A 56,547-nucleotide genomic window follows, 5' to 3' on the forward strand; every position below is an offset into this window, starting at 1 on the left:
CCAGCCGGACTTCCGCATCTATGCGGGCGAGACCTCGACCGAGATCGGCGGAGGCTGGATGCGGAAATCGAAGGCATCGGGACGCGACTATGTCTCGCTCACCCTCGCCGACCCGCAGATCGGACCGCGCCGGATCTTCGCCAACCTTGCCCCGGTCAAGGGCCAGAAAGGCCGGCACGTGATCCTCTGGAACGCGCGCGACTAGCCGGAAACACCGTCGCAAACGAGCCACTCCGGGCATGCAGGCCGGGGTGGCTCTCATTGCAGGGCGCGATGGTTATGCCGGCCGGGCAAGAGCCGCCATGCGCGTTTTGCCTCTCCATTTCGACCTGCTTCCGGCCAGTCTGGTCTCATCGGACGGTGGACTGACGAAAGGAGATCGCAATGGCCGATATTGAACATACGAGCCCCGGCCAGGGGGATGACAGTGAGTTCTTCAGTGTTGAGGAAGCCGCAAGATATCTGCGGCTGACGCGTTCCACGCTGGATCATTATCGCTGCCAGGGCAGGGGGCCGGTCTATCGAAAACACGGCGCCCGCGTCTTCTACACGCGTACAAGCCTCGATACCTGGTCGAACAGGCATACTTATGTCTCGACCTCCGAGCGGATTAAGCCCGAGTCGTGAGGTGGGCCATGGTGAGCGTCACAACGGCTGCCATAGGGCTCACGCTTGCCAGTCACGCACTCCCGGTTCGAAAATACCTTGTCTGGAACCGGACCGGGTCTGCGCCTATCGGGCTTTATCGGCTGAGCGGCGACCAATTCACCCTCGGCCGATGGGGTGCCGTCTCAGCCGATAGCGATGCTGCGAAATGGTCAGCGTCACGAGGTTATGTCGGCGATGGCTGGCCTCTCCTAAAGCGGATCGCCGCGCTTCCCGGCGCAGAAATATGCCGTGAAGATCTCGATATTTTTATCGACGGAAAGCCCGTCGCGAAGGCTTTGTCGCGTGATGCACAGGGACGTAAAATGCCGGAATGGCACGGATGTGTCGTGGTGCAGGACGACGAAATTTTCCTCCTGAATGCGCATCCACGCTCGCTCGACGGGCGGTATTTCGGCGTCACAAAAGTCCGGGATGTGGACGGCGTCGCCGTCCTCGTCTTTTTATGGCCCGGCTGAAAGGCGTGCAAGCGGATGCAAGGCGATGCAAGCGAATACAGGGGAGAGAGGTGCGAACCCGGAAGGGCAAGATTAAAGCTGTGGCGCCACCCGTTGGGTAGCCCCTTGTCTGCACGTCTTTTTTTTGGCGCCTGTTGCACGCGGTTGTGGCGTCGGCTTTTGGATCAAGCCGCTGATTGTACTGGAATTCGGGTGGCGCTAGGCCTCGAGGGACGGTCATGACGGAGCCTGACGATTTTACCCCGCGCCTCGGGCGCATAAGGGATATCGGAAAGTCCGGCGGCGGCCGCGCCAAATCCCAGCTCCAGCACGCCATCGCGCGGCTAAAGACAAGCGGCAAGAAAAGCGCCTTCAGCGGCAAGCGTTATGGCGCCGGCGGGGCAGCGCGCACGCGGGCGAGATCGACCCGTCATCTGGCGCGCCAACGCGTGCGCCGTGTCATCGTCAAATCCCACATCGCACGAGCCGCAAAATCGGGCGCCGCCGTCTATCGCATGCATCTCGGTTACATCCAGCGCGACGGCGTTGAGCGGGATGGCTCGGGCGGCAGACTCTATGATCGGGAAGGCGACGATATCGAGCCGAAGAAATTCCTGGGGCGCGGCGAGAATGACCGCCACCAATTCCGCCTGATCATCTCTCCGGAAGACGGTGCCGCCCTCGGCGATCTCAAGCCCGCGATCCGGGAGTTGATGGCGCAGGTCGAAAAGGACACTGGGCGGCGGCTCGATTGGGTGGCCGTCGATCACTACAATACCGGCCATCCGCATACTCATGTGGTTATCCGCGGCCGCGACGCGCGCATGAAGGATGTGGTGATCGCGAAGGACTATCTGATGGGGGGAATCCGGGAGGCAGCGGAGGACATTGTCACGCGCCGGCTCGGTCCTCGCCGCGACCTCGAAATACTGCGGGCGCGCCATAGCGAGATCGACAAGGACCGCTTCACCGGAATCGACCGGACACTGGAGCGCGCCGCCCAAGACCGGGTGGTAATCATCGAGAAAGCCCACACTGAGGCCGACCGGTTCGACCGGCATCTCGCCCTTGCGCGTCTGCGGCATCTGAAATCGCTCGGCCTTGCAGAGAAGAGCGGCCCCGACGAATGGACCATGAAACCAGGCTGGACCGAAACGCTGCGCGATCTGGGGCGCCGGGACGATGTTGTCCGCACGCTCGCGCGGGAGAACAGGAAGCACAAGGAGATCGCTTTTGCAGAGTCGCTTTCACCCGACGCTGCGCCGCTTCTCGGCTCGGTGCTCGCGAGCGGGCCCGAGGACGAATTGCGCGACACGCGATACCTGCTCGTCGAGGGATTTGACGGGCGGGTCTGGCATGTGCCGTCCGCCGCCGTCGATCGGGCCAATACGCCACCCGCCGGCGCCGTCGTCGAGGTGCGCCGCGCGCGCCCGGAACCCAGACGCGCTGACCGGACCATCGCGGAGATTGCCGAGCGAACAGGCGGGCTCTGGTCGGACGATCTTCACGCAGACGCCGACCCCGGCTCGATCAGCGCCTACCGTCTGGCGCACAAGCGGCGCCTCGAAACGCTGCGCCGGGCCGGCATTGTCGAGCGCTTAAAGGATGGACGCTGGGAGGTGCCGGAGAACTATCTCGATCGCGCTGCGGCGTATGAGGGCGCGCGCGGAAAGGGCCTGAGGGGCCTCGTTCGAAGGCGGCTTCTTCGCACTGAAGCGCGCCCACCCGTTCGGGATTTTTCGGGAGCGGCGGTTCGACTTCGATTCGCTCGGCGCGCCGGATGTTGTCCTGTTGCAGGACGATGAACATGTGGATGTACAGTATTAGGCGCTGATCATGGCTTTGCCGAATGGGCGAGTCGTGCATCGCCTTCCGACCGACAAACCATTTTCGGAGCAAAAGCCGGCGGCGGAGAGCTGGCGCGATGAAATCCCGGCGTTGATGAAATAGCGTGTCGGATCTGATCGATCCTTGTTTTCACCCGCGGCTGGACTCGGCTTTTTCGCTGTTCGGATCAAGTGCAAGCACGCCGTCTTTATGGGCGCCGAATTCATCGACCATAACAACACGATTGCGGCCGGTCGTCTTGGCGCGATAGAGCGCGGCATCGGCGGCTTCGATAATCTTGCCGGGTTCAAGCGAGGCGATGGCCTTCGCGCCACCGATGCTGATCGTGACGGGGATTTCGCTGTCGCCCGCCGTTATCGGACGCTGCGCGACTTCCTCGCGCAGACGTTCTGCGAGATCGCTTGCCGCTTCCATCTTGACGCCCGGCAAGAGGACGCAGAATTCCTCACCGCCGATGCGATAAATCCCGTCAAAGGGACGCAGGCTCGACGTCACGAGGCGGGCGATGGCGCGTAAAACGTCGTCACCGGCAGCGTGCCCGTAGGTATCGTTGACACGCTTGAAGTGATCGATGTCGACGAATAGCACGGCGCCTGTCTCGTCCGTTCTACTCATTTGCCCATGCATTTTTGTAAGCGCTTCGTCAAAGGCGCGCCGGTTCTTCATACCGGTCAGACCATCGACCCGCGCCAGCTCCGAAAGCGCAGCCTCGGATTCCTGGATTCGCCTGATCATGCGATTGAACTGAGCGGCCACCCGGCGGAGTTCCGGCGGCACGCGCACATCGATCCGGTGATCGCGGTCGCCGTCGGCAACGCGCGCCGCCCCATTGACGAGGCGGTCCACGCTCGCCGCCATGACGCGTCCGATCAGGACGACGCCGGCGATGATGGCGAGCGCTGAAAGGATGGCGGCCAGAACCGCCCTCTCATTCGCCTTGGCAAAGGCGGAAACGGCAGCATCGTGATCGGCCTGGATCTCGCCTGCGACTTTCTCATAAGCCACGCCAAGCCTGTCCGAGCTGGAGGCGACATGACCGTGAAAGCGTTCCATCATGGCGGCGGCTTCGGGATCACCGGGGGCACGTTCCACAGAAATGAGTTCCGTTGCAAGGCGATCGGCCTCGGTCCAGCTTTCCAGAGCGCGATCCACCAGTGTCAGAATGGCCGGCTCATTTTCGAATCCACCTCTGAGATCGGCGAAGCCTGACTCGATTTTCGTGCGGAGCGCCCGATAGGCGTCAGGTCTTTGCGCGCCGCCTTCGTCGACGAACTCGTCGACGGGGATGAGCGTGTCCCAGACAAGCACGCGCAGCGACTGGATTGGCGCAACCTCTGCGCGCTCGCGCAAGGAGGCATCGTGGAACGGTCCAATGACGTTTTGGCTGAGATGAAAATACCCAGCCAGGAGCATGACCGCCAGCGGTGCAACCGCCAGAACCATGCCGGTTCCGATCCAGAAACGGAGAGACTTTCCTCTGAGAAGTGTGTTCAACAAGGTCGCCTCCCGTGAGATCTGGGTGTGTCGGCCGCCGCAACACCTTGCATGGACAAGGCTTAATCGGGGCCGGGGCGTCTGGCCCGAAGTGTGGGACGTCGCCGTTTAGACTCCCTTAAAAGCCGGCTCCATTTTGCACGTCCTTGCCCGAGGAGCGCCCGCCCTCAGCTGGGGCGCCCTCGAATGAACAATTGAGGTTCTTCATGACCTAGCCGAACGAGCGGACTTCAAGCCGGATGTAAACGGCTGTCCTTAAGTCTTGCTGCGAGGCTTTGCAGGCGCTTGCAGGAATATGCACGCCCTCCAACTGGGCCTTCGGGAAAAGCATCGCGATCCTGACGGCGACGGATAGTCGCCTTCAGGAGAACGCCCATGACCGGCACCCGCATCCTCATCGGACAAATCATCGTCGTCTTCGCGCTCATCATCGGCGCCCTCTGGCTGGCAACCCAGCTCACCGCGGACGCGCTCGGATATCAGGCAGCGCTCGGTGTGCCCTGGTTCGAGCTTGCCGGACAGCCGATTTACAAACCCTGGCGGCTCTTCCAGTGGTGGTACGCCTATGAAGCCTATGCGCCGAAGGTGTTCGCCCGCGGCGGCCTGATCGCGGTCAGCGGTTCGGGGCTCGGCATTGTCGCGGCCATCATCGGGTCTGTCCTGCGCAGCCGGCACGAGCGAAACGTCACCACCTATGGATCGGCGCGCTGGGCAGAAGCAGAGGATATCCGGAAAGGGGGTCTGTTCAAGAATGACGGCGTCTTCCTCGGCAAATGGGACGGGCAGTATCTCCGCCATGGAGGACCCGAACACGTCATGGCGTTTGCGCCGACACGCTCCGGCAAGGGCGTCGGCCTCGTCGTGCCCACGCTGCTGTCCTGGACTGGCAGCGCCGTCATTCATGACATCAAGGGCGAGAACTGGGATCTGACGGCCGGATGGCGGTCAGGCGTTTCCACCTGCCTGCGCTTCGATCCTACCGACAAGCGCAGCCCGCGTTACAATCCGCTCACAGCGGTGCGCCTCGGCGAGGACGAGGTGCGCGACGTTCAGAATATTGCCGACATTCTCGTCGACCCCGAAGGCTCGCTCGAACGTCGCAACCATTGGGAAAAGACCGGGCATTCCCTCCTGGTCGGCGTGATCCTGCATGTCCTCTATGCCGAACCCGACAAGACGCTTTCGGGCTGCGCGCGCTTCCTGTCCGATCCAGCGCGATCCTTCCCGGCGACTTTGCGCGCAATGATGGAGACATCGCACCTCGAGTCCGGACCGCATCCGATTGTCGCCCAGGCCGCCCGCGAGCTGTTGAACAAAGCCGAGAATGAGCGCTCGGGCGTGCTGTCCACGGCGATGAGCTTCCTGGCTCTGTATCGAGATCCCGTCATCGCCGCGGTAACCAGCGGGACGGATTGGCGGATCGAGGATCTCGTCGATGCGGAGCAGCCTGTCTCGCTCTATCTTGTCGTGCCGCCATCGGACCTGTCACGCACCAAGCCTCTCATGCGGCTTATCCTCAATCAGATCGGCCGCCGGCTGACCGAGCGTCTGCCGGACAAGTCGCGGCGCAAGCTGCTGCTCATGCTCGATGAGTTTCCCGCACTCGGGCGTCTCGACTTCTTCGAAAGCGCGCTCGCCTTCATGGCGGGTTATGGCATCCGCTCCTATCTGATCGCCCAGTCCCTCAACCAGATCGAAAAAGCCTACGGACCGAACAATTCGATCTTGGACAATTGCCATGTGCGCGTCGCCTTCGCCACCAATGACGAACGCACGGCCAAACGCGTCTCCGACGCTATCGGAACGACCACCGAGCTGCGCTCCCAGAAGAACTATACCGGCCACCGGCTGGCGCCCTGGCTTTCGCACATGATGATCTCCCGTCAGGAGACGCAGCGCGCACTGATCACGCCGGGCGAGGTGATGCAGCTTCCCCATGACGACGCGATAGTGCTCGTCTCGGGAACAGCGCCAATCCGCGCGAAAAAGCTGCGCTACTTCGAAGACGCCAACTTCAACGGGCGCGTGCTCCCGCCGCCGGCGGTTGCGGCCGGAACGGGTAGCCGGCCCTCGCAGGACTGGGACGGCAGCGGCAAGGCCTGGACGCCGCGCGCCGGATCGGATGACGGCGCCGGTCCCGAGCACAAGCTCGCCCTGGAACCCGACCTTGCGCCCGAACCGCCTGAGCGCGACAGGGGCGAAGATTCCGACCCGGTGCCCGATCTCGACGAGCTGACCGATCCGTCGCTCGACAAGCATCTCGAGGCGATCCGCAAGGCCAAGGGCTTCGACCGCGGCGATTCCGATTTCCTGCCGGACTTCTGAAGGTCATGCCACGCCCACGCGTTCACATTCGTTTGCCGACCAATCTTCACGCCCGGCTGTGCGAAGAAGCCGGCAAGCCCGGCGCTTCCAAAGCTAAAATCGTCGAAGCAGCGCTTTCGTCCTGGTTCGACCCGGAAGCAAGGCAATCCCTCGAAGACCGTCTGCTTGTTCGGCTCGACCGTTTCGACGAGCGCCAGTCGGGGATCGAGCGCGATGTCGCTTTCACCTTCGAGGTGCTGACGCAGTATATCCTCTACTGGCTGGCGCGCACCGAACCGCTTCCGGACGGCGAACGTGACGCCGCCCAGGCGCTCGGCCAGCGGCGCTTCGATCATTTCATTGATCAGGTTGCACGAAAGTTGGCTGATGTTCCCCAACGATAGAAATGCTGCCATAATACATCATGACTCAAGCCAGCGGCATTGGTTCGCTATTTCGCTCAGTTGTCGGTGTTAAAGACTAGCCAGGCCCGGCCGGGCTATAGCAGATCATCGCCGATGCGGTCAGGGAGTTGTCCCGGCTTCTTCTATCCGGCATGCTGGGTACGGTCTGGAGAGTAAGCTCCCTCACACCGGGGCATTGATCGAACTTCCACTGGGAGATGCAAGGTTGAGTAACCGGCCAATCTGGCTGACGAGTAAAGGTCATGTCGCGCATCATCTGACCTATGGCGATCTGCAAGACATTCAGGACCTTGATGAGTTTATCCGGTGCATCGACACAGATATCCATCGTGTGGAAAAAGAGCTCTCCGAGCAGCTGGAACATTGCAAGATCAGTCCGGCCAGCCTGAAATTCTATCACGCGAGCCTGGACAGGCTGAAACGCTTTCGAGCGATCGCTCTCATCCGGTGCCGGGATGAAAGAACATGACTGACTGGAGCGCCACTGCCGCTCGGTGATGGCATCCATGCCTGCACGCTGAAGACGTGGAAGCCAAGGACGCCGGAGGCCAATCCGTTCTCATCCAGTCCAGCCATGCGTGCTCGCCAATCGCTGTCCGCATAGGGCCCTAAGAGCGTTAGAGCGCTCTTTCTCGACGAAACGCCTGTTGGGCTTGTCTGGCCAGGATTCCTTTCAGCGATCGCTTCGAGGCGACGCGGCCAGCAAAGCGCACTCGACCGCGTCACCATCTGCACGGCTGGTCGCATGCGGTTCTCTCCGAATAAGGCAGTTGGCCTCCAGGAAGGGATGAAGCAGGGCAGTATCCTGCTGCGTCAGCGCACGAACCGATCTGCCGTTCAGATGCTGGGTCAGGCGCGCCCGGATATAGGTCTCCCGGCCTCCATTCGGCGGGAGATCGTGTTCAAGTTTTGCTTTCAGCCGTAGACTTTCTCCTGCATATGCCGGCAGGTGCGGCGCAAGAAACAGATGGGCGCAGACATAGGCTGTGGCCGGGTTGCCGGGCAGGCCGAGAACCGGGATGTCGTTCAGCATGGCATGCCATGTCGGTTTTCCGGGCTTCACGTCCACTTTTTCGAAAACCATCCTGGCGCCGGCCCGGTTGAAGGCTGTGCGCATGAGGTCGTGATCGCCAACAGACGCCCCCCCGATTGCAATGATCATGTCGCAGCCGCGACCATGGTCGATGCGTGCAGCGATCCCCTCGAGCGAATCCGGCGCAAGGCCAAGATCGACCGGCTCGCCGCCCCAGAGACTCACAAGCGAGGAGATGGCTGTGGTATTGGAGTTCGCGATCTCGCCAGGCCGAAGCGCGCTGCCTGGGACTTTCAACTCATTTCCGCTTGCAAGGAGGCCAATCTTCGGGCGCCTGACCACCACGAGCTCTGCATGATTGGCAGCTGCCGCCAGCGCAAGCTCGGCCGGGCCCAGGCTGGTGCCACTGGGTAGAAGGGGATCGCCAAGACTGAAATCGAGGCCCTTTCGGCGAACGTGCCGGGCGCCTTGTTGGGCTGTCATCACCCGGACCATGTCTCCATCACGTTCCGCGTCTTCCTGCACCAGAATGTGGTCAGCTCCCGGTGGTAGTGCCCCGCCGGTAAAGATACGTACAGCCTGCATCTTCCCTAATGCCTGATCGAACGAGCGTCCGGCCGGCGCTTCACCGAGCACGATCAGGTCCGCCCCCGCATGGCGGACATCTTCCAGTCGAACCGCATATCCGTCCATCGCCGAAACGTCGGCAGGCGGGAGCGTTGCGCGGGCCGTTATCGGCTCCCGGAGGATCCGTCCGAGGCAGGCCGCAAGGGGCAGGCGCTCTCCGTCTGGCGAGGAATGGGAACGGGCAAGCTGTTCCAGGGCATCACTGACACTGACCGGTTCAGGCATAATCTCCCTACGTAACACAAACGGTGGGCTTTTCGCGTGACGGCAATGGTTGCTCCTGACGATGCCAGGCGTAGTGTTGTGGCAATACAGGAGAGACTGGGTTGGCCGGCAAACACAAATGCGTAATCCTTGCAGGTGGGACCTCGCGACGGTTCGGGGCACAGGACAAGGCGCTCGCGAAGCTTGGCGGGCGAGCACTGATCGCCCATGTGATCGAGCGTATCTCCGAAGATGGCACGGACCTCGCGGTAAATACGTCCGATAAAGGGGGGTATGCGAATTTCGGCCTTCCCCTTCTGGCCGACATCGTCCCCGGTCGGCTCGGGCCTTTGGCAGGCGTTCTGACTGCGATGCGCTGGGCTGGCGAGCAGGGTGCCGAGACTGTCTTCACGCTGCCGGCCGATATGCCATTCCTGCCTGCAAATCTGCTCGCGACACTCGACGCGGCGGAGGCGCCGGTCGTAATGGCCGAATCTGGGGGACAGACACACCATCTCTGTGCCCGATGGACCTGTTCGCTGGCGGATGATCTGGAACACGCGCTCCTCGAGGAAGGTGTCCGTGCCGTCTGGGCATACGCCCAACGACATGCGGCCGTGACGGCCGAGTTTTCACGGCGCGATGGCGTCGATCCCTTCTTTAACGTCAACAGTATCGCGGACCTGGCGGACGCACGGTCATTCCTGGACCGCCTGCAGGAATAGGACGTCATTCGCTGAACAGCTCGTCTGTCTTCAGGCGGATGGAATGCCGGAAGAATTGTTCAAGATAGCGGTCGGGCAGGGCCGGATTGAACGGTTTTCCGTCCATGATGTGATCGGCTGGAAGGGTGATTTGGGTCTTGCCATTCATCAGCTTGCGTGGCTGTTTGCTTCCCCCTTCAATGACGGAGTCGATGGCCGGGGACGGAATATGTTCAAGCAAGGCCGCATGACGGTAGATATCTGTCCGGAAGGCGCGTTCAACAGCGCCTTCAATGCCGACCGGTTCGGTCAATTGGCCCCACCTGACCATCTGAAGGGCTGTCCATATAGCCTTCGAAAGCCACGGAAAGGTCGCGAAGGTCGGATCGTATAAGGAGCACCATTCCGGGCCCTCCGAACCGGTTAGCGAAGGCGCAATATGGCTGGTGCCGATGCCGATATATTGTTCTTCTGATAGGAGTTGCGCAGCCGCACGCCGGCCATCTTCCGTCATCAGGCGCTGATTGGCGCGCAACAGGGCCCGTATCAGGAGGAGGTGCGTTTCCGCATTTTCCTCCATCCAGGTGGCTTTCACGCCGAGAACCTTCTCCGGTGCTGCAGGCCAGATGTCAGCCCCGGCAACGATCCTGTGGCCGATGCCTGTATGCTGAGCCAGGGTGTTCCAGGGTTCACCGACACAAAAGCCGTCAATGCTATCGGCCTCGCAGAGGCGCACCATGTCGGGGGGGGGCACGACGATCAGGCGCACGTCGCGGTCAGGATGGAGCCCGGCTGCGCCGAGCCAGTAGCGCAACAGATAATTGTGACTGGAGAACGGATACACCATTGCAAGGGTGAGCGGTGGCTGGCCCTTTTCAAGCCGGTCCAGGGCAACGTAACGCAACGCATCCGCGCTGACCGGGTGGCCTTCGAATGCATCCGGACCGTGCGCCTGCATGGCCTTGAAGAGCGCGTTTGAAACCGTGATGCCATTGCCATTCAGATTGAAGGCGAAGGCGGTGGCCAGCGGACCGGGCATGGGCGACAGCCCAAGCGCCGAAGCCACCACCATGGGCGAGAGCAGGTGGGCCGCGTCGAGACCGCCGACGGCAAGCTTGTCGCGTATGCGTGCCCAGGAATGTTCGCGGCTCAGCGTGACCTCGAGCCCGAGCGCCTCGAACAGGCCCTCATGCTTGGCAATGATCAGCGGCGCAGCATCGCTGAGCGGGATAAATCCGATACGAACAGTCCGTGAGGCCATGGATTATACCTTCCCCAACAGGTCCGCCATGGAGATGATCTCCTCGGCGACCAGTTTGAGCGGCTTTCCGGATATCATCGAAGATTCGCGCATGGCATCATAGGCGGCTTTCTCGGTCATCTCCCGCTTGTCCATGAGGATTCCCTTGGCACGCTCGACCAGCTTGCGGGTCTCGAGATCGTCCTTTGATTTCTTGAGTTCCTTCCAGAGCCCGTCGACCATGCGGAAGCGTTCGATCGCGATCTCGATGACGGGCAGCACTCGCGACTGTGACAGGCCGTCGACGATATAGGCGCTGACGCCAGCCCGGACGGCCTCCTTGGCCAGTGAGCCATCGCCATTCTCGACGAACATGACGATAGGTTTCGGGTTTTCCCGGGCGACTGTGCGCAGGTTCTCGATCGTGTCACGGTCTGGGGACTCACAGTCGATGATGATCACGTCCGGCTGGAGTTCGTTGATCTTGTCGAGCAGACCGACCGAATGCAGCTCCTCGGCGCGGCGGACCACAGCACGGTCATGCAGACCTGCCTGAACAACGGCGGCCCTCGTCGGGTCGCTGTCGATCAGCAGAACGATAAGAGGGGTGTCCGGTGTTTCGCTCACGCCTGGATGTTAGGATTGTTGCGCCGCAACATCAAAGGGCATTTTCGGATCTCCTGCCTGACAGGTAACTGGAAAGACGGCATTGCGTGTAATTTGGGCAACGCTTGACGCAGACATGCCGGCAAAGGTCCTTCCGATTCCGAGAAGAACAGGACCATCGACTCTTATTTCGGTTGAGGTCAGCGCTCCGAGTGTGGTCTTGTCGCGTTCTTCTCCCGGCCCGGAGACGGCTCTCATGATGACAACGGGGGTTTGGGCCTCAAGCCCTTCTGCAATGAGCTTGTCGGCTAAGGCATTGGCTGTGCGCCCACCCATATAGACTATAAGCGTAGTGGCTGGATCAGCGCAGGCGCGCCAGTCGAGTTCGGGCAGCCGGCCATCGCGACTGTGCGCGGTGATGAATTTCACGCCCTGGGCACAGTCGCGGTGGGTGAGTGGCACGCCGAGTGAGGCGGCCGCGGCAAATGCAGCCGTCACGCCGGGCACGGTATCGACCGGAACCCCGGCAGCTTTCAGGACCTCGATCTCCTCGCCGGCCCGCCCGAAGATCATCGGATCGCCGGATTTGAGGCGGACCACCCGCTTGCCCTGTCTGGCCAGCCCGATCATCAGTGCATTGATGTCCTCCTGGCGGCACGACGCGCGGTGGCCGCGCTTGCCGACAAGCATCCGCTTCGCTTCGCGGCGGGCAAGGTTGAGCACATCCTCCGAGACCAGTGCATCGAACAGGATGATGTCGGCGGCCTGCATGGCGCGTACGGCGCGCATGGTCAGCAGGTCGGAGGCACCGGGCCCCGCGCCAACAAGCGTGACATGGCCGCGGCGGTCTCTCGTGCCCGCTGCGGGCTGCTTCAAAACGTGCTCGGCTTCCTCGGGGGCGCGGGTCAGGGCCGCCTCGGCGAAGCGGCGCCAGAATGCCTTTCTCTGCGCGGCGTCGGGAAGAAGGCTTTTGATCTTCGCGCGTGCGGCCTTCGCCTTGCCCGCCCATGCCGAGAGCGTCTCGGGCAGAAGGGTCTCGATGCGGGTGCGGATCGCCTGGGCAAGGGCGGGCGCCGCACCTGCCGTCGAGATGGAGATGACAACGGGGGAGCGGTTGACGATGGAGCCGAACTGAAAATCGCAGAGCGCCTTCCGGTCTACGACATTGACCGGCACACCGGCGGCTCGGGCGCTTGCGGCGAAAGTCTCGTCTTGGCCGGCTGCGTCGAAGGCGCCGATGGCCAAGGTCTTTCCGTTGAAGTCTTCCGGTGTCCAATCACGTTCTAGATGGGTGATGCGATCTGCATGCTCGGCGAGGACGGCTGAAAGCTCCGGGTCAGGCGCGGTACAGGTGACGATAACGTGTGCCCCCGTTGCGCCGAGCAATTCGGCCTTCCAGCCCGCTCCGTCTCCGTTCCCAGCCACCAGGACGGTCTTGCCGGCGAGATCATAGAAAACTGGCAGGACAGAGAGGTCCTCGATGGCATTCGGGCGGCGGGGTTCAGGCGTCAGCGTTTTCATTCCGGGCCTCCATGAGCTTGCGGATATCGGGACGGCAGCTGCCGCAATTCGTGCCGGCGCCCGTGCAGGTACCGATCATGTTGAGGGTCGTGGCCCCGTCCCTGATGGCGTCGATAAGCGTGTTGCGTCCGACGCCCAGACAGGAACAGACGATGGGGCCAGGATCGGCCGCGCCCTCGCCGGGGAAACCGGCGAGAATGGCGGTGCGCTCAGGGCCGGTAATGATGTGGCCGAGCTGGGCTGTCAGCCAGTCGCGGGCTGCAGCAACGGGCCGTGAGCTGGCGATCAGAATGCCGGTCAGGCGGCCGCGCTCGAACAGGGCAGCGCGATAGGTGCCCGGTCCGGCGACGCCTTCGACCAGCTCGCCGTCATGCTGACTGGCGAAGAGTTCCCGGGCGAAACCGGCCCAATCGTCAGGCATCTCACTCCCGGCCAGCTCCATACGGTTCCCGGAGAGCGCCGTGCTTCGGGCCCAATATGCGATTTCCGGCGACGTGAGGCTGAGACCGGCTGCGAAACCGTACCAGGCTGGCGCCAGCGGTGCGGCTTTTACCCTCGATGATTTCAGGGCCGGCTGGCCGGAGACCGGATCCGGGGACGGGGTGACCAGGCTGTCGACCCGCGCCGCATTGGCTTTGAGGCCCGTCCAGTGCATCGGTACGAAGACGGTGCCTTTCTGCTGTTCATCCGTGATGAGGGCCCGTACCGCGATACGGCCCTTGCGGTTTGAGAGAGTCAGGAGTTCGGCATCCGTGATCCCGATGGATGCCGCGTCAGCGGCGTGGATCTCAGCGAAGGGTTCGCCGATATGCTGGTTGAGGCGCGCGGCGCGGCCGGTGCGCGTCATCGTGTGCCACTGGTCGCGGATCCGGCCGGTATTCAGGATGAGGGGCAGCGGCTTGGCGGCGGGCTTCGGCGAGAGCGCCGGGGCGACGAAATTCGCCCGGCGGTCTTCCGTGAAGAACTGGCCGTCTTCAAAGAACCGTTCAATTTGCCCGCCATCCTTGCGCACAGGCCAGCGAATGGGGGCAAGCGCGTCATAGGCGCTATCGGAAAGGTCGCTCAGCCCTCCGAGGTCGAGATCGCGCGTCCCCTCATTCTCGAACGCGGTCATCGCGGCATATTCGCGGAAGATATCGGCCGGATTGCCATAGGCAAACCATTTCCCGTAACCGAGTCTGCGGGCGAGGCCGCTAAGGGCTTGCCAGTCATGGCGGGCAAGGCCGGGCGGTGGGAGGAAGGCGCGCTGGCGCGAGATACGGCGCTCGGAATTGGTGACCGTCCCGTCCTTTTCGCCCCAGCCTGTCGCGGGCAGGACGATGTCGGCGCAGGCGGTCGTATCAGTATCGACAATGTCGGAGACGATGACGAGCGGGCAGGCCTTGAGTGCAGCTTTCACCCGGTCGGCATCGGGCATGGAGACCACCGGGTTGGTCGCCATGATCCAGATGGCCTTGATACGGCCATCCTCGACGGCCTCAAACAGATCCACGGCTTTCAGGCCGGGCTTCTCGGCGATATTGGGCGCGGTCCAGAAACGTTTCACGCGATCGACCGAGGCCGGATCGAAATCCATATGACAGGCGAGCTGGTTCGAGAGCCCGCCGACCTCGCGTCCGCCCATCGCGTTCGGCTGGCCGGTCATGGAGAAGGGGCCCATGCCAGGCTTGCCGATACGGCCCGTCAGCAAATGGGGATTGATGATCGCATTGACTTTGTCGGTGCCGTCACGCGCCTGGTTCACGCCCATGGAGAAGAGGGTGACGGTCTTTTCGGTCCACGCGAAACGGGCATAGAAGCTCTCAAGTTCAGTCGCCGGCAGACCGGTCTCCTGCGAAACGCGCGTGAGGTCGTAAGGCGCGGCCGCCTCCAGTGCGTCTTCCACCCCATTCGTGCGCGCACGGATAAAAGGCTCGTCCATGCAGTCATGACGGGCGAGATAGGTCAGCAATCCCTGAAACAGCGCAACATCGCTCCCGGGCTTGAGGGGGAGGTGCTGGTCGGCCAGCTCGCAGCTGGCGGTGCGGCGCGGGTCGATGACTACGATCTGCATGCCGGGACGCTTTTCCTTCGCCGTGGCGACACGCTGATAGAGGATTGGATGGCACCAGGCGAGGTTCGACCCGGCGAGGATCAGAAGATCGCAGCCTTCGACATCCTCATAGGTGCCTGGCACCGTATCGGCGCCGAAGGCACGCTTGTGCCCAGCCACCGCAGACGCCATGCAGAGCCGGGAATTCGTATCGACATTGGCGCTGCCGATGAAGCCCTTCATCAGCTTGTTGGCGACGTAATAGTCTTCCGTGAGAAGTTGCCCGGACAGGTAGAAGGCAACGCTGTCGGGCCCGTGCTTTTCGATGGCTGCACGGAACCCTTCAGCGGCGCGGGCCATGGCCGTGTCCCAGTTTGCGCGCTTGCCATCGACACGTGGAGCGAGCAGCCGGCCGTGCAGGCCGAGCGTCTCGCCAAGCGCTGAGCCTTTCGAGCAAAGCCGACCGCCATTGGACGGGTGAGCGATATCCCCGGCAACCATGGCGCTGTTATCACCGTTCGGGGTGGCGCTGACGCCGCATCCGACGCCGCAATAAGGGCACGTCGTGTTGATGGAAGGCAGACGGGTGCCATCGGGCATGGTGCTATCTCCTGAGCTTTTTGAGATCGAGGTTGACCCGGCCGTCCAGGACCTTTGCCGGATACGTTATCGCCTGCCCCTCATCGGGGCCGCAGGCGGCGCCTGTCTTGAGGTCCAGCACGAGGCTGTGCAGTGGGCAGGTGACGGTATGGCCGTGCACGATGCCCTGGCTGAGCGGGCCATCCATGTGCGGGCAGCGGTCATCCAGCGCATAGACCTCGTCGCTCGCGGTACGAAACACGGCGATGCATCCGGCTTCGGTCTTCAGGATTCGCGATCCGCGTGCGGGAATATCGTCGAGGCTGCAGACCTCGACCCAGAAGGTTTCCGGTCCACTCATTCTGCAGGCTCCATCTGGCGGTTGAGGGTCAGCGGCTCGAATTCGTGGGCATCCTTGCCGGCTACACGCTGGGCCCAGGGGTCCTCCTGCATGAATTGCTGGGAATAGACGAACCGGTCGCAATAGGCCTTGCGCTGGGCGGGATCTTCCAGCGTCTCGCGGATATGCTCGATGCCGACCTTGTCGGCCCATTTGTAGATCCGGTCGAGATACCAGGCCTGTTCGCGGTACATCTGAACGAGACCGCCAATATATTCGATGACCTCTGCCTCGGTTTCGAGCGTGCAGAGCTTCTCGGTGCCCTTCACATGCATACCGGCCGCTCCTGCGAAGTGGATTTCATATCCGCTGTCGACGCACACGACGCCGATATCCTTGCATGTCGCTTCTGCGCAGTTGCGTGGACAACCGGAGACGCCGAGCTTGATCTTGTGCGGGGACCAGGCGCCCCAGAGGAAGCGCTCAAGCTTGATCCCGAGGCCGGTCGAGTCCTGCGTGCCGAAGCGGCACCACTCCTGGCCCACACACGTCTTCACCGTGCGCAGCCCCTTGGCATAGGCATGGCCGGAAACCAGACCGGCCTGGTTGAGATCGCCCCAGACCTCGCGCAGGTCCTCCTTCTTGACGCCAAGCAGGTCGATCCGCTGTCCGCCTGTGACCTTCACGGTGGGGATGTCGTACTTGTCGGCGACATCGGCGATAGCCCGCAGCTCGTTTGGTGAGGTCATCCCACCCCACATGCGGGGCACGACGGAATAGGTGCCGTCCTTCTGGATGTTGGCGTGGACACGCTCATTGATGAAGCGCGACTGTCCGTCATCACGGTATTCGCCGGGCCAGGCACAGACCAGGTAATAGTTGATGGCCGGACGGCACTTTGCACAGCCGCAGGATGTCTTCCATTCCAGCTGCTGCATCACATCCGTGATGGTCTTCAACTCGCCCGCAACGATCAGGCGGCGGACCTCGTCATGGCCGAGATCGGTACAGGGGCAGACTGGTTTCTTGGCGTTCGGGTCAAACGCGTCTCCCAGTGTGAGCGCAAGCAGCTGCTCAACGAGCCCGGTGCACGACCCGCACGAAGCCGAAGCCTTTGTATGAGCACGGACATCGTCCAGTGTGGTCAGGCCCTCGCTGGTAATCGTCTCCTGGATCCGGGATTTGCACACGCCGTTGCAGCCGCAGATCTCTGCGTCACCGGGCAACGCTGCAACGGCCGCCATAGGGTCGACAGCACCGCCATTGGCATAGGCTGGGCCGAAGATCAGTGTATCGCGATAGTCCTCGACGTCGGTGCCATCCTTGATGTGCTGGAAGAACCAGGCGCTATCAGCCGTATCGCCATAGAAGACCGCGCCGATGACGCGATTTTCTTCCAGGACGAGGCGCTTGTAGATCCCCTTGGCAGCGTCACGCAGGACAACCTCCTCGCGGCCTTCGCCATTCTGGAAGTCACCGGCCGAGAACAGATCCACGCCCGTGACCTTGAGCTTCGTGGACACCTGCGAGCCCGAATAGTGCGCATCCCGGTCATCGCCCAGCTGGCCGGCTACAACCTTGGCCATTGCGTAAAGCGGTGCCACCAGGCCGTAGCATTGGCCACGATGCTGGGCGCATTCGCCGACGGCGAAAATGTCGGGATCCGAGGTGCGCATATCGTCACCGACAACGATGCCACGCTCGATCTCCAGACCTGCGTCTTTCGCGAGCTGGACGTTCGGACGGATGCCGACGGCCATGCAGACGAGGCTGGCCTCGATTTCGGTGCCGTCCTCGAGTTTCACGCTTTCAACATGGTCGGTTCCCAAAATCTCCTTCGTGTTGGCTTCGACATGAACCTCTATTCCCCGGCGCTCGATCTCGCGCTTGAGCAGATGGCCGGCGGGCTCATCCAGCTGGCGCTCCATGAGGGTCGGGGCGAGGTGAATTACTGTCACCTCCATGCCCTGCTGCTTGAGCCCGGCCGCTACCTCAAGGCCTAGAAGTCCGCCGCCGATGACGACAGCCCGGCCGCCTGTTTTCGAAGCGGCAAGCATGGCCTCGACATCGTCGATGTCGCGATAGGCAAGGACGCCGGGCAGGTCATGGCCCGGGACCGGGATGATGAAGGGGCTGGAACCGGTAGCGATCAGCAGCTGGTCGTAGGTGGCCGTCGTGCCGTCGTCTGCGATTACACGCTTATTATCGCGGTCGATTTCATTGACGCGCTTGCCACGGTGCAGAGTGACGCCATGACGGTGATACCAGGCATCATCATGGATGATGATGTCCTCATAGGATTTCTCTCCCGAGAGGACGGGCGAGAGCATGATGCGGTCATAATTGACGCGCGGCTCGGCGTTGAAAATGGTGACGTCATAGTGACCGGGCGCGGTCTCGAAGAGGTGGTCGAGCACCCGGCCGGGGGCCATTCCGTTTCCGATGATAACGAGTTTCTTGCGGGACATGCGCAACCTTTCCGACAGGGGGAGCGGCAAGCCGCTCCGGCGAATTTGTGAAAATGTGTCTGTTCCGCTGGCCGCGTGGCCGGGTGGAACGCACTTTTCGCCATCGAAAAGTTTGGTGCGCCGTCACTGCGCAGGAAAAAGACTCCCATATGCGTCCTGGCTGCGCAAGGGGGCAGCAGGCACGCGGCTGAAGAGGGGCTTTCCTGCAGGCATCTTGCCTGAATGTTAGTCAGGAGTTGGCATGGGCTGCGCATTTTCAGGGCATCTCGGGCGGATCAAAAGGCCCACTCCAAGGATAACCAGAGCTTTTTCCGGTCGCTGGCAAAGGCCTTCGCGTCATAGCTGGCAAACTTGGCGAGCGCTGTCAGTCGGCCGAACTTTGCGCTGATGGCAAGGTCGAGCTCGTTGCCAAAGGAGGCTCCTCCACGGTCGGCGGAAAAGTCATGCCAGGCGGCAGAGAAGCCAAGCCTGTCAGCCGGGCCGGCTGCCTCGCCTGTCCAGGACAGTTTTGCGTAGGTGTCGTTCAAACCGTCTGCCGGGGTCGACAGGAAGATATCGGCAAAGCCGTTGAACTTGTGTAGCGTCGCCAGCGGTCTCTGAAAGGCCATTGTGCCATTGTCGCTGCCAAGCGCCTCCTGGCCGAGCGTTGCGGAGAAGTCGCTGTATTCTGCGCTGGCCTCGATGAGATAATAATCGGTCTCATAGGCTGCAGGCTGGCGGCCATGATCCTGCTGGCGGGCATAGCGTGCCCGGCCGCTGAAGATGGCATGGTTGGCCGACAGGGCCACACCATACGTAACGGAGGATGCGGCCGGGGCGTTGGCGAAGTCCAGCATGTAGGCGAAGCCCGATGCCGCAAAACTCGAATCCACGCCGGAAAAGGCGTACTCGGCCGTGGCGAGCATACTGTTGGAGTCCCATTCGGCACCGGGCAATTCGTCTCCGAAGATCCGGTTCACCTGATCGACCCAGGCAATATCGATCGTCAGGCCCTCGACCGGCGTATTCATGACCCTGAGAGCATCAAATGTCTGTTCGTCCTGACGCCATCCGACATTGCCGATGAACCAGGCATCGTCCTGTACGATCCGCTGGCGGCCCAAGGTAAGCCGGGTCTGCGATAGCGATGTGTTGCTGATCTGGAGACGGTTAAGCTCGGTTGTTTCCGGATCTGCGACGACGGGAAAGGCTGTGCGGCCATTGGCAGTGGAGTTGTAATCCTCGTTCAGGGCGGCGACGTGTTCGAAATCGACGAGAAAGTCCGTGTCAGGCAGGACACGCGCTTCGAAGCCTGCTCGCAAGCGGGCCGTGAGGGCCTCGGCTTTCTCCGAGAAGCCGTCCTGGTCAACGGTTTCATAGCGCAGCCGAAGATCGAATATCGGTTTCACCGGGTGCTTATCTTCCGCAGCGGCGGGCATAAAGGCAAGCGTAATCAGGCTTGTGGCAAGCAGGCAGGCAGGACGTTTCATTGGACGTCTCTCATGGCGTTTGGGCGCTGCGGCCCGGAGGCGCAGGGCAAGGTGTAGGAACGCCATTGTTCCCGGTCGTGGCGGAACGGCCCGCCTGTGAAGTCTGCCCCGATTCAGCCCGACAAGGCCGCGACAAGGACAAGGATGACAAGCAACTCGGTGGCAGAGATGACCTGCCAGAAGCGCAGCGGATCACGCTCGATCAGCGCAGGAGAGGCCGCGCGCTGCCTGGCAAGCTGACCCGGCCGCGTCATGTCGGCTTCGAATTCGGAGAAAGCCGGAGTGCGTTTTGCCGGGTCCGGCATCAGGGCAGCTTCGAGCGCTGAATCGATAAATGGAGGCAGATCCGGCCGGCGGCGGCGCAGCGAAATATAGCGCCAGGCCGAGAGGGTGTCCGGGATGCGGTTTGCGGCGATATCCCGCTTGTAGGGCAGGGCGCCGGCCAGCATTTCATAGGTCATGCAGGCGAGAGAGAACAGGTCGGCGCGCTGTGTGGCCGGGTCCCCCATGATGTATTCCGGGGCGGAATAGTTGAGCGAGCCTTCACCCGTCCAGCTGCCGTCGGCGCCGGCAACCTCCTCCAGCCCGGCAATCGAGGCCGAGCCGAAGTCGATCAGTGTTACACCGCCCCCGGGGCGGATGATGACATTCTCCGGTTTCAGGTCGCGGTGGATGATGCCTTGCCGGTGTAATGGACGCAGGCCCGCCACCAGATCACGCAGGATGTCCCGCACGGTATTGAGATCCGGCTCTTCATGGTCGTTCATCCACTGGCGAAGTGTCGGTCCTTCGGCTGGGGCGCTGAGAAGGTAGAGAAACCGCGTGTCGCCTGAAGGGAAAGCGCGCAGGACAGATGGGCTGTCGGCGTTCTGGCCGATCCATTCCTCGCGCGCCAGCGCCTCTATGACAGCGCTTTCGTCTTCCCGTTCCGTCGGGGCCTTGAGGACATATACGTCGCCCGTTTCCCTGTGCCGCACGCGGTAGACATAACTTCGAACCCCGGCATGCAGGACCCGCTCCACCGTATAGCCATCGACGGACTGGCCGGCCTTGAGCGGCGGCAAAAAGGCGCGAGCCTTCAGTATCTCGCGGTGCTCATCATGATTGGCTGGCGGCAAGGCATCGACCCGCGCGCACAGCACGGTCAGATTATCTTCTGCGCCAGCCTTGATGGCCGCTTCGCAGAGTTCGCGCGCGAGCATCTCGATATCGCCGCTGGTCTCGTTTTTCTCAAACCATGCCGACAAGGCATCTCCTGGCAGGGCCGAGGGCACACCGTCGCTCATGAGCACGACAATATCGCTGGTCTCAAGGTCCAGTATTTCATAAGTCATGCTGAGATGCGGCTCGGCGCCGAGGGCGGCTGTCAGGACGGCTCCGCCGGTACCCCGCAAGGCATGGTCGCGTGTCAGCTGGGTGAGGTGGCCTCCGCGCCAGAGATAGGCGCGGCTGTCACCTGTATTCACAAGGTGAGCAGTGCGTGAGCGGATGATGAGGCCTGTAAAGGTCGTCGCCATGGCCCCGCTCTCCGAGCGGCCTTGTGCGTGTAGCCAGCCATTGAGCGCGGTAAGGCTGCGCGTGGCTGCCTGTTTTACCGTCCAGCCCGGCGAGGCGGCATAATAATCATCGATGAACTGGGTCACGGCCAGCTGACTGGCCTCGCTTGCTCGCGGGGCCGAACTCAGCCCGTCTGCCACGCAGGCGACGACCCCCTTGAGGCGGCGTTCCCTTGTGTCTTCGGGCTGGCGGGCGGCAAAGGCATCCTCGTTTTCGCCTTTGCCGCCGGCACAGGTGAAGCCGCCCAAGGCGATGCGCAAGCCACTCTGAGTGGCTCTGCCAGGCAGGCCTGGGGGGAGTGCATCAGGGGCGGTTGCCGGTCTCATCTCAGGCCGTGACCGGGATCATGGTGACATTGCCGTCTTCGTCGACCTCGGCCATCTCGCCCTGTGGTTCTTCCAGCAAGAGGGAGCAGCCGACGCCGATGAGGGCGGTGGCGCCAATGACGAGGAAAAAGACCGAGGCCGGAACCATTGAATAGACAACCAGGAAGGTAACGGCGCCAACACTGCCATAGGCGCCTGTCATGCCGGCGATCTGACCGGTCACGCGCCGCTTGATCAGCGGGACCATTGCGAAAACGGCGCCCTCGGCGGCCTGAACGAAGAAGGAGCAGAACATCGCGACCGCTACGGCGAGCGCCACAGGCCAGGCGGCATTGATCATGAACATGAGGAGGTAGCCGACAGCCATGCCGATAGTGAGCACGATCAGGGTGCCCCTTCGTCCGAACCGGTCGGAGATCAGGCCGCCGCTCGCGCGCGAGACAAGGTTCATGAAGGCGTAGGCCGATGCGACCATGCCGGCGAGAACCGGGCTCAGCCCGAAAGTTTCAGCAAAGAAGAGCGGCAGCATGGACACGACAGCCAGTTCCGATCCGAAGCTTGCAAAATACAGGATATTGAGGATGGCGACCTGCTTGAATTTGTAGCGGTGGATGTGTGGCACGGGCTTTTCGAAAACTGGCTTGTTGACCTCCCAGGCTTGCCAGGCTGTGAATAGGTAGTAGCCACCCAGGCCGGTCCAGATGAGAGACTGAGCCGTTTCCGAAATCAGGCCGACATTATTGAGCCGCCAGGCCAGGAGGCCGAGGGCGATCTGAAGAGGCGCCTTCATCACGAGCAGCAGGAAAAAGTCGCCCTTGCTGGTCACTTCCATGCCGCGCGTATGCTTCGATTTGAAATAGCGTGAGCCTTCCGGCGCGTCGGAGACGTTCAGATAATAGATGACTGAATAGATGAGCGCGGCGAGGCCTGTCAGCGCGATGGCGTAGCGCCAGCCTTCATCGCCTCCGAAAAGCAGCGCGATCGATGGCAGGGTGAAAGCCGCGGCCGCTGAGCCGAAATTGCCCCAGCCGCCATAGATGCCTTCAGCTGTGCCAAGTTCACGCGGCGGGAACCATTCGGAGACCATGCGAATGCCGATCACAAAGCCTGCGCCAACACAGCCCAGGGCGAAACGGGCAATGGCGAGCTGGATGAAATTATCGGCGAAGGCGAAGGCGAAGCAGGGAATGGCGGAAAGCGCCAGCAGGGCGGAGTAGACATTTCTTGGCCCGAACCGGTCGGTCAGTGTGCCAATGGCGACCCTGGCGGGAATGGTGAGCGCAACATTCAGAATGAGCAGAGTGGAAATCTCGTCCTTTGAAAGGCCGAAGGTTTCCTTGATGGCGCCGGTCAGTGGCGCGAGGTTGAACCAGATGACGAAGGTCAGGAAAAACGCGATCCAGCTCATATGCAGGATCTTCATTTTCCCTTTGAAAGACAGAAGGTTGAAGCGGTCGGCAGACATGGCGGTCCCCATGGATTTGAAGAACAGTGGGCGGACCCGCACAGGAAGCGACGCATCCGGTTCGCCGGAACGTTTGACGTTGATTGTGCGGGAGGCCACCGTGTCCATCCACGGGGCTATGTGTGCCTCGGTCGCCATTGACCGCAGCATGGAACTTATCATGAACCGTTGTACGGTTTTGAGTTCAAGCCACTCTCATGCACAGATGAAGGTGGATGCCCATGCGCTCATCAAAAAGGCAGTTGGAAGTGGGGTTTGATTAATCTCTAACCGATTTTAAGAGATCCTTGCCGCGTTCGTAGCTGATTTCACTGGAGGCGGTTGGCCTTTAGCCAAAGCCCCTCGGGCCCCAAAAAGTGTGCGTGGGATGTCTACAGCTCTTTGGCCGTGATCCTTCCTGTCTTACGAGAACGTGCCACAACGCTAGTAGCACGTGTCTAGAGCTTGACCCCATTGCCTGCCGCCATAGCGACGATAGAGTCCGCCTTAAGGTGGGTATATCGCTTGAGCATCTTCCAGTCCTTATGACCTGTTACGAGTGCGACCTGCTGGATCTTGAGACCAGCCTCAAAGAGGCGGCTTGTTCCTTCGTGACGAAGGTCATGGAAGTGAAGATCGTCGATCCTCAGCTCGCCGCAGGCCCGGCGGAAAGCGGTCCCGATGGTACGTGGATTATAGGGAAAGATCCTGCCTTTCCGCTCATGATCAAGACGCTGTTCATTGATAAGTGCCCAAGCGTCATACCCGGTAAGGTCGACCAGGGGCACCTGCTGGTGGTTGCCATCCTTCTGTCTCGGATCCTTTCGGTCTCGCACGGTTACGATCCGGCGGCGCATATCCAGATCTTTCCACTCGATGGAGCAGATTTCCGATTGCCGCATCGTTGTTGCAATGGCGAAACGAACAATCCGGCTCATTGGTGCCCGGTAGCGCTGATTGGCATCGAAGAACGCCATCAGCTTGTCGAGTTCTTCCTGGCTCGGCCTACGGTCACGTTCATGGCTTTTTCCGACCAGGCCGAGACGGTTAAGCGCCGCACGGGCAAGATTGACAGCCTCGACCGGCGTTTGGATCCCGTGCACGGCATTGGCGTGGGTAAGGATGGTCTTCAGATAGGATATATCCATACCGATGGTCGCAGGGCCGGCGCCCTTGGTTGCGCGCAGGCGGCCAAATTGCACGATTGTCTCGCGGTCGATCCGATCGATCTGGATATGTCCGATGTCTTGCTTGAGCTTGCCGAGTGAGAAGGACTTCGAACGGCGCAGAGGCTTGCAGGACTCATGCATATCCGCGATGTGGAGGTCGATGAGATCGGAAAGTGTATTGAGATGTTTGGGGCGGGTTTTGGAGACGTTTTCGCCGCGGTCGATGCGGCGTTCCATGTCCACGGCCCATCCGTCAGCATCGCGGCGACGCTTGAAGCTCTTCGAGACATACCGCCCGTTTCGCCGCACTTGGGCCCGCCAGCTTCCGGAGGGAAGTTTTACAATTGTCGCCATTTCGTGTGCGCTCCGTGTGCACAGACAGATCAAAACCGGTACAAGCGTGTGCAAATTGGTCCAAAAAAGTGCACACGTTCTTGTTTTAGCCCTTTGAGGTTACTTAAAAAATGCAAATAAATCAAGTCTATATATTTTCCGTCGCACCCATGATGGACTGGACCGACCGGCATTGCCGGATGTTCCATCGGGCGTTGTCGGACCAGGCGCTGCTCTGGACCGAAATGGTGACGGCCGATGCCGTGATCCATGGCGACCGCGAGCGGCTGATCGGCTATAGCGCCGCGGAGCACCCGGTTGTTCTTCAGCTCGGCGGATCGGATCCGGAGAAACTCGCCGAGGCGAGCCGGATCGCCGAGGATTTCGGCTATGACGAGGTCAATATCAATTGCGGTTGCCCGTCCGACCGGGTCCAGTCCGGCCGGTTCGGCGCATGCCTGATGCAGGAGCCGGAAACCGTCGCCGCCTCAGTGGCCGCGATGCAAAAGGTGGTCTCCATTCCGGTGACGGTGAAGTGCCGTGTGGCTGTCGATGAGGACCCGCCGCGCGAGACCCTGTTCGGTTTTGTCGACACGGTGGCCGATGCCGGCTGCGAGGTCTTCACCGTCCACGCGCGCAAGGCCTGGTTGTCGGGGCTGAGCCCGAAGGAAAACCGCACTGTTCCGCCGCTGGATTATGGCTTGGTGGCCGAGCTGAAGGCCGAACGGCCCGGCCTTGCCATCATTCTCAATGGCGGCATCAAGACGATGAGCGAGGCGGCAGACCATCTGAAAACCTTCGATGGCGTCATGCTGGGGCGGGCCGCCTATCAGACGCCGGCGCTTCTGGCCCATGCCGACCAGCTGATCGAGACCGGCGAGGGCCGCGATGAGGTCGACATGGCAGCTTGTCTCGCTGCTCTGGAGCGCTACCGCCCCTATATGGCCGAGCAGGTGGCGGGCGGCACGAAGCTTTCCTCCATGACGCGTCACATGCTTGGCCTCTTCGCTGGCCAGCCAGGCGCCCGCGCCTGGCGGCGTGTGTTGTCGGAGAAGGCGGTGAAGCCGGGTGCCGGGCTCGACGTGCTCGACGAGGCGCTGGCGCAGGTCGCGCCGGAAGCGGCGCTCGCCTGATGGGAGAGTTTTTTGCCCAATATGGTGTGATGATCGCGTCGCTGGCAGCTGCTGGCGTGGCGGCCGGGATTGCGGCCGGCCTGTTCGGGATCGGGGGCGGGGCGGTTATCGTGCCGGTGCTCTATTTCCTGCTGACCGCGCTCGGCTATGGCGAGACGGCGATGCATGTCGCGGTCGCGACCTCGCTGGCGACGATCATCCTCACCTCGATCCGCTCCGTCATGGCGCATAACCGGCGCGGGGCGGTCGACTGGTCCATCCTTCGCGGCTGGGCGCCCTGGATCATGCTGGGCGCGGTGATCGGCCAGGCTATTGCGGGTTTCATCTCCAAGGAGACGCTAACCTTCATCTTCGGCGGGCTGCTGCTCATTCTGGCCATGCAGCTCTATTTCGGCCGGCCGAGCTGGAAGCTGGCCGATGATCTGCCCAAGGGCGCGCCGCGGGCCGGGCTGGGCAGCGTGCTGGGCGCGCTCTCTGCCATCATGGGGATTGGCGGCGGGACGTTCGGGGTCAGCCTGATGACGGTCTGCGGGCGCCCGATCCACCAAGCCGTGGCGACGGCGGCCGGTTTCGGGGTGGCAATCGGCCTGCCGGGGGCGGCCATGGCGATCGGCAATGGCATTGGCAAGGAAGGCCTGCCGCCATTCTCGGTGGGCCATGTGAACCTGCCGGCCTTTGCCCTGATCTCGCTTTGCACCGTGACCATGGCGCCCGTCGGGGCAGCGCTTGCTCACAAGCTGGATGCCGGCGTGTTGCGGAAGCTGTTCGGAGTCCTGCTCGTGCTGGTGTCGATCCGGATGATCTGGAAGGTTATTGCCGGATGATCAGCCGGTCGCCGCGAAACTCATAGGAATAAAGCTCACGCAGGAAGCTCATGCCGAGCAGGGACTGGGCCAATTCCTCGCGCATGACGACGGCATGGACATTCTCGATCTCGACCTGTCCGATCTTGATCGAGTCGATCACGACATTCGCGCCATATGTCAGCCCGCCGGCGGTGTTGATGCGGGAATCGTAGACGAGCGCATCCATGTCGATGCCCATCTTGCGCGCATCATCTTGGGTCAGCGCGACGGTGCTCGCGCCGGTGTCGACCATGAAGTCCACGCTGGCCTTCCGGTTCACCAGCGTGCGGCCCCAATAGTGGCCATCGTTGCGAATGGAGAGGACGGCCCTGCGGCGACTGTCGGTTTCCTGCGGTGTGACGGCGGCATTGACCGACGCCTCGGGGACGTCTTCCTCGACGAGCTGAAGATCGGCCTTGTCGAGCTTGGGGGCGATGAAGATCGCGACCGCACCGGCGACCGCGCAGGCGCTGAACAGCATGGACCCGATCCGCGCGCTCACGCGACCGGTCCCAGCTTGCCGAGGGCTTTCAGCCGCTCCATGCGCTCATCGAGCTCGGCCATGATGCGGCGGCGCTCCTCGTCGCTGAAGCCGCTCCATCCGCCGATTTCCTGCAGGGTCCGTCCACAGCCGAGGCAGAGACTCGTCTGGCCATCGACGGCGCACACTTTCTTGCAGGGGGTCAGGACGGGTTTCATACGAGACATATTATGGGGACGGCTGCGTTCTATCGCAAAAAATCACGAATCTTTCATTGACTTCAATTGTCGTTTCAGGCGCTTTGCTGACATTCCGGTGAATGGGGTAGGTCCGTGAGCGACGCAGCGTCTTCTGCAACGCCTTTCGATGATGTCCGCGATCTGGCGATGCGCCGCATCGAGCCGGACGAAAAGGATGCGGAGCGTGTCCGCGAGGCACTTCTGGGCATGGGCCGAGAAGGGGATTTCGGCCGGCTCGGTGAAGCGGCCGAGTGGCTCGCGCGCTGGCAAGGGCGTTATCCGCCGCGCATCGAGAATGCGACCCTGGCGCTGTTCGCAGGTGCCCATGGCATCTCCGGCGACCAGGTTTCGCTCTCCAGCGATGACAACACAAAGGCCAAGGTCGAAGACCTGCGGGACGGCAAGGCGCCGCTCTCGGCGATCGCGACGCAGGTCGGGGCAAACATTCGGGTTTTCGAACTGGCCATCGAGCAGCCCACGGCCGATTTCACGGCCGAACCCGCGATGACTGAGCGCGAATGCGCCGCGACGATTGCCTATGGCTTCGAGGCGCTTGAAGGCAATCCGGACCTGCTGGCCCTCGGGGTCATCGGGGCAGGTATTGGCACCTCGGCCGCGGCAGTGGCCTGTGCGCTCTATGGCGGCACGGCGGACTACTGGGTGCGCCCGGGGCCCATGACGCCGAAGGATGTCAGCGGCGCGCGCACCGAAATCGTGAATGCCGCGCTGAGACATCATCGCGGTCATCTGGACGAGCCGCTCGAGGCGCTGCGTTGCGTTGGCGGGCGGGAACTGGCCGCGTGTGTCGGGGCCATCCTGGCGGCGCGCATACAGTCTGTCCCGGTCGTTCTCGATGGCTTCGCAACGACCATCGCAGCTGGTATTGTACATGCCATGAACCCCGATGCGGTGTCGCATGTCCTGCCGGGCCATGTGACGCGGCGCCCGGCGCATGAAGCAGCGCTGGAGCGGATCGGCATGAACCCGCTGCTGTCGTTTGAATTCAATACGGGCGGCGGCATGGGGTCGGCCGCGGCGGTCGGTGTTCTGAAGACGGCTTGCGCCCCGTTTCTGGGCCGTCAGGCGGGTTAAAAAGCAGTCCCAAGCACTGATAGGGTGCGACACTGTTTACGTTGACGTATGCGTCAACTTGCGTTCCCGGCATCATGGGGGCACAAGGGTCACAAGGATAAAACAGATCATCGAGGACCAAGCGCATGAACCTTGAATTTACCCCGGAGGAAGTTGAGTTTCGCAAGGAAGTCAGGGCCTTCATCGAGGAGAATTACCCTGAACATCTGCGCGGCGTTGGCGCGCGCGAAGATCTCGGCAAGGAAGACATGCTGGCCTGGCACCAGATCCTCGGCAAGAAGGGCTGGTCCGTGCCGGCCTGGCCGGAAAAGTATGGCGGCACCGGCTGGACGCCGACCCAGAAATATATCTGGTCTGAAGAGAATGCACGCATGGACACGATCATGCCTCTGCCTTTCGGCGTCTCCATGGTCGGGCCGGTGATCTACACCTTTGGCTCCGAGGAGATGAAAGCCAAGCACCTGCCGGGCATCCGTGACGGCTCTGTGTGGTGGTGCCAGGGCTATTCCGAGCCGGGCGCCGGCTCCGACCTTGCATCGCTCAAGACGACTGCCGTGCGCGATGGCGACCACTATATCCTCAATGGTCAGAAAACCTGGACGACGCTTGCCCAGCATGCCGACTGGGGCTTCTTCCTCTGCCGCACGGACCCGAATGCGGCGAAGCCGCAGGAAGGCATCTCCTTCATCCTGGCCGACATGAACACGTCGGGCATCGAGGTGAAGCCGATCAAGACGATCGATGGCGGCCATGAGGTCAACGAGACCTGGCTGACCGATGTGCGCGTGCCGGTCGAGAACCTCGTCGGTGAAGAGAACAAGGGCTGGACCTATGCCAAGTTCCTGCTCGCGCATGAGCGTTCCGGTATTGCCGGTGTCGCCCGTTCCAAGCGCGGCGTCGAGAAGCTGCGCGCGATTGCGTCGACGGAGCTGCTCGAAGGCAAGCCGCTGATCCGGGATGACGAATTCCTGCGCAAGATCAGCCAGCTCGAGATCGACCTGACCGCGCTTGAGTTCACCGAGCTGCGCACGCTCGCAAGCGAGGCGGCCGGCAAGGGCCCGGGGCCGGAAAGCTCCATCCTCAAGGTGAAGGGCACCGAGATCCAGCAGCGCCTGACGGAGCTGACGCTCGAGGCTGTCGGCCATTACGGTCATCCGTATTTCCGTGGCTTTCCGGAAGACGGGTCGAACGAGTTCCCGATCGGGCCGGACTATGCCCATCAGGCCGCACCGACCTATTTCAACATGCGCAAGACGTCGATCTATGGCGGCTCCAACGAAATTCAGCGCAACATCATCTCCAAGATGATCCTGGGGCTGTAAGGCGATGGTCCGGGGGCTCATCCTGATGCTGGCGATTGTCTCGGCGGCACCGGTGAGCCTCGCGGACACGGTCTTCCGTCCGCCCGCGCCGGGCACGCTCGTGACCTGGAGCTATACGTTCGACAATGACAAGTTCATTCGCGTGAGTGAGGTTGTCGCCTCTGGTGAGGACTTCGTGATCTACGATCCGAACATTCGCATCTCGACAGGCAATGCCAGCGAGTATCTCGTGGAGTTCTCGGGCATCCACGTCCAGACCTGCGACGAGCCCCTGCCGGCAGACGATGACCGGGCGGCGTTGAAGGCCATGTGGCCTTTTGTGCGCGGGGCATCTGCCACGGTGAAGACGGGCCATGCCTCGGTCTACAAGGTCGGCGAACAGCAGAGCTTCGACCTGATCTCCACGACACCTGAGGCAGGCGATGTCTGGGCGGTCGAGGGGCGTTACGGTTCCATCGCGCTCGATCTGAAGGTGTCCCCGGCGCTTGGCATGCCTGTGGAGGTCGCGTGGCGCTCGGGTGGTTCGGGCCACGTCCTGGAAGTGGCCGAGCCGCAAGGCGATGCTGGTGGTGAACGCGACATGATTGGCAATCTTGGAGAGTGCGAGAAACTACTGAACTGAAAAAGCGGAGTTGCCGCGCCGTCAGGCATTGCCCTGCGGCCCGGTTCCGAGCTCAAAGACAGTAAGGCAAAGAAGGCTGCAAGGGGTGCGTCCGCCTGTGGCGACTTGGGAGAGATAACACAATGGATTTCAGTTTTTCCGAAGAGCAGACGATGATCCGCGACAGCCTCGCCAGGCTGCTGCGGGATCAGTATGATTTCGACACCCGCCGCAAGGTTGTCGAGAGCGAAGCCGGATGGCGTCCGGAGATGTGGCAGCAATTCGCCGAGCTCGGCCTGCTAGCCGCGCCGTTCTCCGAAGAGGATGGCGGCCTCGGCGGCGATGCGGTCGATTCCATGGTCATCATGGAAGAGTTCGGCAAGGCGCTGGTCGTCGAGCCCTATATTCCGACCATCATCTGCGCCGGTGGCTTCCTGAAGCATGCCGGCACACCGGCCCAGAAGGAAGAGCACCTCAACGCCATCATCGGCGGTGAGAGCGTCTTTGCCTTCGCCTATGCCGAGCCGCGCGGGCGCTATGACCTGGCTGATCTCGAAACCACGGCGAAAAAGGAAGGCGACAGCTATGTCCTTAACGGCCACAAGGCTGTTGTCATCGCGGCACCATGGGCGAGCCACCTGGTCGTGACGGCCCGGACCTCAGGCGAGCGCCGTGACCGTGACGGGATCTCGGTCTTCATCGTCAAGAAGGATGCTGACGGCATCACCACGCGCGACTATCCCACCGTTGATGGCCGCCGCGCCTCGGAAGTCTATTTCGAGAATGTCTCGGTGCCGGCCGACGGCCTGATCGGCGAAGAAGGCAAGGCGCTGCCGCTCATCGAGCGGGTCGTGGACGAGGCCACTGCGGCCGTCTGTGCCGAAGCGATGGGCGCCATGGGCGTCGCGCATCAGATGACCGTCGAATACTCCCAGCAGCGCAAGCAGTTCGGCGTGGCAATCGGCAAGTTCCAGGTGCTCCAGCACCGCATGGTCGACATGTTCATGGAGCATGAGCAGTCCATCTCCATGACCTATATGGCAACGCTGAAGCTCGACGAGGACGAAGAGACCCGCAAGAAGGCGGTCTCGGCGGCCAAGGTCCGCATCGGCCAGGGCGGCCGGTTCGTCGGCCAGGAAGCCGTGCAGATTCATGGCGGTATGGGCATGACGGATGAGCTGGCCGTTGGCCACTATTTCAAGCGCATGACCATGATCGACAGCGAGTTCGGCAATGTCGACTATCACATGCGCCGCTACACCCGGCTGACCGGCGAGCCGGCCAAGGTCGCCGCCGAGTAGGTCACCGTCTCCCGTCATTGACGAAGGCCCCCGTCCTGCCATGCTGCCGGGCGGGGGTTTTGTCTGGAAGGAAGCTCATGTTCGCAAGACTTGGCGGCGCTGCTCTCATCTTTGTCTCCGTTGTAGGGATGCAGGCACAGGCGCAGCAAGACGCTGCCGAGCGGGCCGGCCCCTGCAAGGCTGCGCCGTATCATGCCTTCGACTTCTGGATCGGCGACTGGCGGGTGACAGACCCGGCCGGTGAGTTTGCCGGGACCAACACGGTCACGCGTGAGGAGGAGGGCTGCCTTCTGGTCGAGCACTGGACGAGTGCCCGGGGCACGACAGGCCAGAGCTATAATTACTACGATCCGGGCAAGGGCGTTTGGCGCCAGATCTGGGTCAGCCCCAGTGCCGTCATCGATTATGAAGGCGGGCCGAACCAGGTCGGCGACATGATCCTCAAAGGCACGATCAAATACCGCAATGGCCGCTCGCACCCCTTCCGCGGGACGTGGACGGAGAATGAGGATGGCTCCGTCACCCAGCATTTCGAGGAGTACGATCCTGAAGGGGAACGCTGGGAAGACTGGTTCATCGGTACCTATCGCCGCAAATAGCGGGCTCGACACGAGGGGGTAGGGGCTGTCATAGACCTCTGCGCCCAACAACACGATCAAAGCGGAGGCCTTGCCCCATGTCCGTCATCAAACTCGAAAAATCCGGTCCGATCGCGACGCTCACGCTGACGCGCCCGGACATGATGAATGCGCTCGGCCAGGAAGGCGACGGGCCGTCGGTCGTGGCTGCCTGCGCCGAGATCGAGGCAGATCCGGACATTCGCGTGGCCGTGCTGACGGGGGAAGGTCGGGCCTTCTCGGCCGGCGGTGATGTGAAGGCGATGCGCGACAAGACGGGCGCCTTCGGCGGCAGCCCGAACGACATCCGCAATGGCTATCGCCGCAACATCCACATGATCGTGAAGTCGCTCTACAATCTGGAAACCCCGCTCATCGCGGCGGTGAATGGTGCGGCGATCGGGCTCGGCTGTGACGTTGCCTGCATGGCCGATGTGCGGATCGCGTCCGACAAGGCGAAGTTTGGCGTGACCTTCCTGAAACTGGGGCTCATCCCCGGCGATGGCGGGGCCTGGCTGCTGCCGCGTATCATCGGCAGTTCCCGCGCCGCCCAGCTGCTCTTCACCGGTGATGTCATCGATGCAGAGAAGGCGAAGGAGTGGGGGCTCGTTTCCGAGGTTGTGCCCGGGGATACGCTGATGGATGAGACGATGGCGCTTGCCGAACGCATTGCCGGCCAGCCGCCGCAGGCGCTTCGCCTTGCCAAGACATTGCTGCGCCATGGCCAGAACGCGCCTTATGATACGATCATGGAGCTTTCGGCCGCCTCGCAGGCCCTGATGCATGAGACCGACGACCACATGGAAGGCGTCCAGGCGATCCTGGAAAAGCGCGCCCCGAAATTCGACGGCAAGTAACACACCGGCCCCACCATCCATAATCTTATTCCAACGACGCCCGCCGTGACGTCATGGCTTGTGCGATGGCCATGGGCGATTATTGTCATGTGAAATATATTGAGCATCTATTCGGGGAGAAGAGCATGATTGGTGTCGTCGCAAAGCTGAAGGTGGCCGAGGGCAAGAACGCGGAGTTCGAGGAGATCGGCAAGGATCTGATGGCCAAGGTGAAAGCCAATGAGGCCGGCACGCTGACCTACCAGCTCTACCAGTCCAAAGCCGACCCGCAGACCTATATCTTCATGGAACAGTACGCCAATGAAGACGCGCTCAAGGCGCATGGCGCGACCGATTATTTCAAGGAAGCCGGCGCCAAGCTTGGCGGTTGCCTCGCCGGGCGCCCGGACATCGAGTATTACGACATCGTGGAATAGCGAGCAGGCCAGGATGGCCGAGGCTCCATGACCACGCGCAGAACCCCTGGACTGGCAACACGGATTGCCTTCGGCGTCGGCGGCGCCGCTGAGGGCATAAAGAATAACGGCTTCGATTATTTCCTGCTGTTCTTCTATAGCCAGATCCTCGGGGTTCCCGCCCATCTGGTAGGGCTGGTCCTTATCCTCGCCCTGATCGTCGATGCGGTATCAGACCCGGTCGTCGGCTACTGGTCGGACAATCTGCGCACACCGTTCGGGCGACGCCATCCCTTCATGTATGGTGCGCTGATCCCGGTGGCGGTGGCCTATTTCCTGACCTGGAACCCGCCGGATGGTCTGGCCGGCAGTGCCCTCTTCCCATGGCTTCTGGCCATGACCATCCTGGTGCGTCTCGGCTTCACCTTCTACGAGGTGCCGAGCACGGCACTCGCCGCGGAGCTGACGCAGGACTATGACGCCCGCACGTCGCTGATGTCGTTCCGCTACTTCTTCGCCTGGTTCGGCGGGCTGTCGGTCCAGATCCTGCTCTTGTGGTTCCTGTTGCAGGACGATTTCACCAATTTGGCAGGCTGGAACACCTATGGGCTGATGGCGGCAGGCCTGATCTTCCTGGCCGTGCTGATCTGCGCAGGCGGCACGCATCGGCATATTCCCCACCTCAAGGCACCGCCGGCACCGCGTAACCTGACGATCACGAAGATATTCGGCGAGATTGTCGAGACCGTCTCCAACCGCTCCTTCCGGGCGCTTTTCCTGGCGACGCTGTTCGGGCTTATCGCGACCGGCATTTCCGCAACCCTGAACCAGTACATCAATTCCATCTTCTGGGGATTCAGCCCGAAACAGATCGCCGGGCTGACCATGGGGGTCTATCTCTCGGCCGTCCTCGCGCTGATCGTGGCGCCTATGGCCGGCAGGCTCTTCGGCAAGAAGAGGGGCGCGATCGGGATTGGCCTGCTGGCTTTTACGCTGGCGCCGGCGCCGGTCATCCTGCGCCTGTTCGGCCTGCTGCCGCCCAACGGGACCGAGCTGCTCTACATCATCGTGCTCTGTGTTACCGTCTTCGATGTGGCGCTAATCATTGCCTATCAGATGCTCGCCGCGTCCATGGTGGCCGACATTGTCGAGGACAGTGAAATCCAGACCGGTCGCCGCTCGGAAGGGATCTTCTTTGCCGGGATCAGCTTCATCCGGAAGCTGTCCCAGGGCGCTGGCGTGCTGACCGCTTCGCTGGTCCTGTCGGTTGCCGGGATCGTGGCGGGGGCGGCCCCGGATCTCGTTGCCGAGGATTCCACGCGCATGCTCGGCATCGGTTATGCCAGTGGCCTGCTCGTCTCATGGACACTGATGCTGGTCTGTATCAGCTTCTACAGGATCAGCCGGGAAAGCCATGAGGCCAATCTCTCGCAACTGCGGGCCCTTGAAAGTTCTGAGGAAATGGGGCCGGGCAGCAGCCTCTAGCTTTCTGAATTGTCATGTCCTGCCCGATTGCGCTCATGAGCACGCCGCAATAGAGCCATTTTCATGATGCAATACAACACGATGACCCGACATGTTTCGAAATTGCTTCTGGCAAGCGTGCTGGCCGTGCTCGCCCTGCTGGCGATTGTCGTAAGCCCGCTCTTCCCGGCAGGGGCCGCAGGCGCTCAGGAGGCCCCGGCAACGACGCAGGAGGCCAACTTCTTTACCGGGGAAAAGCGTGTCCCGCGTAGCCAGGCGGAGATCGAGCTGTCCTATGCGCCGCTCGTCAAAGAGGTCTCGCCGTCGGTGGTCAATGTGTATTCCCGCAAGGTGGTCCGTCAGAGGGCTTCGCCCTTCGCGAACGATCCGGTTTTCCGGCAATTCTTCGGGCAGCCGAGCGAACAGGTCCAGAACTCGCTGGGCTCCGGTGTCATTGTGTCCGAGGACGGCGTCATCGTGACCAACAATCATGTCGTCAACGGCGCCGATGAACTGCTTGTCGTGCTGTCGGACCGGCGCGAGTATGAAGCGGAACTCATCCTCGCCGATGAGCGCACGGACTTGGCCGTGCTGCGCATCGATACCGAAGGCGAGCCGCTGCCGACCATCGCCTATGCCGATACGCGCGATACCGAGGTCGGCGACATCGTCCTGGCCATCGGCAACCCGTTTGGCGTCGGCCAGACGGTGACGACAGGCATCATCTCCGCGACCGCGCGTACCGATGTCGGCGTGTCGGACTATTCCTTCTTCCTGCAGACCGATGCGGCGGTGAACCCGGGCAATTCCGGCGGGGCTCTGGTGAATACACGCGGCGAGCTGGTCGGCATCAACTCCGCTATCTTCTCCCGCTCCGGCGGTTCTAACGGCATCGGCTTCGCCATCCCGGCGGAAATGGTGAAACGCGTTGTCGACGCTGCCGTGAATGAAGGCCGGATCGTACGGCCCTGGCTTGGTCTCAAGGCCCAGTCGGTCACCTATGACATCGCCAAGGCGCAAGGGCTCGACCGCCCGCTGGGCGTGATGGTCACCGAAGTCTTCGATGACGGCCCCGCCGATGAGGCTGGCCTGAAGCGTGGGGACCTGGTGACCGAGATCGACGGGCGCGAAGTGTTCGATGAGAAGGGCTTGAAATTCCTCGCCGCGACACGCTCGCCTGGCGAGAGGTCGACGCTCAAGGTGCTGCGCGGCGGCAATTATGAAGAGGTCGCGGTGACGCTTGCGCCGCCGCCTGGCGCGACCAAGGCCGAGCTGGAACTGCTGGAAGGCAAGAACCCGTTTTCCGGCGCGGAAGTCGCCGAACTCTCCCCGCGTCTCGCCGAGGAAATGGGACGCGACCCGTTCCAGTCGGGCGTGCTGGTCACGCGCATCCTGCGCCGGGCCTATGCCTGGCAGGTGGTGCGTCCGGGCGATCTCATCCTGTCGGTGAACGATGCCTCGATCGAAACGCTCAAGGATCTCAAGGAGGCGCTCGAGGCGGACACATCGACCTGGAAAATCGAGATCGACCGCAATGGCCGCCGCATCAGCGGGACGGTGCGACTCTGATTCTCGAACCGGCCTCTCGCTATACAGAGAGGCGGGTGCTAGCGTCCCCGGACGGTTCTGTCACGGGAGGCTTTCGATGGACATGAGATGGACGATGGCACTGCTTCTGGCCGGGGCGGGCGCGGCTTGTACCACGCAGACACCGGCTGAGAAGGTCAATGAGGCGGCCATCACCTCGCCACAGGAAGACATCGACCAGGAGATCGCCGACGCCCCGGCGCCGGTCGACACGGTGGAGCAATACCCGGCCGCCCTGTTTCATGAGACGACCGGCTACTCGCTGGGCTCGTCTGCCGGCTATGTCTTCTCCGCCGATGATGAAGCGATCCTGGCGTCCACGGATGGGACCGGCATCTTCAATGCGGTGACGCTGGACGAGGCGGGGACGGTCACGCCGCTCACTCATTCTGACGATCATGCCGTCTATGCCCAATCCTTCTTCCCGGCGGATGACCGCGTGCTTGTGACCTCCGACAGCGGGGGCGATGAGATCTACCATGTCTACGTCCGCGAGACCGATGGCACGCTGACCGATCTCACGCCCGGCGAGGAGGTGCGTGCGAGCTTCATCGGCTGGCGCGATGACGGCGAAGTCTTCTATGTCGCCACGAATGAACGCGATCCCCAGACCAATGACCTCTATGCCTACAGCACGGCGGATTATTCCCGCGAGATGGTCTTCGAGAATGACGGCAAGGAGATTGCCGACGTCTCACCCGACGGGCGCTGGCTGGCACTCACAAAGGAGCGGACCAATGCCGACTCCAACATCTATCTCGTGGACTTTCTGTCGGATGACCCGGCGCCTGAGCTCATCACCGAGCATGAAGGCGACATTGCCTATGGTGTCTACGATTTTACCGCAGACAGTGAGACGCTGATCTATGCCACCAATGAATTCGGCGAGTTCAACCAAGCCTGGACGTATAATCTGGCGTCCGGCCAGGAGAACGTTCTGATCGAGGCGGACTGGGATGTGTCCTTTGTCTTCGACAGTCCGACCGGGCGCTATCTCGTCTCGGCCATCAACGCCGATGCGGTCACCGAGCTGACCATCACGGACGTTGAGACCGGCAAGGCGGTCGAACTGAAGAACATTCCGGATGGTGAGGTCGGACAGGTCCGGTTCAGCCGGGATGAGAGCGAGATTGCTTTTGGCGTGAACACCGATACCTCGCCCTTCAACCTCTACTGGGCCGACCTGGAGACGGGTGAGGCGAGCAAACTCACCAATGCGCTGCCGGACGCGATCGACGAGGACGATCTCGTGACCGCCGAGATCGTGCGCTATGAGAGTTTTGACGGGCTGGAGATCCCCGGCGTCTTCTACATGCCGCACCAGGCCTCTGCGGAGAATCCGGTCCCGGCACTGGTCTGGGTGCATGGCGGGCCCGGCGGACAGAGCACCAAGGGTTATTCCGCCATCATCCAGCACCTGGTGAACCATGGCTATGCCGTACTGGCCGCCAATAATCGCGGCTCGTCGGGTTATGGGAAAACCTTCTATCACATGGACGATCGGAACCATGGCGAGAAGGACCTGCAGGACATTGTCTGGGCACGGAAATATCTCGAAGGCGTCGAGGGCATCAATCCGGACGAAATCGGCATCATCGGTGGGTCCTATGGCGGCTTCATGGTGGCGGCCGCGCTCGCCTTCGAGCCGGAAGCCTTCGACGTCGGAATCGACATTTTCGGCGTTACCAACTGGGTGCGTACGCTACAGTCCATCCCGCCATGGTGGGGCGCCTTCCGCGATGCGCTCTACGACGAGATGGGCGATCCGGAGACCGATCTTGAGCGGCTGAAACGCATTTCGCCGCTCTTCCATGCCGAGAACATCGTGAAGCCTATGCTGGTCATCCAGGGCGCCAACGATCCGCGCGTGCTGAAGGTCGAGAGCGACGAACTGGTCGAGGCCGCGCGCGAGAATGGGGCGACGGTGGAATATGTCGTCTTCCCCGATGAGGGCCACGGCTTCCAGAAGCGCGCCAACCGGATCACCGCGTCGGAGGCCTTTGTCTCCTTTCTCGACACCTATCTGAAGGGTGAGCCGAAACAGGAGCAGGCCATGACCGGGGACGGTCCGGCTGGAGAGTAGAGGCTCTGCCACACTATCCGGCGCGGCATTTCTGCTTGCCTTGCCATCTTATCATGGCGCCTTTGACCGGCTAGGGATGCCAGGATGAGCGATCTCTTTTCCGCATCGGGCATGGCCGACGAAGCGCCGCGGCCGCTGGCAGACCGGCTGCGCCCGGCCAGTCTCTCTGAAGTCGTGGGCCAGGACCATCTTCTCGGGCCGGATGGGGCGCTCGGGCGGATGCTGAAGACCGGGCGGCTCTCCTCCATCATCTTCTGGGGCCCGCCGGGCACGGGCAAGACCACGATTGCGAGGCTGCTGGCCAAGGAGACCGATCTCGAATTCGAGGCGATCAGTGCGGTTTTCTCCGGGGTGAAGGATCTGCGCGCGGCCTTCGACCGGGCCGAGAACCGGCGCACGACCGGCAAGGGAACGCTGCTCTTTGTCGACGAGATCCATCGCTTCAACCGCGCCCAGCAGGACGGCTTCCTGCCATTCGTGGAAGCGGGCATCGTGACGCTGGTCGGCGCGACGACGGAGAATCCGAGCTTCGAGATCAATGGCGCGCTTCTCTCGCGGTGCGCGGTGCTGACGCTGAAGCGGCTGACACCGCAAGCGCTGGAGGAGCTGCTGCAACGCGCGGAAAAGCTGGAAGGCCGCAAGTTGCCGCTGGAAAACCGCGCTCGCGAGGCGCTGGTCGATATGGCCGATGGCGACGGGCGCTATATGCTGAACTTGGCCGAGCAGGCCTTTACACTGGCCGACGAGGGCCAGGCGTTGAGCGCCGAGGAGCTTTCACAGTCGTTGCAGAAGCGGGCGCCGGCCTATGACAAGGATCGCGAGGAGCATTACAACCTCATCTCCGCATTGCATAAGTCCGTGCGCGGCTCGGACCCGGATGCTGCGCTCTACTGGTTCGCGCGGATGATTACCGGCGGGGAGGACCCGCTTTATCTCGCCCGCCGGCTCGTGCGCATGGCGAGCGAGGATATCGGGCTCGCCGACCCGACCGCTCTGATGATCGCGTCAGAGGCCGCGCGCACCTATGAGCGCCTTGGCAGCCCGGAAGGTGAACTCGCGCTGGCCCATGCCGTGGTCCACATGGCGACCGCGCCGAAATCGAATGCGGTCTATGTTGCCTGGAAGGCCGCCCAGCGCGCGGCGAAAGAAACCGGCTCTCTGATGCCGCCCAAGCACATCCTCAATGCGCCGACAGCATTTATGAAGGAAGAGGGCTATGGCAAGGGCTATGCCTATGATCACGATGCCGAGGAAGGCTTTTCCGGCCAGAACTATTTCCCGGACGGCATGGACCGCCAGGCTTTCTACCAGCCCAGGGGCGAGGGCCGGGAAGGCCCGATAGCAGAGCGGCTCAAACGTTGGGCAGAGCTGCGCAAACAGCGCGGCGGGTGATCCTGTCGCAATTGCGGTTTGCCTCAGACTCTGCTCGTATCACGCGCAATGGAAATTATGGAGCCTTCCTCATGAGCTTGCGTCTCTTTTCTGCCGGTCTGCTTGCCGGTGTCTGTCTCACCGGGCTTGCCGCCTGCAATGACTATGCTGGCGAGAGCGGCAGCCAGATCATGCCGCGGGCGGAGGCGCAGGAAGTGCCGGCCAGTGGTGTGGGCGTGTCTTCCGACGTGGTGAAGCTGCATCAGGGCATGCTGGTGATGGATACCCACCTCGATACGCCGGCCTACTTCCACTCAAGTGACTACAACTTCTCGAAGCGCCAGAGCTTCGAGGAAGACGGCACGCATGTCGACCTGCCGCGCATGAAGGAAGGCGGCCTTGATGGCGGCTTCTGGGTGATCTTCACCCCGCAGGGCCCGCTGGACGAGGCATCTTATCATGCCGCTCGCAACAGCGCCCTCATGCGCCAGACGGCGATCCGCGAAATGGCGGCGAAATATTCCGACGATGTCGAACTGGCCTTTACCGCCGACGATGCCGAGCGCATTGCCGGCGAGGGCAAGCGCGTCGTTTTCCAGAGCATGGAGAACTCCTACCCGCTGGGCACCGACGTCTCCCTGCTCGAAACCTTCTATATCGGCGGGCTGCGCATGGTCGGGCCGGTCCACTTCCGCGATAACCAGTTTGCCGACAGCGCCACCGATGTCTCCGGCGAAAAGTTTGGCGGGCTGTCACCGCTCGGTGAGGAGCTGGTGAAGAAAGCCAACGAGCTGGGCATGATCCTCGATGGGTCGCACGCGGCCGACGCCACCGTCTATGACATGATCGAGCTGTCGGAGACGCCGATCATTCTGTCGCATACCGGTGTCGACGGCATTTATGACCATTACCGCAACATTCCCGACGAGCTTCTTATGGCGGTCGCCGACAGCGGCGGGGTCATCCAGATCAATGCCTATGGCGGCTATCTCGAAGCGCTTGAGCCGACCCCGGAACGCACCGAAGCGCTCGAAGAGCTCAATGCCCAGTATGGCGATCCGATCAATATGGATGAGGATGCCATGAACGCGTATCGCGAAGCCCGCGAGGCGCTGGATGCGGAATTCCCGCCGCCGCGCTCGACCTTCGAGAAATTCATGGAGCACCTTCTCTATGCACTCGACAAGGTCGGTCCCGACCATGTCGGCATGGGCGCTGACTGGGATGGCGGCGGTGGCGTCGACGGAATGAGCGACATCACCTTCCTGCCGAAGGTCACCGCAGCGCTTCTGGATGCGGGATACTCCGAAGAGGACATCGCCAAGATCTGGAGCGGCAATATGCTGCGTCTGATGCGCCAGGCCGAAGAGGCCCGGACGTCTGAGCTGAGCTCCCCGGACGTCCTCAACTAGGACCGGACAAAAAGAGAGCGGGCCCGCGAGCCCGCTCTCCAGTCTTTTATTCTGCGTACGCCCTAGCTTAGCTGTACAGCTCGCCGAGGAAATCCTTCAGGGCCGCCAGCGAACGGCGTTCGGCATCCGGATTGTAGACCGTGCCGAAGTCCGGGTCGTTGGCGTTCGGATTCGTGAAAGCGTGCATCGTGCCGCCATAGGCGTGGAGCTGCCAGTCGGCGCCGGCGGCATCCATTTCCTTGGTGAAGGCCATGACATCTTCCGGCTTGGCCATCGGATCGTCCCAGCCATGCAGGACAAGCGTCTTGACGTTGGTGGACTTGCCATCGGTATTGCCCGGTGCGCCGAGCAGGCCGTGGAAGGAGGCGACGCCCTGAACTTCCATGCTCGTGCGGGCCATGTCGAGAACGCAGAGCCCGCCGAAGCAGAAGCCGATCGCTGCCGCCTTGTCGCAGCCGGATTCGGTGCGGGCGGCTTCGAGGCTGAGCTTCAGGCGGTTCTGGAGTTCCTCGCGGTTCGAGACCAGCGGCTCGATCAGGGCCTGGCACTCTTCCTTCGTCTCGCCGCGCTTGCCCTTGCCGAAGACATCGACAGCAAAGCCGGCATAGCCCCACTCGGCCATAAGCTTGGCTTTCTCATGGTCGAACTCACCTTGTCCGCCCCAGGCGTGGACGATCACGACAACCGCTTTCGGCTTCCCCTCCGGCATGGCGAGAAAACCTTCATAGGTCTGGCCGCCAGCTTCATATTCGAGCGATTTCGTTGATATAGCCATGGGATGATATCTCCTTTGTCCTGCTGTCCACACTTAGAGGCCTGAGGGCCTGACGGCCAGCCCTTGCCGGAACCCGCAGACTGGTTTCTTGTTCTGAAACAATGAGGAAACGTCAAATCATCATCGATTGCGACCCCGGTCTGGATGACGCGGTCGCCCTTCTTGCCGCTTTTGCGGCCAGCGACATGCTTGATCTGGTGGGCATCACCACGGTCGCCGGCAATGTCCGCGCAGAGCTTACGCAGCGCAATGCCCGCATCATCAGAGAGCTTGCCGGGCGGGGCAGGGAGATTCCGGTTTGTGCCGGGGCACCAGCGCCGCTCTTGCGCGATGCGGTGACGGCAGAAGCGTTCCATGGCTCCACCGGGCTCGGCAATATTGCCTTCCCGCGCCCGCGGGTGCGCGCATCCAGGGCGCATGCGGTGAATTTCCTGATCCGTACGCTGCGGGCGGGCAAGGGCTTTCCGCTGACCCTTGTCATGACGGGGCCGATGACGAACCTCGCCCTCGCCTTGTCCATGGCACCCGATATCACCGAGGGGCTGGAGGAGATCGTGGTCATGGGCGGGGCCGACAGCGAAGGCGGTAACATCACGCCTTATGCCGAGTTCAATGTCTTTGCCGACCCGCATGCCGCGGCGGCCGTCTTCCGGTGTGGCGTGGCAATGCGTGTGCTCAATCTCGATGTCACCCATCAGATCCGCACCAGCGACGACCAGATCGCCCGGGTGAGGGCGCTTGGCAGCAAGCAGGCGGTGGCCGCGGCCGATCTGCTGGCGGCCTCCAACCGGCTTGAAGAAAGCGCCAAGGGCCGCGAGGCCCCGCTGCATGACCCTTCCACCATTCTCTGCCTGCTGCGGCCCGACCTGTTCGAAGGCCGCCAGGCGACTGTCCGTGTCGTGACGGAAGAGGGAGAGCGCTTCGGCCAGACCGTGCCGGACTATCGCGAAGACGGCCATGTGCTCTGGTACAATCAGGCCGATGCCGACGCGGTTTTCTCCGAAATGCTGGGACAGATTGCGAGGTATGGAGAATGAGCCAGCCGAAGATCATCACCGTCGGGTCAGCCAACCTCGACCTTGTTGCGGCCTGCGAACACCTACCGGCGCCGGGCGAGACGGTGACCGGGGCGCGCTTTGCGCAATACCCCGGGGGCAAGGGCGCGAACCAGGCGCTTGCCGCTCGCCGGCTCGGCGGGGAGGTCGCCATGATCGCGCGGGTTGGCAAGGATGCGAATGCGGCAGCCGCGCTGGCGCTGCTGAAGGAGGATGGCGTGGATCTGTCCCGCATTGTCGAGGATGACGGCGCGCCGACCGGCGTGGCGCTGATCTTCGTCGACAAGGCTGGCGAGAACATGATTGTCGTGGCCAGCGGAGCCAATGGCGCGCTCGGTCCGGCTGATGTCGCCGGGGCCGGGCCGGCGGATGCCGTGCTCTGCCAGCTCGAAGTGCCATTGAGCGCCATCGAGGCGGCCGCCGACATCGAGAGCGGGCTCTTCGCCATCAACCTCGCCCCGGCCATGCCGATGCCAACCGACCTGCTTGAACGCGCCGACCTGCTTATCGTGAATGAGGGCGAGGCCGAGTTCTATGGCGACGCGCTCTATCGGGGCGAGGGGCTTGTGGCCAAGACACTGGGGCGCGATGGCGCGATCCTCTATCGGGCGGGCAAGGAAGTCGCCCGTATGCCGGTCTATGCCGTGCCGGTGATCGATACCGTCGGGGCCGGAGACACCTTTTGCGGGGCGCTCGCGGTCGCGCTGGCCGAAGGTATGGAAGAGGGGGCGGCCCTGCGCTTTGCTTCCGGTGCGGCAGCCCTTGCCGTCACGAAGGAAGGCGCGCAGCCTAGCCTGCCATGGCGGAAGGATGTGGAAGCCTTCCTGGCGGACAAGGCATGAAACATGAGCCAGATCCCTTTCACGCGGAGGCGCACCGAGGCGGAACGTGAAGCCGCCATCCGCGCGGCAGTGCGAAATGTCGAGACGTTGCCCTCGACGGCACATCATGCCCGGCTCGCAGAACCTGGTGATGAAAGGGATTTTCTCACCTTCCTTCAGTATCCGGAGGTTCGCGACTGGATTTATTCCCTGCCGCGTCCGCTGACGCTGGAGACGGTGCGTGGTCTGATTGTACGGGAAATGGCGGCCCGGGAGCGGGGTGAGGGGCTGCTCTGGCTGAATTTCGACGCCGAAGGTCGTGTGTCCGGCTATTCGGAATTACGGGTCTGGCCCCAATGGGCCGCCGGCGAACTGGCCGGGGCCATGCGCCCGGACCTGCAGAACAAGGGCCAGGGCGCGGCCGGCATGATGCGGACCTTCACATGGATGTTCGAGGCCCTCGACCTCGATCTGATCTGCAATACGACCGCGCTCGATAATGTCCGTATCCAGGCGCTCTTTAGGAAGACAGGCTTCGTCCACAAAGGCGATATCGAAAGCGAGCGGCCTGATGGCACGCGCCGCGCCTCGCAGGTCTGGGAGGTGACACGTGACACCTGGTTCGCGAAGCTGGGCGAGGGAGGGTGAGCGCTTGAAGCGTGGCGGGGCTAGGCCTTCACCAGCCCGATCTCGCGCAAGCGCTCCATCAGATAGTCCTGCGCAGTGATGGGGGGCTGCTGCTTGCCGCCTTCCTCAAGGCATTGCGGCAGCTGCTCGATCAGGAAGTCCTGATTGAAGTGCAGGAAGAAAGGCGTTGAATAACGCGGGAATTTTGCCCGCTCCGGCTCCGGATTGACGACGCGGTGTGTGGTCGAAGGCAGCACGCCGCCGGTCAAGCGGTCCAGCATGTCGCCGCAATTGATGACGAGGGCGTCGGGTGGCGGATTGACGGCCAGCCACTGGCCGGAGCGGTGCAGCACTTCGAGCCCGGCTTCCTCGGCCCCCAGAAGCAGGGTGATGACATTGATGTCTTCATGAGCGGCCGCACGGACCGTGCCTTTCGGCGGCGGGTTCTCTTGCGGCGGATAGTGCAGCAGGCGCAGGATGGAATTGCCCATCTCGACCTTGTCGTCGAACCAGTCCTCCGGCAGCTGGAGGTGCAGGGCGACGGCGCGCAGGAGATCCCGGCCGAAGGTGTCCAGCTCCTCGAAGAAGGCATAGGTCGCCTGGTCGAAGTCCGGCACCTCGACCACCGAAGGTGTCTCCTTCATCGTCTCGCGATACTTGGACTCTTCCGGCAGCTTGCGCCCGGTATGCCAGAATTCCTTCAGGTCGGCCTGGGCCTGCCCCTTGGCGTTTTCCGTGCCGAATGGGGTATAGCCGCGCTGGCGCCCGCCTTCGGCATCGTGATAGCGCTCCTTCACATCGCCGGGCAGCTTGAAGAACTGTTTCGCCGCGCCATTGGCGCGCGCAATCGTGACATCGTCGACCGGGTGGCCGGTGATGACGGCAAAGCCAGTCTCGCGGAAGGAGCGGCCAAGCTTGTCGGCGAAGGCCTGCTTGTCGGTCTTCCAGAGGGAATAGGGAATCGGGTCGAAAAGATCAGTCATCGGGGCGTCTGCCTTGCTTCCGCATGATATGGAGCCATGGCGGGATATAGGCGCCTGCTCAACGGGATTTGAATAGCCGATATCAGCCAGCACTGTTAGGCGTCATTGTGGATCATACCTAATCCCATGGGAAGGACATGCAGATGGATCGCGAGACCGTCCGGGAATATTATGGCGAAACCCTCGGCGGGACGGAGGATCTGAAGACCTCCGCCTGCTGTTCCACGGTGCGCCCGCCGGACCCGGTGCTGAAGGCGCTCGACGCGGTCCATCCCAATGTGAAGGCGCGCTTCTATGGCTGCGGGGTTGTCGTGCCGGAGGCTGATATGACCGGCTGGCATGTCGTGGATCTCGGTAGCGGCTCTGGCCAGGACGTTTATGTGCTTGCCCAGCTGGTCGGCGAGGGCGGCTCCGTGACCGGGGTCGACATGACCCCGCAGCAGCTGGACGTCGCTCGCGCTCATGAAGACTGGCATCGTGAGCGCTTTAATTATGCGCGCTCGAATGTGCGTTTTCTCGACGGTTTCGTCGATGAGCTGGAAACGCTGGCAATCGAGCCGGCGAGCATCGACCTCGTCGTGTCGAACTGCGTGATCAATCTCGTGGCCGACAAGGCAAAGGTGTTTGCCGGTGTGGCGTCCATCCTGAAACCGGGCGGGCGTTTCCTGTTTTCGGATGTGTTTGCGGACAAGGCGGTCCCGGCCGACGTTGCCGCCGATCCGGTGGTGCGTGGGGAATGCCTTGGCGGGGCGATGACGCTCGAGCAGTTCGAAACACTGCGCGAGGCCGCCGATTTCGTGGCGTCGGCGTGGCGCGAAGTACGCCCGCTAAGTGTCGATGATCCGGATATTGCCGCCAAGCTGGCCGGGCACAGCTTCGAAAGCCGGACCGTAGAACTCATGAAGCGTTAGAATTCGTCATCCGGCCCGCGCAGCATGCGATGCACCGGCCACTCGGCAAAAGCGAGATAAAAGAAGGAGGCGATGTTCACGATGGGTACGAACATGAGCAGTGACCATGCGCCCCGGAAGCCCGCCTTCTCCCAGACCCGCCACCAGGCGAGAACGAAGACGCCGATAACGGCGAGATAAAAAATGAGCACGGTCAGATAGGCGATGATCATGGCGAATGGCCTCCTGGCAGGGGTCGGGCATGTGATCTTTACCCTATAGGGCGCGGGCGTACGCCGCAAAGGTCGGGCGTCTGGAAACCATGAGGCAGGCCCTGTTCACCCAAAAACACTCCTTCCTTAATGTCAGCCTACATATTGTTAAGACACAGAGGGTTTTTGGCCTTTTCCGTTAACCATCCGGCAAAGCTCTGAGGGCACCCTTCTCCCTGTCACCGAGGCGTGACGTGATGGTTTCAGACACCCGGCAAATGGCCGCCAGGAAGAGCGCCAGCCGGGGTCGGGTGAAGGAGAAGACATATGCCATATTCAGAGATGGCCATGGACGTTGCCCCGGAAACGGGGATCGGTCCGAATGCAAGCGGCGAAGAGCTTTATCGTGTCGGTCTTGCTTATTCGACAGGTGTTGGTGTGAATGCCGACATGGTTGCGGCGCACAAGTGGTTTAACCTTGCCGTGCTCAAGGGCTCGGAAGATGCCAGGGAATACCGTCAGCAGATCGCCGACATGCTCTCCAGCGAAGAGATCAAGCAGGCCCTGCGTTCGGCGCGTGACTGGCTGAACCTGATGAATTGATCCGAGGGCGGATGGGGCAGACGTCAGTATCCGCTTACCGCCCGCGAATGTCGCCGGATATATCGTAATAGAGCGAGAACTGGACCGGCAGGGCCGCGCGGAACCATTGCTGCATGAGGAGGTTCTCCTCGGCAATCGCCGAACGCGGCACATAGACAACGTCAAAGCGCCGGAGTGGGGTCCATTCCGACAGGCGCGGATCGTTGATGCCTTTCTTGATATCGAAGACCGCAGTCACGATCTCGCCACCGGGCATGCGCCGCATCAGCGCGACCTGGCGTGGCTGGGCCTGGTCAGTGAAACCGCCGGCCATGATGATCGCCTGCAGCGGGTCGATCTGGCCGGGCAATGGCATGAGGCCCGGGCTCTGTACCTCTCCGCCGACGAAGATCTGCTGGCTGTCGAACCCGGTCGGGATGACGTCGATATCCGGATCCTTGAGTTCGCTCCCATAGGCCTGGATGAGATTCTCGCGCAGCTCGCCGGCCGAGCGCGCCGAGGCCTGGACCGCGCCGACATAAGGCAGGCTGATCGAGCCATCGGGCGCAATCCGTGTTTCGCGGTCAAGCTCGGGGGCGGTGTGGAAGATGACCTGTAGCGTATCGCCCGGCGCGAGCAGGTAGGAGGCGTCCTGGCCATCCTCATGGCGCCACTCTGCGGCGGCAAAATATTCGCTCGGCTGCGGGTCGACGCTGGCCTGGCAGGCGCCAAGCAGGAGGATGAGCAGCATGGAAATGGAGAGCGCGCGAGTCATGTCCGCTTTATGGTCCACTGGCAGTGAGGTCTGGTCTGGACTGTTACCTCGCGCAGGCTCGCGGTTAATGTTTAAGGAATTATCAAGCCAGCTGGGGCAAGGCTGGGCTTAACCATGAAAAGCAACAGGGGCAGGCATGGCAGCGACAGGTGACTGGGGACCGGCGGGGGCCTCCCATGCCGACACCGGACCTGTCCGGCACCGTCCGCGTCTCGGCGCGGTCGAGATCGTGCTGCAGCTATGGCGCGCGAAGTTCCTGATATTGCTGGTTTTCCTGCCGATCTTCCTGCTCGGCTTGCTGGCCGCCTTTCGCATGCCGACAGAATATGAGGCGACCTCGCGGCTCTATGTCCGTCTGGGCGAGGAGAGCGTCTATCGCCCGAAGGTGGGCGATGAGGGCGCCGGCGCGACCCCGGAGCAGGAGCAGCTGATCCTTGCCGAGCTGGAGATCCTTCGCAGCCCGGTTGTCGCCGAACGCGCCCTGCAGCATTTCCCGGTCTCGCGCGTGTTTCCCGACCTTGCCAAGGCGATGGATGAGGAAATGGCCGAAGCCCCCACGAATGAGCATGAAGCGATTGCCGAGGAAACCTTCCAGAAGGCAGTGGGCGCGCTGCGCAAGAAGTTCGAGGCCGGCACCGCGCCGAAGACGCCGGTTATCGGCACATCGCTCAAGCATGAAGACCCGGCACTGGCCGCAGAGCTGCTCAACGCCATGATCGGGGCTTATCTGCAATATCGTGCCCAGGTTCTGGACGGTGGCGGCTCGGACACGCTACGCGACCAGCGCAAGAAGTTCGAGGCACAGCTCCTTGAGGTCGAGGGCCATGTTCGCGCCTTTCTCCAGGAGAACAATATCGGCGATTTCGAGACCGAACGTCAGACCGCCCAGCAGCTCTATTCGACGATTTCCGGCGAGCTGCTCACCAACCAGTCGCGTGCCAGTGCAGTGCAGGGGCAGCTCGACATCTACAACCGGCAGCTTGCGAACATGGAGCCGCAGCAGGATCTCTATGTCGAGGACAGCTCGGCCCAGCGGCTGCAGGAGCTGCGCATGGAGCGCGAGGATCTCTTGTCGCGCTACACCGAGGATTCCCGGGCCGTGCAGGCCATCGACACGCGGATCGAGAAGCTGGAAGACTATCTCAATTCCCGCGAGGGCCTTTCCGGCACGACGCGGCGTGGGCCGAACCCGGTCTATCAGCAGGTCGAGCAGGCCGCTTCCAACCTTGAAGCCGAGGCCCAGTCGCTCGCCTTGCAGGAAGCCGAGTTGAAGCGCCAGCTCGAGGCTGTCGAGACTCGGCTTGACCGGCTCAACGATCTGGCGCCGCAATGGCAGGCCCTCCAGCGGCGCAAGTCGCTCATGGAGGCCAATGTCGAGAACTTCTCGGTGCGCGAGACTGAGGAGCGCGCCTTGTCCGAGATTTCCGACACCGCTGCCGAAAGCGTGCGCGTCCTCGAGCCGGCCCGCCCGCCGATCGAAGGCTCCAGCCTGAAACTGCCGGTGGCCGCGCTGGCCTTCCTATTTGCCGCCTTCACCGCGTTTCTGGCCGGCCTGCTGCGGGCACTGACGCGGGAAGGCTTTCCGACGGCGCGCTCGGTGGAGCGCACGACAGGGCTTCCGGTGATCGGCTCGATTGGCACGGCTTGAGGCCGCAAGGCTGCCTGTCTATTCGATAACGATCCGGTCAGGCTCGTGCCGCGAGATCGAAAGCCCGGTTCCCTTGATGGCGGTGGTAATGGCCTGGCGCGGACTCATCTCGCCCTTGATGGAGGTGGGCTCGCGGCTTCCGGCGCTTTCCAGGTTTTCGATCTCGATGAAGCAGCCGGTCCCGTGAGCGATCTGCTGTGCCGCCGTGTCGAGGCGGTCGAAATCGATGTCATAGGTCAGCATCTTGTCGCACTGGCCGCCAAGATCCGGGGCGGAGGCCGGCTGGGTGGCGGCGGTCTCTGTTGAGCACGCAACAAGGGCGCTGGCGCCGGCGAAAACGGTCAGGGCGAGTCTGAACAGCATGAATACTATACTCCATTGAAACTGGTATGAGCCTGTTTCCTGTCACGCCACTATGACGAAGCTTGGGCAGGGAGAGGGCACTCCAGCGGCGCTTGCCCGGCAAAGGGGCCTGGTCAGCATGACGGCTGGTTAAGAAAAGCATTAACCACAAGCATGATAGCCCGAATCCGCAATAGAAGATGGGCCGATGCGAGATCTTCGTGACCAGATGGACAGCGTATGGCGCGCTGCGTCCCGCCTCACCGCGGAGCGCGGCGGGCGCTGTGTCATGTTCATCTCTGCGCGCGAAGGCGAAGGCGCGTCGAGCCTGGCCGCCTCCTTTGCACTGTTGGCTGCGCGCCGCTCGGAAAAGGCCGCCTGGCTTATCGATCTCGATCTGAGGAATAACCGCGCCTTCGAGGCGTTCGAGAAGGGCTTTGCCCGCGGGGCTGGAAAGCCGGGCCGGGCCTATGATGCCTCCTTGCGCACCGATCCGATCTATACGCTCTCGCCTGGCGCCGTGCCAGGCAAGGGGAAGGGCGCGGCCAGCAAGCTGCTCGCTGTCCACGAGATAGAGAAAACACGCCTGCTTGTGACCCGTTTCCGCAATGAATTGCTGGCCCGGGGTCAGCGTGTGCAGTTGCGCACACAGCCCGGCTGGTGGCAGTCGGTGCGCCGTGCGGCTGACTGGATCGTGGTCGATGCACCCGCGCTCGCGACCTCGCCGGCAGGCCTTGCTATGGCAGGCCAGATGGATGGTGTCATCCTGGTTGTCGAAGCCGATTCGACCGGAGCCGACGAAGTGATCGCCCTGGCCCGCGAAGTCGAGTCGCATGGCGGCAAGGTGGCCGGAGTTGTCTTGAACAGGATGAGGGCCGATGCCCGCTTCGCTGACCGTCTCGCAGGATAGGCCGCCGCTCGCGACGCTTGCGCGGATCATGGAGTTGGCGGCTGTCTTTGCCTGCCTGGTGCTGTTCACCGAAGGCTTGCTGCCGCGCCTGTTCGCGAGCGAAGAGAACCCGGACAGCGCCTTCCTGCGGCTGTTGTGGCTGCCGGTCTATGGGCTGGTTGGCCTGGGCTGTCTCTTCAAATTCCGCGCTGTCCTGCATGCGACCATGCGGCTGCCGTTTCTCATGCTCATCCTCGCCCTGGCTTGTCTGTCCTGGCTGTGGTCGATCGATCCGGCCGTGACCGAGCGGCGCGCCATCGCGATTGCGGCGACGACGGCCGCCGGCCTGTTCCTGGCGGTACGCTATGACTGGCGCACCTTGCTGCGCATGCTGGGTGCGGTCTGGCTGTTTCTCGGCGTCATCTCCTTTGCGGCGGGCATTGTCGTGCCCGCTTTTGCGGTCATGGACGATATTCATGTCGGTGCCTGGCGGGGGCTCTGGTGGGAAAAGAATGCCATGGGCGGGCATATGGCGCGGGCCGCTTTTCTGATGGCGTTCCTGGCCCTGATGGATCGGCCCTGGCGGCTGATCTGGGCGGGCGGTATCGTGCTATGTACGGCGCTCGTCGTGCTGTCGACATCGAAGACCGCGCTGCTCGGCCTGCTCACCGGCTTTGCCGTTCTGGGCGCGGCGGTATGGATGCGCCGAGGCATCGTCTCGACGCTCTCCCTGATCTGGCTTGGTGCCATCCTTACCGGGGTGATCGGCCTCGTCCTGATCGTGAATCCGGCCTTGTTCTTCGAGGTGCTGGGGCGGGATGCGACGCTGACGGGGCGGACCGATATCTGGACTGCGCTCTTCGATGCGATCGGCGCGCGCCCCTGGTTCGGCTATGGCTATGCCGCTTTCTGGGGCGCGGATTCGCAGCCGGCCTATATGGTGCGCCTGGCGACGGAGTGGGCGGTGCCGACCGCGCACAATGGCTGGATCGAGACCGCACTCAGCATCGGCCTGGTGGGGCTGGTCGGGTTGGCCCTGAACTTCCTTTTGATGATCGCCCGCTCGGCCTGGTTGGCCGTGACCGACTGGACGGGCATCTATGCGCTGGGCATGTGCGCCCAGTTCCTGCTGTTCAGCATCTCCGAAAGCATCGCGCTTCAGCAGAACACGATTGTCTGGGTCACTTATGTGGCGATTGCCGCCAAGGTCGCCGTGACCGTGCGGGAGAAAACACTGGCTTCGCGCCGGATGCCGGCGCCGGGCAGCGTCTCAGCGATTGGCCGCAAGCGCTTTGCCCGGCCGGTTCGGCGCCCGGGGCTCGTCCGCACTCGCTGAAGGCGCAGGCGTCGTCTGGCTAACGGTTGCCGTGCCGTAGAAGCGCATCGGCTTCCAGAACAATACCTTGCCGAGCCCGCGCACAGCCTTGTCGAGCTGGAAGGCGCGGCGCGGATGGCGCGTGAGCCAGAGACCGAGCCAGGCCGTGCCATGAACGGCGAACTTCGCCGCACCAATCCCCATCCACATGACAAGGCTGCCATAGCGCGGCGGATCGGCCCGCAGGGCGAGCGTGCAGGGCCCCTGGCCATAAGCGAGCGCCCGGCGCAGCGTATAGGCCAGCGTGATGCGCTGGGGCAGCGGATGTTCGTTCACCGGAGCGCGGGCCGCCCAGGCGAAGGTGCCGCCGGCCTTTTTAATCCGCGCGAAGAGCAGGTCGTCTTCGCCGCCGACCTCGTTCATGGAGGTGTCGAACCAGGGCTTGCCGCCGGGGATCTGGCGCGTGTCCAGCAGGGAGTTGCCGCAGCCGAAGGGCTTGTCGATCAGCCCGGAGTCGAGGCCCGGATCGCGCGCGAAGAACGCTTCGAAATAGGCGCGGTGCGTGGTCACCGTATCGGGCAGGGCGGTAAGGACCGGCCCGAAGGTGACGGCTGCACCGTATTGCTTATAGGCCTCCATCAGCCCTTCCAGCCAGTGGATCGGGGCGGTCTGGTCATCGTCCAGAAAAGCCGCAAGCGGGGTCTTCAGTGCGTCCATGGCTGCATTGCGGGCATTGGCGACGCCAGGATGCGGGGCATGGAGATAGGACAGATGGATCGTCTCTGGCGCATTGGCTTCCAGCGCATCGAACGCGATACGGGCGGTGGCTTCGCGCGAATTGTCGACGACCAGAACGTTGAAGCCTGTGCGCCGCGCCCCCTGCCAGAACAGGCTTTCCACCGCGCGATGCAGGCTGTCCGGCCGGTTGAAGGTCGGAATGATGACGGTCACGTCCTTTGAGGTCATGACATGGTATTACCCTGAATGGCGGCGAGGGCCATAGAGGGCGTAACCATTTCTGCACCTGTGTCGCGTGCAAGCCGCACCAGCCGGCGCAGTTTGTCCGGGGCGACGCCCCAGGCGCTGTGCTTCTCGCGCACATCATGGGTAAAGATGAAGATCCAGGCCGGGTGGCGCGCAGCGTGTTCGATGGCCGCGGCGGCACGCTCGATATTGGCGTCGTTCTCGTCGAGCTCATAGGCCGATAGCTGCATCAGGTCCGCGCCCTTGCGGTTGGTCCCGGCGAGAACGCCGCGGACAGCGTGAAAGCGCTCGGTCAGCTTGGGCTTGAGCCTCGTGCGCGTCTCGCCATAGGGCCAGGCAAACTGGGTGACGGGCAGGTCGTGGCCCATCGCGTCGAGATTGGTGAGGTTCTGGCGAATATCGGCCAGCACCTTTTCGTCGCTGGCACGGGCACAGTCGAGATGGCTTTCGGTGTGCGCGCCGATTTCGTGACCGGCCAGGCGCAGGACCGTCAGGTCTTCGGCATCGAAGAGACGGCCCATCTGATTGGAGGTCCCGGCCATGCCGGTACAGGCATAGAAGCAGCCTTTTGCGTCCACTTCATCGAGAATCTCTGCGCCGGTATCGGCGGCCGATTTCGGAAAATCGTCGAAAGTGAAACAGACATAGCTGCGTTTCGGCTGCACTCTCAGCGGTTCGGCCACCGACCAGCGGGTCAGACGCCGGCGGACCTTGGCGCCGAGCGAACGGTCGGGCTGATAGGCGGTCATCGTCATGACTGTCATCTAGAGATCCTCCGAGTAACGAAGGGCACGGTAGAATTTCAGGGCGAGCAGGCGCTGATTGTCGGGAATCCAGGTCTGGCGGGTGCTCCAGCGGGCAAGGCTTGTCAGCGTCTTGCGGGCCGGCAGGGCCTTGAACCGTCTGGCATGGCGCCACAGTCGCATCGAGCGCAGGGCCTCCGGGTGGCGCCCGACAAGCCGGGCGAAGTTGGCGCCGGAATTGCCAAACTTGTCCAGAAGGGTCTCGGTGTCGTCGAGGCCGAGATGGGTGGCGGTATTGTCGATATGGATGACAGGATAGCGGTCTGCGACGCGCAGGCCCCAGTCGACATCCTCCCAGCCCCAGCCCTTGAAGCCGTCATCGAAGGCCACGGCTTTGAGAATGACCTTGTGGACAAGGACATTGGACGTGAAGATAAAGCGGCCCGGCGCCTTGGCGCGCTGGTCAGCCGACAGGCATTCCGACCGTGCCGACTGGGCCGCATGCAGGGCCGTCTCACGGGTTGGGCGCACTTGCTGCAGCGAGAAACCGCCTGCGATCAGCGCGGGGCCGTCGGTCTTGTGTAGCGCATCCACATAGCGCGTCAGGAAGTCTTCACGGTCCGGGCGCATGTCGGCATCGAGGAAGAGCAGCCAGTCTGTCTCCGCCATGGCGACCAACCGGTTGCGGGCATGGGCGCGCCCCTTGTTCATCGAGGCTGTAATCAACCGTGCCGGGCCGGGAAAGCCCATGACATGACAGGCGAGCCGGCGAGTTGTGGCTTCGTCGCCAGACCCGTCATCATAAAGGATCAGCGTTGCCCGGGCAGCTTCGGCCATGCGGGCCAGCGTCACGATCAGCGGATCCGCGCTTTCCCTGTAGCAGGGCACGCAAACTGTCAGCGTGGCTTCGCCGGAGACACCGTTGGACAGCATGGCCTCGCCCTCGTCGGTGCGGCCGACAAGGCCGGTCAGATTGTCCGGCTGGCTCAGGGGAAGGGTATCCGGCATGCCTGGCGGCTCCTAGCGTTGGCGGCGCCAGTCGCCCAGGAGGCAGGGCGCTGTCGCCAGCATGATGAAGAGATCGAACCAGACCGAGGCGCGGTTCACATATTCCATGTCGAGGCGCACGCGTTCGCGCACTTCCTCACGGGTGTGGACCGGCCCGCGCGAACCGTTGATCTGGGCCCAGCCGGTAATGCCGGGTTTGACGCGGTGGCGGTGGGCATAGTCGCTGACCAGGCCCTGCACTTCGGCATCCTCGGCGGTCATGCCGATGGCATGCGGGCGCGGACCGACAAGCGACATCTCCCCCGAAAGCACGTTGAAGAGCTGTGGCAGCTCGTCGAGTGATGTCATGCGGATGATGTGGCCGACCCGGGTAACGCGCGGATCATTATGCACCGTTTGAGCGCCCATCCGAACTTCGGCGGCCGGGTTGTGCTTCATCGAGCGGAACTTCCAGACGCGGATGATCTGGTTGTTGAAGCCATGCCGGCGCTGGCGGAAGAAGACCGGGCCGGGGCTGTCGAGCTTGATGGCGAGCGCCGTTAGCAGGAGAAGTGGGCTGAACAGCGCCAGGAGCAGGGTGGCGAAGACCACGTCGAAGACGCGCTTGGCCGCAGCCCGGCGCACATCGTTCGGCTGGCCGGAGACATAGGCCGCCGGCGATCGGGCAATCTCGGCCAGTGACTCCGTTTCGGGGTCGAAGCCATCGAGGTCGAGCAGCAGGACGACGCGTTGCGGCAGGACCCTCAGCCGGTCGACAAGATGGCGCACACGCTCGCGGGCCCCGGAGGTGACGGTGACGATGATGCGGTCGATGTCCGGCAGCCGATCCCAGTTCATCAGGTCGTCGAGCTGTCCGAGGACAGGCACGCCGGACATCGAGTCCGGGGCGCGCGACAGCCGGTCGTCGAACACGCCGACGACATTGAGTTCGCGAGTGTCGTTATTGCGCTCCAGCAGGCGCTGCGCGTTCGGAGTGGCGCCGACGAGGACGACGTTTTCCGACAGTGCGCCATTACGGGTCAGTATCTTGAACAGGACGATGACATGGGCGTGCAGCACCATGATAAAGGCAAAAGCGAGATAGGCCGCGCCCATGACCCAGCGTGTATGCGTGCCGGAATAGAGCATGGCTGTCAGCGCGACGAGGCCGGCCAGGGGCAGGCCGGCACCCAGCGCAGCCCGCAGCATCTGCTCGGTGACGGGGCGGGTATAGGAATAGCGGTAGGCATCGGCGTGCCGCAGGCCCCAGCTGACGCAGAGCGGGACCAGGGC

General features: G+C 62.6%; 54 protein-coding genes (1 of these 54 only partly in view). 30 read left to right on the forward strand and 24 right to left on the reverse strand.

The window, feature by feature from the left end:
• From B8784_RS15545 to B8784_RS15560, 4 genes are all read left to right on the forward strand, one after another.
• On the forward strand, positions 1–205 hold a 205-nt coding region (locus tag B8784_RS15545; RefSeq protein WP_143435360.1), incomplete at its 5' end, for a DUF736 domain-containing protein.
• A gap of 179 nt (positions 206–384) precedes the next feature.
• Complete coding sequence (locus B8784_RS15550) at positions 385–627, forward strand: helix-turn-helix domain-containing protein (protein ID WP_084397160.1); 243 nt, start codon at positions 385–387, stop codon at positions 625–627.
• A gap of 8 nt (positions 628–635) precedes the next feature.
• The gene (locus B8784_RS15555; RefSeq protein WP_084397227.1) at positions 636–1,124 is read left to right on the forward strand and encodes a S26 family signal peptidase; all 489 of its coding nucleotides are present in this window, start codon (positions 636–638) and stop codon (positions 1,122–1,124) included.
• Between the two features lie 218 nt (positions 1,125–1,342).
• The gene (locus B8784_RS15560; RefSeq protein ID WP_084398829.1) at positions 1,343–2,908 is read left to right on the forward strand and encodes a DUF3363 domain-containing protein; all 1,566 of its coding nucleotides are present in this window, start codon (positions 1,343–1,345) and stop codon (positions 2,906–2,908) included.
• A gap of 172 nt (positions 2,909–3,080) precedes the next feature.
• Here B8784_RS15560 and B8784_RS15565 read toward each other — a convergent pair whose 3' ends face one another.
• Positions 3,081–4,448: a GGDEF domain-containing protein gene (locus B8784_RS15565; protein WP_143435562.1), complete on the reverse strand. Its 1,368-nt coding sequence runs from the start codon at positions 4,446–4,448 to the stop codon at positions 3,081–3,083.
• A 372-nt stretch (positions 4,449–4,820) separates the two neighbouring features.
• Between B8784_RS15565 and B8784_RS15570 the strand changes: the two genes are divergently transcribed.
• Positions 4,821–6,770, forward strand: a complete 1,950-nt coding sequence (locus B8784_RS15570) for a conjugal transfer protein TraG (RefSeq protein WP_084398831.1) — start codon at positions 4,821–4,823, stop codon at positions 6,768–6,770.
• A gap of 5 nt (positions 6,771–6,775) precedes the next feature.
• Entirely contained in the window at positions 6,776–7,153 is a 378-nt protein-coding gene (locus B8784_RS15575) for a hypothetical protein (RefSeq protein WP_084398832.1), read from the forward strand.
• Between the two features lie 76 nt (positions 7,154–7,229).
• On the opposite strand, the gene B8784_RS15580 is transcribed toward B8784_RS15575, so the two are convergent.
• A complete protein-coding gene (locus B8784_RS15580; RefSeq protein WP_084398833.1) occupies positions 7,230–7,682 on the reverse strand; it encodes a hypothetical protein in 453 nt (150 codons plus the stop codon).
• Positions 7,683–7,847: 165 nt separating this feature from the next.
• A complete protein-coding gene (locus tag B8784_RS15585; RefSeq protein WP_084398834.1) occupies positions 7,848–9,059 on the reverse strand; it encodes a molybdopterin molybdotransferase MoeA in 1,212 nt (403 codons plus the stop codon).
• Between the two features lie 101 nt (positions 9,060–9,160).
• On the opposite strand from B8784_RS15585, the gene mobA reads away from it, so the two are divergent.
• Positions 9,161–9,763 (forward strand): molybdenum cofactor guanylyltransferase MobA, encoded by a 603-nt coding sequence (gene mobA, locus B8784_RS15590; RefSeq protein WP_084398835.1) that lies wholly within the window; start codon positions 9,161–9,163, stop codon positions 9,761–9,763.
• 4 nt (positions 9,764–9,767) lie between these two features.
• Here mobA and B8784_RS15595 read toward each other — a convergent pair whose 3' ends face one another.
• From B8784_RS15595 to B8784_RS15635, 9 genes are all read right to left on the reverse strand, one after another.
• Positions 9,768–11,003, reverse strand: coding sequence for a CmpA/NrtA family ABC transporter substrate-binding protein (locus tag B8784_RS15595; protein ID WP_084398836.1), 1,236 nt, complete (start codon positions 11,001–11,003; stop codon positions 9,768–9,770).
• A gap of 3 nt (positions 11,004–11,006) precedes the next feature.
• The gene (locus tag B8784_RS15600) at positions 11,007–11,609 is read right to left on the reverse strand and encodes an ANTAR domain-containing response regulator (RefSeq protein ID WP_084398837.1); all 603 of its coding nucleotides are present in this window, start codon (positions 11,607–11,609) and stop codon (positions 11,007–11,009) included.
• 9 nt (positions 11,610–11,618) lie between these two features.
• Positions 11,619–13,109 (reverse strand): siroheme synthase CysG, encoded by a 1,491-nt coding sequence (gene cysG / locus B8784_RS15605; RefSeq protein WP_084398838.1) that lies wholly within the window; start codon positions 13,107–13,109, stop codon positions 11,619–11,621.
• Entirely contained in the window at positions 13,090–15,741 is a 2,652-nt protein-coding gene (locus B8784_RS15610; RefSeq protein WP_084398839.1) for a nitrate reductase, read from the reverse strand. Before B8784_RS15610 ends, cysG begins: the two co-directional genes overlap by 20 nt.
• A 4-nt stretch (positions 15,742–15,745) precedes the next feature.
• On the reverse strand, positions 15,746–16,081 hold the full coding sequence (nirD, locus tag B8784_RS15615; RefSeq protein ID WP_084398840.1) for a nitrite reductase small subunit NirD: 336 nt from the start codon (positions 16,079–16,081) through the stop codon (positions 15,746–15,748).
• Entirely contained in the window at positions 16,078–18,528 is a 2,451-nt protein-coding gene (gene nirB / locus B8784_RS15620; RefSeq protein WP_084398841.1) for a nitrite reductase large subunit NirB, read from the reverse strand. Before nirB ends, nirD begins: the two co-directional genes overlap by 4 nt.
• A gap of 275 nt (positions 18,529–18,803) precedes the next feature.
• Positions 18,804–19,997 (reverse strand): hypothetical protein, encoded by a 1,194-nt coding sequence (locus B8784_RS15625; RefSeq protein ID WP_084398842.1) that lies wholly within the window; start codon positions 19,995–19,997, stop codon positions 18,804–18,806.
• A 113-nt stretch (positions 19,998–20,110) separates the two neighbouring features.
• Positions 20,111–21,814 (reverse strand): bifunctional protein-serine/threonine kinase/phosphatase, encoded by a 1,704-nt coding sequence (locus B8784_RS15630; protein WP_158085706.1) that lies wholly within the window; start codon positions 21,812–21,814, stop codon positions 20,111–20,113.
• Positions 21,815–21,881: 67 nt separating this feature from the next.
• The gene (locus B8784_RS15635) at positions 21,882–23,345 is read right to left on the reverse strand and encodes a NarK family nitrate/nitrite MFS transporter (RefSeq protein ID WP_084398920.1); all 1,464 of its coding nucleotides are present in this window, start codon (positions 23,343–23,345) and stop codon (positions 21,882–21,884) included.
• Between the two features lie 10 nt (positions 23,346–23,355).
• Between B8784_RS15635 and B8784_RS21770 the strand changes: the two genes are divergently transcribed.
• Entirely contained in the window at positions 23,356–23,604 is a 249-nt protein-coding gene (locus tag B8784_RS21770) for a hypothetical protein (RefSeq protein ID WP_169712628.1), read from the forward strand.
• 178 nt (positions 23,605–23,782) lie between these two features.
• Here B8784_RS21770 and B8784_RS15640 read toward each other — a convergent pair whose 3' ends face one another.
• Positions 23,783–24,730, reverse strand: coding sequence for a site-specific integrase (locus B8784_RS15640; RefSeq protein ID WP_233356183.1), 948 nt, complete (start codon positions 24,728–24,730; stop codon positions 23,783–23,785).
• Between the two features lie 227 nt (positions 24,731–24,957).
• On the opposite strand from B8784_RS15640, the gene dusA reads away from it, so the two are divergent.
• On the forward strand, positions 24,958–25,959 hold the full coding sequence (dusA, locus tag B8784_RS15645; RefSeq protein ID WP_084398845.1) for a tRNA dihydrouridine(20/20a) synthase DusA: 1,002 nt from the start codon (positions 24,958–24,960) through the stop codon (positions 25,957–25,959).
• Positions 25,959–26,783, forward strand: a complete 825-nt coding sequence (locus tag B8784_RS15650) for a sulfite exporter TauE/SafE family protein (protein WP_084398846.1) — start codon at positions 25,959–25,961, stop codon at positions 26,781–26,783. The genes dusA and B8784_RS15650 overlap by 1 nt, the downstream gene beginning before the upstream one ends.
• Here the strand turns inward: B8784_RS15650 and B8784_RS15655 are convergent.
• Positions 26,770–27,306 carry a retropepsin-like aspartic protease family protein gene (locus B8784_RS15655; RefSeq protein ID WP_143435564.1) on the reverse strand — a complete coding sequence of 179 codons (537 nt, stop codon included), beginning with the start codon at positions 27,304–27,306 and terminating at the stop codon, positions 26,770–26,772. The two genes, B8784_RS15650 and B8784_RS15655, sit on opposite strands and share 14 nt — an antisense overlap.
• Positions 27,303–27,503: a DUF1289 domain-containing protein gene (locus tag B8784_RS15660; RefSeq protein ID WP_233356185.1), complete on the reverse strand. Its 201-nt coding sequence runs from the start codon at positions 27,501–27,503 to the stop codon at positions 27,303–27,305. Before B8784_RS15660 ends, B8784_RS15655 begins: the two co-directional genes overlap by 4 nt.
• 114 nt (positions 27,504–27,617) lie before the next feature.
• Between B8784_RS15660 and B8784_RS15665 the strand changes: the two genes are divergently transcribed.
• From B8784_RS15665 to B8784_RS15720, 12 genes are all read left to right on the forward strand, one after another.
• Positions 27,618–28,616 (forward strand): nicotinate-nucleotide--dimethylbenzimidazole phosphoribosyltransferase, encoded by a 999-nt coding sequence (locus B8784_RS15665; protein ID WP_233356186.1) that lies wholly within the window; start codon positions 27,618–27,620, stop codon positions 28,614–28,616.
• A gap of 125 nt (positions 28,617–28,741) precedes the next feature.
• Positions 28,742–29,938: an acyl-CoA dehydrogenase family protein gene (locus tag B8784_RS15670; protein WP_084398849.1), complete on the forward strand. Its 1,197-nt coding sequence runs from the start codon at positions 28,742–28,744 to the stop codon at positions 29,936–29,938.
• Positions 29,939–29,942: 4 nt separating this feature from the next.
• Positions 29,943–30,560 (forward strand): hypothetical protein, encoded by a 618-nt coding sequence (locus tag B8784_RS15675; protein WP_084398850.1) that lies wholly within the window; start codon positions 29,943–29,945, stop codon positions 30,558–30,560.
• Positions 30,561–30,682: 122 nt separating this feature from the next.
• The gene (locus B8784_RS15680; RefSeq protein WP_084398851.1) at positions 30,683–31,840 is read left to right on the forward strand and encodes an acyl-CoA dehydrogenase family protein; all 1,158 of its coding nucleotides are present in this window, start codon (positions 30,683–30,685) and stop codon (positions 31,838–31,840) included.
• Positions 31,841–31,917: 77 nt separating this feature from the next.
• On the forward strand, positions 31,918–32,439 hold the full coding sequence (locus tag B8784_RS15685; RefSeq protein WP_084398852.1) for a hypothetical protein: 522 nt from the start codon (positions 31,918–31,920) through the stop codon (positions 32,437–32,439).
• A gap of 77 nt (positions 32,440–32,516) precedes the next feature.
• Positions 32,517–33,314: a crotonase/enoyl-CoA hydratase family protein gene (locus B8784_RS15690; protein ID WP_084398853.1), complete on the forward strand. Its 798-nt coding sequence runs from the start codon at positions 32,517–32,519 to the stop codon at positions 33,312–33,314.
• Positions 33,315–33,439: 125 nt separating this feature from the next.
• The gene (locus B8784_RS15695) at positions 33,440–33,730 is read left to right on the forward strand and encodes a putative quinol monooxygenase (protein WP_084398922.1); all 291 of its coding nucleotides are present in this window, start codon (positions 33,440–33,442) and stop codon (positions 33,728–33,730) included.
• Between the two features lie 27 nt (positions 33,731–33,757).
• A complete protein-coding gene (locus B8784_RS15700; RefSeq protein ID WP_084398854.1) occupies positions 33,758–35,194 on the forward strand; it encodes an MFS transporter in 1,437 nt (478 codons plus the stop codon).
• A 66-nt stretch (positions 35,195–35,260) separates the two neighbouring features.
• Positions 35,261–36,742, forward strand: coding sequence for a DegQ family serine endoprotease (locus tag B8784_RS15705; protein WP_407646490.1), 1,482 nt, complete (start codon positions 35,261–35,263; stop codon positions 36,740–36,742).
• A 94-nt stretch (positions 36,743–36,836) separates the two neighbouring features.
• Positions 36,837–38,843, forward strand: a complete 2,007-nt coding sequence (locus B8784_RS15710) for a S9 family peptidase (RefSeq protein ID WP_233356188.1) — start codon at positions 36,837–36,839, stop codon at positions 38,841–38,843.
• Between the two features lie 84 nt (positions 38,844–38,927).
• The gene (locus B8784_RS15715; protein WP_084398855.1) at positions 38,928–40,235 is read left to right on the forward strand and encodes a replication-associated recombination protein A; all 1,308 of its coding nucleotides are present in this window, start codon (positions 38,928–38,930) and stop codon (positions 40,233–40,235) included.
• Positions 40,236–40,306: 71 nt separating this feature from the next.
• Positions 40,307–41,626, forward strand: coding sequence for a dipeptidase (locus B8784_RS15720; protein ID WP_084398925.1), 1,320 nt, complete (start codon positions 40,307–40,309; stop codon positions 41,624–41,626).
• 67 nt (positions 41,627–41,693) lie between these two features.
• On the opposite strand, the gene B8784_RS15725 is transcribed toward B8784_RS15720, so the two are convergent.
• Positions 41,694–42,401, reverse strand: coding sequence for a dienelactone hydrolase family protein (locus tag B8784_RS15725; RefSeq protein WP_084398856.1), 708 nt, complete (start codon positions 42,399–42,401; stop codon positions 41,694–41,696).
• A 101-nt stretch (positions 42,402–42,502) separates the two neighbouring features.
• Here B8784_RS15725 and B8784_RS15730 point away from each other — a divergent pair, with 101 nt between their 5' ends.
• The 3 genes from B8784_RS15730 to B8784_RS15740 are packed head-to-tail and all read left to right on the forward strand — an operon-like array spanning position 42,503 to position 44,925.
• Positions 42,503–43,438 (forward strand): nucleoside hydrolase, encoded by a 936-nt coding sequence (locus tag B8784_RS15730; RefSeq protein WP_084398857.1) that lies wholly within the window; start codon positions 42,503–42,505, stop codon positions 43,436–43,438.
• Entirely contained in the window at positions 43,435–44,298 is an 864-nt protein-coding gene (locus tag B8784_RS15735) for a ribokinase (RefSeq protein ID WP_084398858.1), read from the forward strand. Before B8784_RS15730 ends, B8784_RS15735 begins: the two co-directional genes overlap by 4 nt.
• 3 nt (positions 44,299–44,301) lie before the next feature.
• Entirely contained in the window at positions 44,302–44,925 is a 624-nt protein-coding gene (locus tag B8784_RS15740; RefSeq protein ID WP_084398859.1) for a GNAT family N-acetyltransferase, read from the forward strand.
• Positions 44,926–44,945: 20 nt separating this feature from the next.
• On the opposite strand, the gene B8784_RS15745 is transcribed toward B8784_RS15740, so the two are convergent.
• Positions 44,946–45,887: an isopenicillin N synthase family dioxygenase gene (locus B8784_RS15745; RefSeq protein ID WP_084398860.1), complete on the reverse strand. Its 942-nt coding sequence runs from the start codon at positions 45,885–45,887 to the stop codon at positions 44,946–44,948.
• 143 nt (positions 45,888–46,030) lie between these two features.
• Between B8784_RS15745 and B8784_RS15750 the strand changes: the two genes are divergently transcribed.
• The gene (locus B8784_RS15750; protein ID WP_158085707.1) at positions 46,031–46,798 is read left to right on the forward strand and encodes a methyltransferase domain-containing protein; all 768 of its coding nucleotides are present in this window, start codon (positions 46,031–46,033) and stop codon (positions 46,796–46,798) included.
• Here the strand turns inward: B8784_RS15750 and B8784_RS15755 are convergent.
• Positions 46,795–47,010 (reverse strand): hypothetical protein, encoded by a 216-nt coding sequence (locus B8784_RS15755; RefSeq protein ID WP_084398862.1) that lies wholly within the window; start codon positions 47,008–47,010, stop codon positions 46,795–46,797. The two genes, B8784_RS15750 and B8784_RS15755, sit on opposite strands and share 4 nt — an antisense overlap.
• 306 nt (positions 47,011–47,316) lie before the next feature.
• Between B8784_RS15755 and B8784_RS15760 the strand changes: the two genes are divergently transcribed.
• A complete protein-coding gene (locus B8784_RS15760; RefSeq protein ID WP_084398863.1) occupies positions 47,317–47,592 on the forward strand; it encodes an SEL1-like repeat protein in 276 nt (91 codons plus the stop codon).
• Between the two features lie 34 nt (positions 47,593–47,626).
• Here B8784_RS15760 and B8784_RS15765 read toward each other — a convergent pair whose 3' ends face one another.
• Positions 47,627–48,346 (reverse strand): polysaccharide biosynthesis/export family protein, encoded by a 720-nt coding sequence (locus B8784_RS15765; RefSeq protein ID WP_084398864.1) that lies wholly within the window; start codon positions 48,344–48,346, stop codon positions 47,627–47,629.
• 136 nt (positions 48,347–48,482) lie between these two features.
• Between B8784_RS15765 and B8784_RS15770 the strand changes: the two genes are divergently transcribed.
• Positions 48,483–49,994 carry a GumC family protein gene (locus tag B8784_RS15770; protein WP_084398865.1) on the forward strand — a complete coding sequence of 504 codons (1,512 nt, stop codon included), beginning with the start codon at positions 48,483–48,485 and terminating at the stop codon, positions 49,992–49,994.
• Positions 49,995–50,012: 18 nt separating this feature from the next.
• On the opposite strand, the gene B8784_RS15775 is transcribed toward B8784_RS15770, so the two are convergent.
• The gene (locus tag B8784_RS15775) at positions 50,013–50,357 is read right to left on the reverse strand and encodes a hypothetical protein (protein WP_084398866.1); all 345 of its coding nucleotides are present in this window, start codon (positions 50,355–50,357) and stop codon (positions 50,013–50,015) included.
• 187 nt (positions 50,358–50,544) lie between these two features.
• Here B8784_RS15775 and B8784_RS15780 point away from each other — a divergent pair, with 187 nt between their 5' ends.
• Both B8784_RS15780 and B8784_RS15785 read left to right on the forward strand, forming a co-directional pair.
• Positions 50,545–51,246, forward strand: a complete 702-nt coding sequence (locus B8784_RS15780; protein ID WP_084398867.1) for a P-loop NTPase family protein — start codon at positions 50,545–50,547, stop codon at positions 51,244–51,246.
• A complete protein-coding gene (locus tag B8784_RS15785; RefSeq protein WP_084398868.1) occupies positions 51,215–52,561 on the forward strand; it encodes an O-antigen ligase family protein in 1,347 nt (448 codons plus the stop codon). Before B8784_RS15780 ends, B8784_RS15785 begins: the two co-directional genes overlap by 32 nt.
• On the opposite strand, the gene B8784_RS15790 is transcribed toward B8784_RS15785, so the two are convergent.
• The 4 genes in view from B8784_RS15790 to B8784_RS15805 are tightly spaced (at most 12 nt apart) and all read right to left on the reverse strand, a layout consistent with a single transcriptional unit that may run on beyond the window.
• Complete coding sequence (locus tag B8784_RS15790) at positions 52,496–53,506, reverse strand: glycosyltransferase family A protein (RefSeq protein WP_084398869.1); 1,011 nt, start codon at positions 53,504–53,506, stop codon at positions 52,496–52,498. The genes B8784_RS15785 and B8784_RS15790 overlap by 66 nt on opposite strands.
• Positions 53,503–54,288, reverse strand: a complete 786-nt coding sequence (locus tag B8784_RS15795; RefSeq protein ID WP_084398870.1) for a polysaccharide deacetylase family protein — start codon at positions 54,286–54,288, stop codon at positions 53,503–53,505. Before B8784_RS15795 ends, B8784_RS15790 begins: the two co-directional genes overlap by 4 nt.
• Positions 54,289–55,275: a glycosyltransferase family 2 protein gene (locus tag B8784_RS15800; protein WP_084398871.1), complete on the reverse strand. Its 987-nt coding sequence runs from the start codon at positions 55,273–55,275 to the stop codon at positions 54,289–54,291.
• 12 nt (positions 55,276–55,287) lie between these two features.
• Positions 55,288–56,547, reverse strand: partial view of an exopolysaccharide biosynthesis polyprenyl glycosylphosphotransferase gene (locus B8784_RS15805; RefSeq protein WP_233356189.1) — the 3' portion only. 252 nt of this gene lie beyond the right edge of the window; only the last 1,260 of its 1,512 coding nucleotides appear in the window; its start codon lies off the right edge, out of view; it ends in the stop codon at positions 55,288–55,290.

This window comes from Henriciella aquimarina (assembly GCF_002088975.1).
Lineage (GTDB): Bacteria > Pseudomonadota > Alphaproteobacteria > Caulobacterales > Hyphomonadaceae > Henriciella > Henriciella aquimarina.

Excerpts from the sequence above, each read along its gene's own strand:
- B8784_RS15640 (WP_233356183.1), bottom strand. The coding sequence starts at position 24,730 with ATGGAACGCCGCATCGACCGCGGCGAAAACGTCTCCAAAACCCGCCCC.
- B8784_RS15770 (WP_084398865.1), top strand. The coding sequence starts at position 48,483 with ATGGCAGCGACAGGTGACTGGGGACCGGCGGGGGCCTCCCATGCCGAC.
- B8784_RS15675 (WP_084398850.1), top strand. The coding sequence starts at position 29,943 with ATGGTCCGGGGGCTCATCCTGATGCTGGCGATTGTCTCGGCGGCACCG.
- B8784_RS15785 (WP_084398868.1), top strand. The coding sequence starts at position 51,215 with ATGCCCGCTTCGCTGACCGTCTCGCAGGATAGGCCGCCGCTCGCGACG.
- B8784_RS15580 (WP_084398833.1), bottom strand. The coding sequence starts at position 7,682 with ATGGATGCCATCACCGAGCGGCAGTGGCGCTCCAGTCAGTCATGTTCT.
- B8784_RS15790 (WP_084398869.1), bottom strand. The coding sequence starts at position 53,506 with ATGACCTCAAAGGACGTGACCGTCATCATTCCGACCTTCAACCGGCCG.
- B8784_RS15680 (WP_084398851.1), top strand. The coding sequence starts at position 30,683 with ATGGATTTCAGTTTTTCCGAAGAGCAGACGATGATCCGCGACAGCCTC.
- dusA (WP_084398845.1), top strand. The coding sequence starts at position 24,958 with ATGCAAATAAATCAAGTCTATATATTTTCCGTCGCACCCATGATGGAC.
- B8784_RS15695 (WP_084398922.1), top strand. The coding sequence starts at position 33,440 with ATGATTGGTGTCGTCGCAAAGCTGAAGGTGGCCGAGGGCAAGAACGCG.
- cysG (WP_084398838.1), bottom strand. The coding sequence starts at position 13,109 with ATGAAAACGCTGACGCCTGAACCCCGCCGCCCGAATGCCATCGAGGAC.
- B8784_RS15625 (WP_084398842.1), bottom strand. The coding sequence starts at position 19,997 with ATGAAACGTCCTGCCTGCCTGCTTGCCACAAGCCTGATTACGCTTGCC.
- B8784_RS15585 (WP_084398834.1), bottom strand. The coding sequence starts at position 9,059 with ATGCCTGAACCGGTCAGTGTCAGTGATGCCCTGGAACAGCTTGCCCGT.
- B8784_RS15750 (WP_158085707.1), top strand. The coding sequence starts at position 46,031 with ATGGATCGCGAGACCGTCCGGGAATATTATGGCGAAACCCTCGGCGGG.
- B8784_RS15660 (WP_233356185.1), bottom strand. The coding sequence starts at position 27,503 with ATGAAACCCGTCCTGACCCCCTGCAAGAAAGTGTGCGCCGTCGATGGC.
- B8784_RS15725 (WP_084398856.1), bottom strand. The coding sequence starts at position 42,401 with ATGGCTATATCAACGAAATCGCTCGAATATGAAGCTGGCGGCCAGACC.
- B8784_RS15720 (WP_084398925.1), top strand. The coding sequence starts at position 40,307 with ATGAGCTTGCGTCTCTTTTCTGCCGGTCTGCTTGCCGGTGTCTGTCTC.
- B8784_RS15760 (WP_084398863.1), top strand. The coding sequence starts at position 47,317 with ATGCCATATTCAGAGATGGCCATGGACGTTGCCCCGGAAACGGGGATC.
- B8784_RS15555 (WP_084397227.1), top strand. The coding sequence starts at position 636 with ATGGTGAGCGTCACAACGGCTGCCATAGGGCTCACGCTTGCCAGTCAC.
- B8784_RS15715 (WP_084398855.1), top strand. The coding sequence starts at position 38,928 with ATGAGCGATCTCTTTTCCGCATCGGGCATGGCCGACGAAGCGCCGCGG.
- B8784_RS15765 (WP_084398864.1), bottom strand. The coding sequence starts at position 48,346 with ATGACTCGCGCGCTCTCCATTTCCATGCTGCTCATCCTCCTGCTTGGC.
- B8784_RS15610 (WP_084398839.1), bottom strand. The coding sequence starts at position 15,741 with ATGCCCGATGGCACCCGTCTGCCTTCCATCAACACGACGTGCCCTTAT.
- B8784_RS15730 (WP_084398857.1), top strand. The coding sequence starts at position 42,503 with ATGAGGAAACGTCAAATCATCATCGATTGCGACCCCGGTCTGGATGAC.
- B8784_RS15795 (WP_084398870.1), bottom strand. The coding sequence starts at position 54,288 with ATGACAGTCATGACGATGACCGCCTATCAGCCCGACCGTTCGCTCGGC.
- B8784_RS15575 (WP_084398832.1), top strand. The coding sequence starts at position 6,776 with ATGCCACGCCCACGCGTTCACATTCGTTTGCCGACCAATCTTCACGCC.
- B8784_RS15595 (WP_084398836.1), bottom strand. The coding sequence starts at position 11,003 with ATGGCCTCACGGACTGTTCGTATCGGATTTATCCCGCTCAGCGATGCT.
- B8784_RS15740 (WP_084398859.1), top strand. The coding sequence starts at position 44,302 with ATGAGCCAGATCCCTTTCACGCGGAGGCGCACCGAGGCGGAACGTGAA.
- B8784_RS15700 (WP_084398854.1), top strand. The coding sequence starts at position 33,758 with ATGACCACGCGCAGAACCCCTGGACTGGCAACACGGATTGCCTTCGGC.
- B8784_RS15635 (WP_084398920.1), bottom strand. The coding sequence starts at position 23,345 with ATGTCTGCCGACCGCTTCAACCTTCTGTCTTTCAAAGGGAAAATGAAG.
- B8784_RS15755 (WP_084398862.1), bottom strand. The coding sequence starts at position 47,010 with ATGATCATCGCCTATCTGACCGTGCTCATTTTTTATCTCGCCGTTATC.
- B8784_RS15670 (WP_084398849.1), top strand. The coding sequence starts at position 28,742 with ATGAACCTTGAATTTACCCCGGAGGAAGTTGAGTTTCGCAAGGAAGTC.
- B8784_RS15685 (WP_084398852.1), top strand. The coding sequence starts at position 31,918 with ATGTTCGCAAGACTTGGCGGCGCTGCTCTCATCTTTGTCTCCGTTGTA.
- B8784_RS15705 (WP_407646490.1), top strand. The coding sequence starts at position 35,261 with ATGCAATACAACACGATGACCCGACATGTTTCGAAATTGCTTCTGGCA.
- B8784_RS15735 (WP_084398858.1), top strand. The coding sequence starts at position 43,435 with ATGAGCCAGCCGAAGATCATCACCGTCGGGTCAGCCAACCTCGACCTT.
- B8784_RS15745 (WP_084398860.1), bottom strand. The coding sequence starts at position 45,887 with ATGACTGATCTTTTCGACCCGATTCCCTATTCCCTCTGGAAGACCGAC.
- B8784_RS15775 (WP_084398866.1), bottom strand. The coding sequence starts at position 50,357 with ATGCTGTTCAGACTCGCCCTGACCGTTTTCGCCGGCGCCAGCGCCCTT.
- B8784_RS15650 (WP_084398846.1), top strand. The coding sequence starts at position 25,959 with ATGGGAGAGTTTTTTGCCCAATATGGTGTGATGATCGCGTCGCTGGCA.
- B8784_RS15800 (WP_084398871.1), bottom strand. The coding sequence starts at position 55,275 with ATGCCGGATACCCTTCCCCTGAGCCAGCCGGACAATCTGACCGGCCTT.
- B8784_RS21770 (WP_169712628.1), top strand. The coding sequence starts at position 23,356 with ATGGATTTGAAGAACAGTGGGCGGACCCGCACAGGAAGCGACGCATCC.
- B8784_RS15690 (WP_084398853.1), top strand. The coding sequence starts at position 32,517 with ATGTCCGTCATCAAACTCGAAAAATCCGGTCCGATCGCGACGCTCACG.
- B8784_RS15570 (WP_084398831.1), top strand. The coding sequence starts at position 4,821 with ATGACCGGCACCCGCATCCTCATCGGACAAATCATCGTCGTCTTCGCG.
- B8784_RS15550 (WP_084397160.1), top strand. The coding sequence starts at position 385 with ATGGCCGATATTGAACATACGAGCCCCGGCCAGGGGGATGACAGTGAG.
- nirB (WP_084398841.1), bottom strand. The coding sequence starts at position 18,528 with ATGTCCCGCAAGAAACTCGTTATCATCGGAAACGGAATGGCCCCCGGC.
- nirD (WP_084398840.1), bottom strand. The coding sequence starts at position 16,081 with ATGAGTGGACCGGAAACCTTCTGGGTCGAGGTCTGCAGCCTCGACGAT.
- B8784_RS15710 (WP_233356188.1), top strand. The coding sequence starts at position 36,837 with ATGGCACTGCTTCTGGCCGGGGCGGGCGCGGCTTGTACCACGCAGACA.
- B8784_RS15780 (WP_084398867.1), top strand. The coding sequence starts at position 50,545 with ATGCGAGATCTTCGTGACCAGATGGACAGCGTATGGCGCGCTGCGTCC.
- B8784_RS15560 (WP_084398829.1), top strand. The coding sequence starts at position 1,343 with ATGACGGAGCCTGACGATTTTACCCCGCGCCTCGGGCGCATAAGGGAT.